52 protein-coding genes and 2 tRNA genes (1 of these 54 only partly in view) are annotated in these 57,671 nt (G+C 63.5%); 39 read left to right on the forward strand and 15 right to left on the reverse strand.

The genetic code is table 11. The features are described 5' to 3' along the window. Positions 1–112 precede the first annotated feature (112 nt). Both CR917_RS16400 and CR917_RS27295 read right to left on the reverse strand, forming a co-directional pair. Positions 113–202: transfer RNA gene (locus tag CR917_RS16400), tRNA-Ser, on the reverse strand. A 23-nt stretch (positions 203–225) separates the two neighbouring features. After that, positions 226–334: transfer RNA gene (locus tag CR917_RS27295), tRNA-Ser, on the reverse strand. 121 nt (positions 335–455) lie between these two features. Here CR917_RS27295 and CR917_RS16405 point away from each other — a divergent pair. From CR917_RS16405 to CR917_RS16440, 8 genes are all read left to right on the forward strand, one after another. Beyond that, entirely contained in the window at positions 456–1,127 is a 672-nt protein-coding gene (locus tag CR917_RS16405; protein WP_043860836.1) for a Bax inhibitor-1/YccA family protein, read from the forward strand. Between the two features lie 217 nt (positions 1,128–1,344). After that, a complete protein-coding gene (locus CR917_RS16410) occupies positions 1,345–2,715 on the forward strand; it encodes a nucleobase:cation symporter-2 family protein (protein ID WP_104572620.1) in 1,371 nt (456 codons plus the stop codon). A 93-nt stretch (positions 2,716–2,808) separates the two neighbouring features. After that, positions 2,809–3,201: a sulfurtransferase complex subunit TusD gene (gene tusD, locus CR917_RS16415; RefSeq protein ID WP_043860838.1), complete on the forward strand. Its 393-nt coding sequence runs from the start codon at positions 2,809–2,811 to the stop codon at positions 3,199–3,201. After that, positions 3,202–3,561, forward strand: a complete 360-nt coding sequence (tusC, locus tag CR917_RS16420; RefSeq protein ID WP_043860839.1) for a sulfurtransferase complex subunit TusC — start codon at positions 3,202–3,204, stop codon at positions 3,559–3,561. Further along, positions 3,561–3,857 (forward strand): sulfurtransferase complex subunit TusB, encoded by a 297-nt coding sequence (gene tusB, locus CR917_RS16425; protein WP_043860840.1) that lies wholly within the window; start codon positions 3,561–3,563, stop codon positions 3,855–3,857. The genes tusC and tusB overlap by 1 nt, the downstream gene beginning before the upstream one ends. Then, positions 3,854–4,189, forward strand: coding sequence for a TusE/DsrC/DsvC family sulfur relay protein (locus tag CR917_RS16430; protein WP_043860841.1), 336 nt, complete (start codon positions 3,854–3,856; stop codon positions 4,187–4,189). The genes tusB and CR917_RS16430 overlap by 4 nt, the downstream gene beginning before the upstream one ends. Beyond that, positions 4,186–5,181 (forward strand): glycosyl transferase family protein, encoded by a 996-nt coding sequence (locus CR917_RS16435; protein ID WP_104572621.1) that lies wholly within the window; start codon positions 4,186–4,188, stop codon positions 5,179–5,181. The genes CR917_RS16430 and CR917_RS16435 overlap by 4 nt, the downstream gene beginning before the upstream one ends. Before the next feature lie 108 nt (positions 5,182–5,289). Continuing rightward, positions 5,290–6,258 carry a glutathione S-transferase family protein gene (locus tag CR917_RS16440; protein ID WP_043860843.1) on the forward strand — a complete coding sequence of 323 codons (969 nt, stop codon included), beginning with the start codon at positions 5,290–5,292 and terminating at the stop codon, positions 6,256–6,258. Positions 6,259–6,350: 92 nt separating this feature from the next. Here CR917_RS16440 and cysG read toward each other — a convergent pair whose 3' ends face one another. The 6 genes from cysG to ftsK form a co-directional block, all read right to left on the reverse strand. Beyond that, on the reverse strand, positions 6,351–7,736 hold the full coding sequence (cysG, locus tag CR917_RS16445) for a siroheme synthase CysG (RefSeq protein ID WP_043860844.1): 1,386 nt from the start codon (positions 7,734–7,736) through the stop codon (positions 6,351–6,353). Continuing rightward, on the reverse strand, positions 7,737–9,017 hold the full coding sequence (gene serS / locus CR917_RS16450) for a serine--tRNA ligase (RefSeq protein ID WP_043860845.1): 1,281 nt from the start codon (positions 9,015–9,017) through the stop codon (positions 7,737–7,739). It lies immediately after the preceding gene. A 17-nt stretch (positions 9,018–9,034) separates the two neighbouring features. Further along, on the reverse strand, positions 9,035–9,409 hold the full coding sequence (gene crcB / locus CR917_RS16455) for a fluoride efflux transporter CrcB (protein ID WP_043860846.1): 375 nt from the start codon (positions 9,407–9,409) through the stop codon (positions 9,035–9,037). Continuing rightward, positions 9,406–10,731 carry a replication-associated recombination protein A gene (locus CR917_RS16460; protein ID WP_043860847.1) on the reverse strand — a complete coding sequence of 442 codons (1,326 nt, stop codon included), beginning with the start codon at positions 10,729–10,731 and terminating at the stop codon, positions 9,406–9,408. Before CR917_RS16460 ends, crcB begins: the two co-directional genes overlap by 4 nt. Before the next feature lie 19 nt (positions 10,732–10,750). Beyond that, positions 10,751–11,374, reverse strand: coding sequence for an outer membrane lipoprotein chaperone LolA (gene lolA / locus CR917_RS16465; protein ID WP_043860848.1), 624 nt, complete (start codon positions 11,372–11,374; stop codon positions 10,751–10,753). Between the two features lie 65 nt (positions 11,375–11,439). After that, positions 11,440–13,845 (reverse strand): DNA translocase FtsK, encoded by a 2,406-nt coding sequence (ftsK, locus tag CR917_RS16470; RefSeq protein ID WP_043860849.1) that lies wholly within the window; start codon positions 13,843–13,845, stop codon positions 11,440–11,442. Between the two features lie 341 nt (positions 13,846–14,186). Here ftsK and aat point away from each other — a divergent pair, with 341 nt between their 5' ends. From aat to infA, 3 genes are all read left to right on the forward strand, one after another. Beyond that, positions 14,187–14,864, forward strand: coding sequence for a leucyl/phenylalanyl-tRNA--protein transferase (gene aat, locus CR917_RS16475; protein ID WP_104572622.1), 678 nt, complete (start codon positions 14,187–14,189; stop codon positions 14,862–14,864). A 75-nt stretch (positions 14,865–14,939) separates the two neighbouring features. Further along, positions 14,940–15,647, forward strand: coding sequence for an arginyltransferase (locus CR917_RS16480; protein WP_043860851.1), 708 nt, complete (start codon positions 14,940–14,942; stop codon positions 15,645–15,647). Positions 15,648–15,748: 101 nt separating this feature from the next. After that, positions 15,749–15,967 (forward strand): translation initiation factor IF-1, encoded by a 219-nt coding sequence (gene infA / locus CR917_RS16485; RefSeq protein WP_002553999.1) that lies wholly within the window; start codon positions 15,749–15,751, stop codon positions 15,965–15,967. Positions 15,968–16,097: 130 nt separating this feature from the next. On the opposite strand, the gene clpA is transcribed toward infA, so the two are convergent. Then, complete coding sequence (gene clpA, locus CR917_RS16490) at positions 16,098–18,368, reverse strand: ATP-dependent Clp protease ATP-binding subunit ClpA (protein WP_043860852.1); 2,271 nt, start codon at positions 18,366–18,368, stop codon at positions 16,098–16,100. Positions 18,369–18,398: 30 nt separating this feature from the next. Then, complete coding sequence (gene clpS, locus CR917_RS16495; RefSeq protein ID WP_043860853.1) at positions 18,399–18,761, reverse strand: ATP-dependent Clp protease adapter ClpS; 363 nt, start codon at positions 18,759–18,761, stop codon at positions 18,399–18,401. A gap of 228 nt (positions 18,762–18,989) precedes the next feature. Here clpS and cspD point away from each other — a divergent pair, with 228 nt between their 5' ends. Continuing rightward, complete coding sequence (gene cspD, locus CR917_RS16500) at positions 18,990–19,244, forward strand: cold shock domain-containing protein CspD (RefSeq protein ID WP_058541364.1); 255 nt, start codon at positions 18,990–18,992, stop codon at positions 19,242–19,244. 61 nt (positions 19,245–19,305) lie between these two features. Here the strand turns inward: cspD and icd are convergent, their stop codons facing one another. Next, positions 19,306–20,562 (reverse strand): NADP-dependent isocitrate dehydrogenase, encoded by a 1,257-nt coding sequence (gene icd / locus CR917_RS16505; protein ID WP_043860855.1) that lies wholly within the window; start codon positions 20,560–20,562, stop codon positions 19,306–19,308. 418 nt (positions 20,563–20,980) lie between these two features. Between icd and CR917_RS16510 the strand changes: the two genes are divergently transcribed. The 24 genes from CR917_RS16510 (at position 20,981) to CR917_RS16625 (ending at position 49,947) form a co-directional block, all read left to right on the forward strand. Then, positions 20,981–23,206 (forward strand): NADP-dependent isocitrate dehydrogenase, encoded by a 2,226-nt coding sequence (locus CR917_RS16510; RefSeq protein WP_104572623.1) that lies wholly within the window; start codon positions 20,981–20,983, stop codon positions 23,204–23,206. Between the two features lie 163 nt (positions 23,207–23,369). Next, positions 23,370–23,810, forward strand: a complete 441-nt coding sequence (locus tag CR917_RS16515) for an NUDIX hydrolase (protein WP_054915102.1) — start codon at positions 23,370–23,372, stop codon at positions 23,808–23,810. Between the two features lie 73 nt (positions 23,811–23,883). Continuing rightward, positions 23,884–25,005 carry a tRNA 2-thiouridine(34) synthase MnmA gene (gene mnmA, locus CR917_RS16520; protein WP_058541215.1) on the forward strand — a complete coding sequence of 374 codons (1,122 nt, stop codon included), beginning with the start codon at positions 23,884–23,886 and terminating at the stop codon, positions 25,003–25,005. After that, complete coding sequence (hflD, locus tag CR917_RS16525) at positions 25,005–25,625, forward strand: high frequency lysogenization protein HflD (protein WP_043860859.1); 621 nt, start codon at positions 25,005–25,007, stop codon at positions 25,623–25,625. The genes mnmA and hflD overlap by 1 nt, the downstream gene beginning before the upstream one ends. A gap of 135 nt (positions 25,626–25,760) precedes the next feature. Then, complete coding sequence (purB, locus tag CR917_RS16530) at positions 25,761–27,131, forward strand: adenylosuccinate lyase (RefSeq protein ID WP_043860860.1); 1,371 nt, start codon at positions 25,761–25,763, stop codon at positions 27,129–27,131. 80 nt (positions 27,132–27,211) lie between these two features. Then, on the forward strand, positions 27,212–28,378 hold the full coding sequence (locus CR917_RS16535) for a cupin domain-containing protein (protein WP_043860861.1): 1,167 nt from the start codon (positions 27,212–27,214) through the stop codon (positions 28,376–28,378). Next, positions 28,371–28,796 carry a GNAT family N-acetyltransferase gene (locus tag CR917_RS16540; protein ID WP_043860862.1) on the forward strand — a complete coding sequence of 142 codons (426 nt, stop codon included), beginning with the start codon at positions 28,371–28,373 and terminating at the stop codon, positions 28,794–28,796. The genes CR917_RS16535 and CR917_RS16540 overlap by 8 nt, the downstream gene beginning before the upstream one ends. 125 nt (positions 28,797–28,921) lie before the next feature. Then, positions 28,922–29,656, forward strand: a complete 735-nt coding sequence (locus CR917_RS16545) for a secretin N-terminal domain-containing protein (RefSeq protein WP_229589330.1) — start codon at positions 28,922–28,924, stop codon at positions 29,654–29,656. A gap of 523 nt (positions 29,657–30,179) precedes the next feature. Next, a complete protein-coding gene (gene aceA / locus CR917_RS16550) occupies positions 30,180–31,505 on the forward strand; it encodes an isocitrate lyase (RefSeq protein ID WP_043860864.1) in 1,326 nt (441 codons plus the stop codon). Between the two features lie 627 nt (positions 31,506–32,132). Continuing rightward, positions 32,133–32,546, forward strand: coding sequence for an NADH-quinone oxidoreductase subunit A (locus tag CR917_RS16555; RefSeq protein WP_010220397.1), 414 nt, complete (start codon positions 32,133–32,135; stop codon positions 32,544–32,546). 10 nt (positions 32,547–32,556) lie between these two features. Further along, positions 32,557–33,234 (forward strand): NADH-quinone oxidoreductase subunit B, encoded by a 678-nt coding sequence (locus CR917_RS16560; protein ID WP_043860865.1) that lies wholly within the window; start codon positions 32,557–32,559, stop codon positions 33,232–33,234. A 77-nt stretch (positions 33,235–33,311) separates the two neighbouring features. Next, positions 33,312–35,093, forward strand: a complete 1,782-nt coding sequence (gene nuoC / locus CR917_RS16565; RefSeq protein WP_043860866.1) for an NADH-quinone oxidoreductase subunit C/D — start codon at positions 33,312–33,314, stop codon at positions 35,091–35,093. Positions 35,094–35,095: 2 nt separating this feature from the next. Next, positions 35,096–35,593 (forward strand): NADH-quinone oxidoreductase subunit NuoE, encoded by a 498-nt coding sequence (gene nuoE / locus CR917_RS16570; RefSeq protein WP_043860867.1) that lies wholly within the window; start codon positions 35,096–35,098, stop codon positions 35,591–35,593. Beyond that, positions 35,590–36,945, forward strand: a complete 1,356-nt coding sequence (gene nuoF, locus CR917_RS16575; RefSeq protein ID WP_043860868.1) for an NADH-quinone oxidoreductase subunit NuoF — start codon at positions 35,590–35,592, stop codon at positions 36,943–36,945. The genes nuoE and nuoF overlap by 4 nt, the downstream gene beginning before the upstream one ends. A 128-nt stretch (positions 36,946–37,073) precedes the next feature. Next, positions 37,074–39,788, forward strand: a complete 2,715-nt coding sequence (gene nuoG / locus CR917_RS16580; RefSeq protein WP_043860869.1) for an NADH-quinone oxidoreductase subunit NuoG — start codon at positions 37,074–37,076, stop codon at positions 39,786–39,788. After that, complete coding sequence (gene nuoH, locus CR917_RS16585) at positions 39,785–40,792, forward strand: NADH-quinone oxidoreductase subunit NuoH (protein WP_104572624.1); 1,008 nt, start codon at positions 39,785–39,787, stop codon at positions 40,790–40,792. The genes nuoG and nuoH overlap by 4 nt, the downstream gene beginning before the upstream one ends. An 11-nt stretch (positions 40,793–40,803) precedes the next feature. Beyond that, entirely contained in the window at positions 40,804–41,352 is a 549-nt protein-coding gene (gene nuoI / locus CR917_RS16590; RefSeq protein ID WP_009400993.1) for an NADH-quinone oxidoreductase subunit NuoI, read from the forward strand. Between the two features lie 9 nt (positions 41,353–41,361). Next, a complete protein-coding gene (gene nuoJ / locus CR917_RS16595) occupies positions 41,362–41,862 on the forward strand; it encodes an NADH-quinone oxidoreductase subunit J (RefSeq protein ID WP_043860871.1) in 501 nt (166 codons plus the stop codon). A gap of 3 nt (positions 41,863–41,865) precedes the next feature. After that, complete coding sequence (gene nuoK / locus CR917_RS16600; protein ID WP_010220409.1) at positions 41,866–42,174, forward strand: NADH-quinone oxidoreductase subunit NuoK; 309 nt, start codon at positions 41,866–41,868, stop codon at positions 42,172–42,174. Then, the gene (gene nuoL, locus CR917_RS16605) at positions 42,171–44,024 is read left to right on the forward strand and encodes an NADH-quinone oxidoreductase subunit L (RefSeq protein ID WP_043860872.1); all 1,854 of its coding nucleotides are present in this window, start codon (positions 42,171–42,173) and stop codon (positions 44,022–44,024) included. The genes nuoK and nuoL overlap by 4 nt, the downstream gene beginning before the upstream one ends. A 39-nt stretch (positions 44,025–44,063) precedes the next feature. Further along, positions 44,064–45,596, forward strand: a complete 1,533-nt coding sequence (gene nuoM / locus CR917_RS16610) for an NADH-quinone oxidoreductase subunit M (RefSeq protein WP_043860873.1) — start codon at positions 44,064–44,066, stop codon at positions 45,594–45,596. A gap of 7 nt (positions 45,597–45,603) precedes the next feature. After that, positions 45,604–47,073 carry an NADH-quinone oxidoreductase subunit NuoN gene (gene nuoN, locus CR917_RS16615; RefSeq protein WP_104572625.1) on the forward strand — a complete coding sequence of 490 codons (1,470 nt, stop codon included), beginning with the start codon at positions 45,604–45,606 and terminating at the stop codon, positions 47,071–47,073. 48 nt (positions 47,074–47,121) lie between these two features. Then, positions 47,122–47,508: a hypothetical protein gene (locus CR917_RS27450; protein ID WP_173925054.1), complete on the forward strand. Its 387-nt coding sequence runs from the start codon at positions 47,122–47,124 to the stop codon at positions 47,506–47,508. A gap of 351 nt (positions 47,509–47,859) precedes the next feature. Then, on the forward strand, positions 47,860–49,947 hold the full coding sequence (locus tag CR917_RS16625; RefSeq protein WP_104572626.1) for a TonB-dependent receptor domain-containing protein: 2,088 nt from the start codon (positions 47,860–47,862) through the stop codon (positions 49,945–49,947). Between the two features lie 17 nt (positions 49,948–49,964). Here the strand turns inward: CR917_RS16625 and CR917_RS16630 are convergent, their stop codons facing one another. Further along, complete coding sequence (locus CR917_RS16630) at positions 49,965–51,026, reverse strand: AI-2E family transporter (protein ID WP_043860876.1); 1,062 nt, start codon at positions 51,024–51,026, stop codon at positions 49,965–49,967. A gap of 120 nt (positions 51,027–51,146) precedes the next feature. On the opposite strand from CR917_RS16630, the gene yegQ reads away from it, so the two are divergent. Beyond that, on the forward strand, positions 51,147–52,466 hold the full coding sequence (gene yegQ / locus CR917_RS16635) for a tRNA 5-hydroxyuridine modification protein YegQ (protein ID WP_043860877.1): 1,320 nt from the start codon (positions 51,147–51,149) through the stop codon (positions 52,464–52,466). A gap of 84 nt (positions 52,467–52,550) precedes the next feature. Here the strand turns inward: yegQ and CR917_RS16640 are convergent, their stop codons facing one another. Then, on the reverse strand, positions 52,551–54,872 hold the full coding sequence (locus tag CR917_RS16640) for an acylase (RefSeq protein ID WP_371920440.1): 2,322 nt from the start codon (positions 54,870–54,872) through the stop codon (positions 52,551–52,553). 208 nt (positions 54,873–55,080) lie between these two features. Here CR917_RS16640 and CR917_RS16645 point away from each other — a divergent pair, with 208 nt between their 5' ends. Beyond that, positions 55,081–55,467 carry a fe2+ zn2+ uptake regulation protein gene (locus CR917_RS16645; RefSeq protein ID WP_088515161.1) on the forward strand — a complete coding sequence of 129 codons (387 nt, stop codon included), beginning with the start codon at positions 55,081–55,083 and terminating at the stop codon, positions 55,465–55,467. A 40-nt stretch (positions 55,468–55,507) separates the two neighbouring features. On the opposite strand, the gene CR917_RS16650 is transcribed toward CR917_RS16645, so the two are convergent. Further along, positions 55,508–55,696 carry a hypothetical protein gene (locus CR917_RS16650; protein WP_043860879.1) on the reverse strand — a complete coding sequence of 63 codons (189 nt, stop codon included), beginning with the start codon at positions 55,694–55,696 and terminating at the stop codon, positions 55,508–55,510. A gap of 454 nt (positions 55,697–56,150) precedes the next feature. Here CR917_RS16650 and CR917_RS16655 point away from each other — a divergent pair, with 454 nt between their 5' ends. Further along, the gene (locus CR917_RS16655; protein WP_043860880.1) at positions 56,151–56,531 is read left to right on the forward strand and encodes a Mor transcription activator family protein; all 381 of its coding nucleotides are present in this window, start codon (positions 56,151–56,153) and stop codon (positions 56,529–56,531) included. Between the two features lie 79 nt (positions 56,532–56,610). Here the strand turns inward: CR917_RS16655 and CR917_RS16660 are convergent, their stop codons facing one another. Next, positions 56,611–57,671, reverse strand: the end of a protein-coding gene (locus CR917_RS16660; protein WP_104572628.1) for a translocation/assembly module TamB domain-containing protein. The gene runs 2,614 nt beyond the window's last position; the window shows 1,061 of its 3,675 coding nt (coding positions 2,615–3,675); its start codon lies off the right edge, out of view; it ends in the stop codon at positions 56,611–56,613.

Genomic DNA, 57,671 nt, shown 5'->3' on the forward strand with positions numbered 1-57,671 from the left:
CCAAAACGTTGCACATTTTAGTTTTCTTGTGGGCCTGGTGAGGTTGGGGTTAAGAAAATCGAGACGAAAAAAAAGGGCCTAGATTGCTCTAGGCCCTTAATTCATTGATGTTTGGCGGGAAACCAGGGATTCGAACCCTGGGAACGCTCTCACGTTCGCCGGTTTTCAAGACCGGTGCATTCAACCACTCTGCCAATTTCCCGGGATGTTCGTAGCGCGACTGGACAACAGCGCTATAAGATGCAACTAGAAGGGGCCTTAGATAAGAACTCTAGGATAGTTGCCCATCGACGGTTTTCAAGACCGTTGCCTTAAACCACTCGGCCACGCTTCCTCGTATTGCGGGCGCCATAATACCGAAATGAAACAAGCTGTCAAACTCTCTAGGTGGCTGGTCTGCGCGCCTCTGTTATGATCTTTGCATCTGAACGTTTCAAACCCACAGGAGTGTCGCCATGCGCGAACAGGATTACGCCGTCAACCACGGCCTGCAGGTCGAACAGCAAGAGGTCAGCCGCGTCCTGCGCAACACCTATGGCCTGCTGGCCATCACCCTCGCTTTCAGTGGTGTCATGGCCTATGTGGCCCAACAGATGCGCGTCGGCTACCCGAACATTTTTGTGGTGCTGATCGGCTTCTACGGCCTGTTCTTCCTCACCAACAAGCTGCGTGACTCGGTATGGGGCCTGGTGTCCACCTTCGCGCTGACCGGTTTCATGGGCTTCCTGCTCGGCCCTATCCTCAACCGCTACCTGGGCATGGCCGGCGGCGCTGAAGTGGTCAGCTCGGCATTCGCCATGACCGCACTGGTGTTCGGTGGTCTGTCGGCCTACGTGCTGATCACCCGCAAGGACATGAGCTTCCTGGGCGGCTTCATCACCGCAGGCTTCTTCGTGCTGCTGGGCGCTGTGCTGGCAAGCTTCTTCTTCCAGATCAGCGGCCTGCAACTGGCGATCAGCGCAGGTTTCGTGCTGTTCTCGTCGGTGTGCATCCTGTTCCAGACCAGCGCGATCATCCACGGTGGTGAGCGTAACTACATCATGGCGACCATCAGCCTGTATGTATCGATCTACAACCTGTTCGTCAGTCTGCTGCAACTGTTCGGGCTGATGGGTCGGGACGACTGATCCGAGCTTGGTTGGTTGAGTGTTGAAAAAGCCCGCTTCGGCGGGCTTTTTTGTGGGTGGCGTTTGAGGGGCGCTGGCTTCGCGCTCGTTCGCTGGCAAGGCCGACCCCTACGCCCCGCGGGCTGTAGCGCCAGATAATGCTGGCAAACTGGGCTACCCCAATCCCCGCGCGCGCCGTAGAATGCGCTCCTTTTTTCTGCCCGGGGCAGCAACACCCATGAGCTCACTCGAACAAGCGCCCGAACAGGCCAATGAACTGGTTCTAGGCCTGGAAGACCGGCCCCGGCCGCTGATCGCCCTGCTCGCTGCCCTGCAGCACCTGCTGGCGATCATCGTGCCTATCGTTACCCCCGGCCTGCTGATCTGCCAGGCACTCGGCGTATCGGCCCGCGATACCAACCTGATCGTGTCGATGTCGCTGGTGATCTCCGGGATCGCCACCTTCGTGCAATGCCGACGCTTCGGGCCCTTCGGCGCCGGGCTGTTGATCGTGCAAGGCACCAGCTTCAACTTCGTTGGCCCGCTGATCGCCGGCGGCGCGCTGATGGTCAAGCAAGGTACGCCCGTAGAAGGCGTAATGGCGGCGATCTTTGGTGTGGTGATTGCCGGCTCGTTCGTTGAGATGGGCATTTCGCGCATTCTGCCGTTCGTGAAACGCCTGATCACCCCCCTGGTCACCGGCATAGTAGTGCTGATGATCGGCCTCACGCTGATCAAGGTGGGCCTGATCAGCATGGGCGGCGGCTTCGGCGCCATGGCCAACGGCACCTTCGCCAACGGCGAAAACCTGCTGCTGTCCGGCGTGGTGCTGGCCATCATCGTGGTACTCAACCGCATCCCGGTGGTGTGGATGCGCAGTTGCGCGATCGTGATCGCGCTGGCCGTCGGCTACGCACTGGCCGGCTACCTGGGCCGCCTGGACTTCACCGGCATGCATGAAGCCGCCGTATTCCAGGTGCCGGTGCCATTGCACTTCGGCCTGAGTTTCTCCTGGGCGCTGTTCATTCCGATGCTGGTGATCTACCTGGTGACTTCGCTGGAAGCCATCGGCGACGTTACCGCCACCAGCAAGGTGTCGCGTCAGCCGGTCGAAGGCCCGCTGTGGATGCAACGCATCAAGGGCGGCGTGCTGGTCAACGGCGCCAACTCGCTGCTGGCCGGTGTATTCAACACCTTCCCCAGCTCGGTGTTCGCGCAGAACAACGGCGTGATCCAGCTGACCGGTATCGCCAGCCGCCATATCGGTCTCTGGATTGCCGCAATGCTGGTGATTCTGGGGCTGTTCCCAAGCGTGGCCGGGGTGATTCAGGCGGTGCCGGAGCCGGTGCTGGGTGGCGCTGCGATGGTGATGTTCGGTGCCGTAGCGGCCTCGGGTATCAACATTCTGGCCAGCATCAGCCTGGACCGTCGCGCCCTGCTGATCATCGCGGTGTCCCTGGCGCTGGGCCTGGGCGTGGCGCAGGTGCCGGAATTCCTGGCGCACATGCCATCGGCACTGCGCAATGTGCTGGAGTCTGGCGTGGCAACCGGCGGCATCTGTGCGCTGGTGCTGAACTGGTTCCTGCCCGAGTCCAAAGCTCAGAACTGAGGCCGCTTGCCAAGCTGCCCCAACCAGGCCCGCGCCCACAAGGCGCGGGCTTTTTGCTTTATCATGGGCGCAGTTTTGCTGACAGAGCCTGCCATGAAGTTCGCCCTCGCGGTATTTTCCCCCGGCCATGCGCCCTCCTCGCGCCGTGCACTGCTGTTCGCCCAGGCTGCCCTGGCCAGCGGGCACGAGATCGTGCGGCTGTTTTTCTATCAGGATGGCGTGCACAGCGCCTCGGCCAACGTGGTCGCGCCGCAGGATGAGCTGGACGTGCCGGCGCAATGGCGTGCCTTCGTCACCGAGCACCAGCTCGATGCAGTGGTGTGCATTGCCGCCGCCCTGCGCCGTGGCGTGTTGAACGCCGAAGAAGCCCAGCGTTATCAACGCCCCGCCGTGAACCTGCCCGCGCCGTGGGAGCTGTCGGGCCTGGGTCAGTTGCACGAAGCTGCACAAACCGCCGACCGCCTGGTCTGCTTTGGAGGCGATTGAATGGCCAAGTCATTGCTGATCATCAGCCGCCAGGCCCCCTGGGCCGGCCCGTCGGCCCGCGAGGCACTGGATATCGCCCTGGCCGGCGGCGCCTTCGACTTGCCGCTGGGCATGCTGTTTCTGGATGATGGCGTGTTTCAGCTGGCACCTGCGCAGCAACCGGCACAGCTGCAACAGAAGAACCTGGCGGCCAACCTCCAGGCGCTACCGATGTTCGGCGTGGAGGCCCTGTTCGCCGACGCCCGCAGCCTGCTCGAGCGCGGCCTGGACGCTGAACACCTGACACTGGACGTCGAGGTACTCGACGACGCTGCACTGGCAGCCCTGATCGACCGTTTTGACCAGGTGGTAACCCTCTGATGAGCACCCTGCACGTCATTTCCCACTCGCCGTTCGGCGATAACCGCCTGAGCAGCTGCCTGCGTCTGCTGGGCAGCAACGACGGCCTGCTGTTGTGCGGCGACGCGGTGTACGCGCTGCAGCCCGGCAGCGAGCCGCTGAAGGCGCTGCAACAAGCCAACCTGGGCGCAAGGCTGTTTGCGCTGGAAGAAGACCTGCAAGCCCGCGGCATCTCCAGCGACGCGGCCCGGGCCATCGACTACCCGGCGTTCGTGCAGCTGTCGCTGGACCACGACAAGGTCAACAGCTGGCTATGAGCACCCTGAGCCTCGACAACCGCGACATTGCCCTGGACAAGGACGGCTTCCTGGTCGACCTGAAGGACTGGTCAAAGCCCGTGGCACAAGCCCTGGCCGAGCGCGAAGGCCTGGAACTGACTCCCGAACACTGGGAGGTACTGGAGCTGCTGCGCCAGTTCTACCAGGAGTTCGAGCTGTCGCCGGCCACGCGCCCGCTGATCAAGTACACCGCCTTGAAGCTGGGCCCGGACAAAGGCAACAGCCTGCACCTGAACCGCCTGTTCAACGGCACCCCCGCCAAACTTGCCGCGAAGCTCGCGGGCCTGCCAAAGCCGACCAACTGCATATGACTGCCCCTACCCCGCTCACCCTCGAAACGCCCGCCGAACACCCCTTCGCTCAGTTCGTGCGCATTTTGGGCAAAGGCAAACGCGGCGCCCGCGGCCTGACCCGGGAAGAAGCCCGCGAGGCCATGGGCATGCTGCTGGACGGCAAGGTCGAGCAGACGCAGCTGGGCGCCTTCCTGATGCTGCTGCGTCACAAGGAGGAGAGCCCCGAGGAGCTGGCCGGCTTCACCGAAGCCGTGCGCCAGCGTGTACAGGCACCGCCCATCGCGGTCGACCTGGACTGGCCGAGCTATGCGGGCAAGAAGCGCCACCTGCCGTGGTTTCTGCTGGCGGCCAAGTGCCTTGCGAAAAACGGCGTGCGTATCCTGCTGCACGGCGGCGGCGCTCACACCGCCGGGCGCCTGTATACCGAACAGATGCTGGAACAGGTGCAGATCCCGCTGTGCCGCGACTGGGCCAGCGTCGCCAGTGCCCTGGACGAGCACTGCATCGCGTTCATCCCCCTGCAGGACTGGGCGCCGCGCCTGCAGCACATGATCGACCTGCGCAACACCCTGGGGCTGCGCTCGCCCATTCACTCCCTGGCACGGGTGCTCAACCCGCTGGGGGCGCGGTGCGGCCTGCAGAGTATCTTCCACCCCGGCTACCAGGCCGTACACCGCGAAGCCAGTCGGCTGCTGGGCGATACGGCGATTGTGGTCAAGGGTGACGGCGGTGAGATCGAGATCAATCCGGATGCCACCAGCCACCTGTACGGCACTGCCCATGGCCAAGACTGGGATGAAGAATGGCCGCAGCTGTCGGCCCAGCGCCATGTGAAGCCGGCCAGCCTCGACCTGCAGCACCTGCTGGCAGTATGGCGCGGCGAGGCCCGCAACAGCTACGGTGAACTGGCTCTTGTATCGAGCATGGCGCTGGCGCTACGCGGCTTGGGGCAAACCCGAGAGGACGCCTTCACGCAGGCGCAGCACTGGTGGGATCAACGCCTGAGCTAGGCGACTGATCGGGGTTTTCGATCAAACAGGCCGATGCTTTGCGCCATTGGTTCGAACTTGAACCCGTACACTGGGCTCCAAGTTGAACGAATCGCCAAGGAGACCACCATGGGCCTGTTGATCGATGGCCGCTGGCATGACCAGTGGTATGAAAGCAGCAAAGACGGCACCTTCCAGCGCGAGAACGCGCAGCGGCGCAATCAGCTGCCCGCAGCCGACGCCGGGCGCTATCACCTGTATGTGTCGCTGGCCTGCCCCTGGGCGCACCGCACGCTGATCTTTCGCACGCTCAAGGGCCTGGACAAGCTGATCGACGTGTCGGTGGTCAGCTGGCTGATGGGCGAGAACGGCTGGACCTTCGACACAGCCCTGGGTTCGACGGGCGACAAGCTCGACCAGCTTGAATTCCTGCATCAGCGCTACACCCGCGACGACCCGCATTACACCGGCCGGGTCACGGTGCCGGTGCTGTGGGACAAGCAGGAACAACGCATCGTCAACAACGAGTCGGCCGAGATCATCCGTATCTTCAACACCGCCTTCGACGGGCTGACCAGCAATCGCCTGGACCTTTACCCCGAGCCGCTGCGCGCGAGCATCGATGCACTGAACGAGCGGATCTACCCTGCCGTGAACAACGGCGTGTACCGCGCAGGCTTTGCGACTACGCAAAAAGCCTACGAGCAGGCGTTTGACGAGCTGTTTGCCGAGCTGGATGCACTGGAAAAGCTACTGAACGACCAGCGCTACCTGGCCGGCGAATACCTGACCGAAGCTGACTGGCGGCTGTTCACCACGCTGATTCGGTTCGATGCGGTGTATCACGGGCACTTCAAGTGCAACCTGCGGCGCATCGCCGATTATCCGAACCTGTCGAACTGGCTGAGGGAGCTGTACCAGTGGCCGGGAGTGGCCGAGACGGTGAACATGGAGCATATCCAGCATCACTATTACATGAGCCACAAAACCATCAACCCGAACGGGATCGTGCCCAAGGGGCCATTGCAGGACTTTGCGGCGCGACATGATCGGGAGCGGCTGGTGGGCCGGGGGATTTGGGACAAGACCAGTTTTTGATCAGGGGTTGAAGGGGCCCTTCGCCAGCAAGGCTGGCCCCTGCAGTGGGTCGCGTGTACCTGCAGGAGCCAGCCTTGCTGGCGAAGCTGTTGTTACTGAGCCCCTTCGAACCACGCCAGCTTCTCGCGAAGCTGCACCACCTCGCCCACGATCACCAGCGTCGGCGCATGCACTTCATGCTCCGCCACCAGTTGCGGCAGGTCGGCCAGGGTGCCGGTAAACACCCGCTGGTTGGTGGTAGTGCCCTGCTGCACCAGCGCCGCCGGCGTACTAGCCGCACGACCGTGACGAATCAGCTCGGCACAGATGGTCGGCAAGCCCACCAGCCCCATGTAGAACACCAGGGTCTGCGCAGGCGCCACCAGGTCATTCCACGGCAGGTTGCTGGTACCGTCCTTGAGGTGGCCGGTCACGAAGCGCACCGACTGGGCATAATCGCGATGGGTCAGCGGGATGCCGGCATACGCCGAGCAGCCGCTGGCCGCAGTGATGCCCGGCACCACCTGGAAGGGTATGCCATGCTCGGCCAGCTCTTCGATCTCCTCGCCACCCCGGCCGAAGATGAACGGATCGCCGCCCTTGAGGCGCAGCACGCGCTTGCCTTGCTTGGCCAGGGTCACCAGCAGCTGGTTGATCTGGTCCTGCGGCACACTGTGATCGGCACGGCGCTTGCCCACGTAGATGCGCTCGGCGTCGCGCCGGCACAACTCGATGATGGCGGGCGCCACCAGGCGGTCGTACAGCACCACATCGGCCTGCTGCATCAGGCGCAGCGCACGGAAGGTCAGCAAGTCCGGATCACCCGGCCCCGCCCCCACCAGGTACACCTCGCCCGAGGTCTGCGGCAGCGCGCCATCCACCTTGGCCTGCAGCAGGCGTTCGGCTTCGGCGCCCTGCCCGGCCAGCTGGCGCTCGGCAATCGGGCCCTGGAACACGTCTTCCCAGAACCCACGACGCTGGTTCACGTCGGGGTACAGTTCCTTGACCCGATGGCGAAAGCGCGCGGCCAGGCCGGCCAGTTCGCCATAGGCGGCAGGAATCCAGGTTTCCAGCTTGGCGCGGATCAGGCGTGCCAGCACCGGCGCATCGCCGCCGCTGGACACTGCCACCACCAGTGGCGAACGGTCGACGATCGCCGGGAAGATCACCGTGCACAAGGCCGGCGCATCCACCACGTTGACCGGCACACAGCGCTGGCGCGCATCGGCCGATACCTGGGCGTTGAGCGCCTGGTCGTCGGTGGCGGCGATGATCAGCTGGCAACCGTCGAGGTCGCTTTCGTGATAGCCGCGGGCCAGGGTCTGGCCGCCACTGGAGCGTGCCAGTTCGGCCAGTTGCCCCTCGATTTCAGGGGCAACCACCCGCAGCACGGCACCTGCATCGGCCAGCAGGCGAGACTTGCGCAGGGCAATCTCGCCTCCACCCACGACCAGCACCTGGCTGCCCCGCAGGTTGTGGAACAGCGGCAGGAACTCCATTTAACCGATGATCTCCAGGCCACCCATGTAAGGCTTGAGCACGTCCGGTACACGGATGCTGCCATCAGCCTGCTGGTAGTTCTCCAGCACTGCCACCAGGGTACGGCCTACAGCCAGACCCGAGCCGTTGAGGGTATGCACCAGCTCCGGCTTGCCGGTTTCCGGGTTGCGCCAGCGGGCCTGCATGCGGCGCGCCTGGAAGTCGCCGCAGTTGGAGCACGAGGAAATTTCGCGGTACTTGTCCTGGCTCGGCACCCACACTTCCAGGTCGTAGGTCTTCACGGCACTGAAGCCCATGTCGCCGGTGCACAGCGACAGTACGCGGTAAGGCAGCTCCAGCAGTTGCAGCACGCGCTCGGCGTTGGCAGTCAGGCCTTCGAGGGCTTCCATCGACTTGCCCGGCTCGACCACCTGGACCATCTCGACCTTGTCGAACTGGTGCTGGCGGATCATGCCGCGGGTATCGCGACCCGACGCACCGGCTTCGCTACGAAAGCACGGGGTGTGGGCGACGAACTTGATCGGCAGTTGCTTGGCATCGACGATTTCGCCGGCCACGATGTTGGTCAGCGACACTTCGGCCGTCGGGATCAGGTAGAAGTCGGCCTCGCCTTCGCGGCTGATCTTGAACAGGTCTTCCTCGAACTTGGGCAGCTGGCCGGTGCCTTGCAGCGCCGGGGCCTGTACCAGGTACGGGGTGTAGGCTTCCTCGTAGCCATGCTCGGCGGTGTGCAGGTTGATCATGAACTGCGCCAGGGCACGGTGCAGACGGGCGATCGGGCCGCGCAGCAGGGCAAACCGCGCGCCCGACAGCTTGGCTGCGGTCTCGAAGTCGAGGTAGCCGTTGCGCTCGCCCAGGGCGACGTGGTCCTGGATCGCAAAATCGAAGCTGCGCGGGGTGCCCCAGCGGCGCACTTCGACGTTGTCGTCTTCATCGGCGCCCACCGGTACGCTGGCGTCCGGCAGGTTGGGGATGGTCAGCAGGATAGCGTCCAGCTCTTCGCGGATACCTTCCAGCTCCACCTTGCCGGCAGCCAGTTCGTTGGCCATGCGCTCGACGTCGGCCATCAGCGGGGCAATGTCCTCACCCTTGGCCTTGGCCTGGCCAATGGATTTGGAACGGGCGTTACGCTCGGCCTGCAGCTGTTCGGTGCGGGTCTGCACAGACTTGCGGCGCTCTTCAAGTGCTTCGATGCGCGCGACATCCAGGCTGAAACCACGGGAAGCCAGGCGATCCGCCACTTCCTGAAGTTGGCCGCGTAACAGTTGGGAATCGAGCATTTCGTTTTCTCGCTGGTTCAGAATTTGGTCAAGGACAATCCGGCCCAGGTGGCGAGCAGGCCACCCACTACACTGAGGCTGGCATAGCCGAACGCCAGGGGCGCTTGCCCGCTTTCGAGCAGGCGTACGGTGTCCATGGAAAAGGATGAAAAGGTCGTCAGGCCGCCAAGGAAGCCGACGATCAGGCCTGCGCGCAGCTCGACCGGCACCAGCGGGCGATGCAGAAACAGCCCGTAGAGCAAGCCGATCAGCAGGCAGCCAATCAGGTTGACCGCCAGCGTACCGAGATAGAAGTGGCGTGGCCAGTGGGCATTGACCCAATTTCCCGCGGCAAAGCGCAGCAGCGTGCCGGCGATGCCCCCGGCGCTGACTGCGGCCACCAGGGCAATCATGGCTTCCTCCGCTGGCGCGGGCTCAGGCGATCGAGTTCGGCCAGGTGGCGCAGCTTCTCGCCGATCTTCAGTTCCAGGCCGCGAGGCACCGGCTGGTAGTACTGGCGCGGCGCGAGGTCATCGGGAAAGTAGTCTTCGCCCGCCGCATAGGCATCGGGCTCGTCGTGGGCATAACGGTACTCGTCGCCGTAGCCCAGCTGCTTCATCAGCTTGGTGGGTGCGTTGCGCAGGTGCAGTGGCACTTCCAGCGAACCATGCTCGGCGGCTTCGCGCAGGGCGGTCTTGAAGCCCATGTACACCGCGTTGCTCTTGGGCGCACAGGCCAGGTACGTAATGGCCTGGGCCACCGCCAGCTCGCCCTCGGGGCTGCCCAGGCGCTCCTGCACGTCCCACGCGGCCAGACACAGGCTCAGCGCACGCGGGTCGGCGTTGCCGATGTCTTCGCTGGCCATGCGCACCACGCGCCGCGCCAGGTACAACGGGTCGCAGCCGCCATCGAGCATGCGTGCGAACCAGTACAGCGCCCCATCGGGGTTGGAGCCGCGCACCGACTTGTGCAATGCGGAAATCTGATCGTAGAAGGCCTCGCCGCCCTTGTCGAAACGTCGACGGGTATCACCGAGCAGGCTTTGCAGCAGCTCCACCCCGATCTCGCTGCCGTCTTCGGCCAGGTCCGAGGCATTCTCCAGCAGGTTGAGCAGGCGCCGGCCATCGCCATCGGCGGCAGCCAGCAGCATCTTGAAGGCTTCGTCGCCCAGGCTCAGGTTGCGCTTGCCCAGGCCGCGCTCCTCGGTCAGTGCGCGCTCCACCAGGCGGTGCAACGCGGCTTCGTCCAGGCTCTTGAGCACATACACACGCGCCCGCGACAGCAGGGCGTTGTTGAGTTCGAACGAGGGGTTTTCGGTGGTGGCGCCGATGAAGATCAGCGTGCCGTCTTCCACATACGGCAGAAAGGCGTCCTGCTGCGACTTGTTGAAGCGGTGCACTTCGTCGACGAACAGGATGGTGCGCCGCCCGTACTGTGCGGCCTGCTGCTTGGCGATCTCCACCGCCTGGCGGATCTCCTTGACCCCGGCCAGTACGGCTGAAACAGTCTCGAAGTGCGCCTCGCAGAACTGTGCCAGCAAACGCGCCAGGGTGGTCTTGCCCACCCCGGGCGGGCCCCAGAAGATCATCGAGTGCAGCGCGCCCTGCTCCAGTGCCTCGCGCAGCGGCTTGCCGCGCGCCAGCAGGTGCTGCTGGCCGACGTATTCGTCCAGGTTGGCCGGGCGCAGGCGCGCGGCCAAGGGCTGGGCAACAGGGTCACTTCGAAACAGGTCCATGGACGCGGGCTTGACCTCTTTACTCTTGAATCACGTCGGCGCCTTCAGGCACGACGAACTTGAATTTGCTCGCCGGGATCGGCTCATTGGCCTTGACCCCGCTGAACAGGATGTTGGTGCGCTGGCCGACGCTGTCGATCAGTTGCATATCGTTCACCAGCCCCTTGCGGAAGGACAGGCGCAGCGAGTCGAACAGGGTGTCCTTGGTTTTGGGCTTGAGCGTGAAATCGATCACGTCACCCTGTTGCTTGGAGGTGATATCGAAGCTCTGGCTGATTTTCGAGATATCACCCGACAACAGCAAGGCCGGCGTTTCGGTCAGACGCTCGTCGAGCTTCTTGATGGTCGCCTGCTCCAGGTCCGGGTCCCACAGGGTCACCTTCTTGCCGTCCGACACCACCACCTGCTCGGCAGGCGCATCGGTGTGCCAGTAGAACAGACCAGGGCGCTGTACCGCCATCTGACCGGTGGTTTCCTGCAACTGGGTGCCGCTGCCATCGAGGGTCAGTTGCGAGAAACCGGCAGAAATGGTCTTGGACGTCTCCAGCAATTGGGTCAGGCTTTTGACGTCCGCCTCTGCGGCGAAAACCGAAGCGCTGGACAGGGCCATGGCGGAAACCAACAGCATGCGAATCAGGCGCATGGAAATCCTCGTTGCAGTAGGGGTGGGCCGGCGGCCGTCAATGGCCGCCGGCAGATAAGGAATCATCAGTCGCGCATCGGTCCGGGCGCAATCACTTCACGCGAACCGTTGGTGTTCATGGCAGTGACCACACCGGCCATTTCCATCGCCTCGATCATGCGGGCGGCACGGTTGTAGCCGATCTTGAGCTTGCGCTGTACCGCGGAAATGGAGGCACGACGGCTTTCGAGCACGAACTGCACGGCCTCGTCGTACAACGCGTCGGTTTCGGCGTCATCGTCACCGCCACCACCACCGCCCCCATCGAAGCCGCTGCCGGCCTCTTCGACACCGCTGAGGATGTCGTCGTTGTAGTCCGGGGCGCCGCGCAGCTTCCAGGCCTCGACCACGCGGTGAACCTCTTCGTCGGACACGAAGGCGCCGTGCACGCGAATCGGCAGGCTGGTGCCCGGCGGCATGTACAGCATGTCACCATGGCCCAGCAGTTGTTCGGCGCCGCCCTGGTCGATGATGGTGCGCGAGTCGATCTTGCTCGATACCTGGAACGCCATGCGGGTCGGGATGTTGGCCTTGATCAGGCCGGTGATCACGTCCACCGACGGACGCTGGGTGGCCAGGATCAGGTGGATACCGGCAGCCCGCGCCTTCTGCGCGATACGGGCGATCAGTTCTTCGACCTTCTTGCCGACGATCATCATCATGTCGGCGAATTCGTCCACCACCACCACGATGGTCGGCAGGGTCTTGAGCAGCGGCGGCACGTCATCCATGCTTTCGCGCTTGAACATCGGGTCGTAGATCGGCTCGCCCGCCTCTTCGGCGTCCTTGATCTTGCGGTTGAAGCCGGCCAGGTTGCGCACGCCCATGGCTGCCATCAGCTTGTAGCGGCGCTCCATCTCGGCCACGCTCCAGCGCAGGGCATTGGCGGCGTCCTTCATGTCGGTGACCACCGGGCACAGCAGGTGCGGGATGCCTTCGTAGATCGACAGCTCGAGCATCTTCGGGTCGATCATGATCAATTTGGCGTCTTCGGGGCCGGACTTGAACAGGATCGACAGGATCATCGCGTTCACGCCCACCGATTTACCGGAACCTGTGGTACCGGCCACCAGCAGGTGCGGCATCTTGGCCAGGTCGGTGATCACCGGCTTGCCGCCGATATCGTGCCCCAGGGCCATGGTCACAGGCGACTTGGCCTCGTCATACTGCGGCGACGACAGCACCTCGGAGAAGCGCACGATCTGGCGGTCTTCGTTGGGAATCTCGATACCCACCGTGGTCTTGCCCGGGATCACTTCGACCACGCGCACGCTGGTTACCGCCAGCGAGCGCGCCAGGTCCTTGGCCAGGTTGGCGATGCGGCTGACCTTGACCCCGGCGGCCGGCTGGATTTCGTAGCGGGTGATCACAGGGCCGGGGTGGATCGAGTCCACCGACACTTCAACCCCGAACTCCTTGAGCTTGATTTCCAGTAGATGGCCCACGCCCGCCAGAGACTCTGGCGAATAGTTGACCTTCTTCTTCTCGGCCGGGTCGAGAATCGAAATCGGCGGCAGCGTGCCTTCGATGGCGCTGTCGACGAACAACGGCGCCTGCTTTTCCTTCTGCACGCGCTTGCTCGGCTCTGGCGCCTTGGCCGGCGCCGGCATGATCACCGGTGGCACATGCTGCTCGCGTTCGGCCACATGCTTGCTCAACGCGGTATCGCGCTCGATGATGCGTTCCTTGGCCTTGAGCTGCTCGCGGCGGTCGGGCACCACAGGCGCCACCACGTCGTGCACCTGCTCGTCGACTTCACGCAGTTGGGCAACCAGGCGCTTGCGCTCGTTGCGCCCGGCCCACCAGCGGTTGGCCGCCCCCTGGAACAGTTCGAACAGGTCGAGGGTGATCTTGCCGGTGATGTCCATCACCTTGAACCACGACAGGTCGGTGAACACGGTCAGGCCGAACAGGAACAGCGCGATGAACATCAGGGTGCTGCCCTGCACGTTCAGCGCGTTCTTGGCCAGGTCACCCAGGCTTTCGCCCAGCGCGCCGCCCGCCGAGGCCGGCAGGCTCGGGGCCGAATGGAAATGGATATGCGCCAGCGCGGCGCCCGACAGCACCAGGAACACCAGGCCGATCAAACGCCAGGAGAACAGCCAGCCGCTCCACTGCCAGGGCTGATGACGTTCGCGGAAGATCTGCCAGGTCTTGATCGCCAGCAGCAACGGGAAGATATAGGCGAAATAGCCCAGCACCATGAACAACACGTCGGCAAAGAACGCCCCGGCGCGACCGGCGGCGTTCTGCACCTGCTCGACATTGCTGGTATGGCTGAAGCCCGGGTCGGCCTGGTCGTAGGTGAGCAGGGCCATCCACAGGTACAGGCACAGCGCGCCCATGGCGATCAGCGCACCTTCCTTGAGCCGGTAGTGCAGCTGCTGGCGCCAGATCGGCTCGGGGTTGGGTGTTGCGGTGGATTTCTTCAAAACGCGTCTATTCCTGCGCTCAATGCGCGTCCAACAGGGGTCGACCGGGCGACCGGGTCAACAAACCACTACTTTTAACATTACTGCCCGCCTGCCGCCATGACGGCACGCCGGAACGAGGCGTAAACGGGGGCCAATTTCCTATACGGCAATTTGAGCACGCATTCTCTTTTGTGACAAAGGCTTATGCGGGGTTTTTGCGTAGTTGGGACAGCATAGTGCAGGTTAAGTTGCGCCGCCCGCCAACGCCGGCGGGGCAACGGCAGGCGCCGGCCTTGCCGACGAAGCCTTTTGCGGCGATCCTTCCCCTCCCCTCCTCCACCGCACGGCGACCCACCTCCATGCTGACCTGGCTGAGCCGCAACAACCTGGACTTCCCGCCCCTGGAAAAGGCCCTGCACGAACCCAACGGCCTGCTCGCCGCCGGCGGCGACCTGAGTGCCGAGCGCCTGGTGCAGGCCTATCGCCATGGCTGCTTCCCCTGGTACCAGGACGGCCAGCCGATCCTGTGGTGGTCGCCCGACCCGCGCACCGTGTTGTTCCCGGACGAGCTGCACGTGTCGCGCTCGCTGCGCAAGGTCATTCGCCAAGGCCGCTATCAGGTCAGCTTCGACCAGGACTTTGCCAGCGTGATCAGTGCCTGTGCGGCGCCTCGCGACTATGCCGACGGCACCTGGATCACCGACCCCATGCAGGCTGCCTACCTCACGCTGCACCAGCAGGGCTTCGCCCACTCGGTGGAAGTGCGCGAAAACGGCGAGCTGGTGGGCGGGCTCTACGGCCTGGCCATGGGCCGCCTGTTCTTTGGCGAATCGATGTTCAGCCGCGCCGATAACGCCTCCAAGGCGGGCTTCGTGCACCTGGTGGAACACCTCAAGGCGGCCGGCTTCGTGCTCATCGACTGCCAGATGCCCACCAACCACCTGCACAGCCTCGGCGCCCGCGCCATCGCTCGCAGCGCCTTTGCCGAGTACCTGCGCAACTACCTCGACCAGCCGGCCAACGTCAGTTGGGCCTGACGTCCTGGCGTTTGCTAGGCGAGTTTTCACAGCTGGCTTACACTTAATCCAAACGCACCTCCCGAGGGGTTGATCATGACAGAGCTGGCGCGGTTGAAGTTTTATGCCACTCAACCCCATGCCTGCAGCTACCTGCCAGACGAGCAAGCCACCACGCTGTTTCTCGACCCGAGCCAGCCAATGGACGCCAACGTCTACGCAGACCTGTCGGAAATGGGCTTTCGTCGCAGCGGCGACCACCTGTACCGCCCGCATTGCCAGAACTGCAATGCGTGCGTACCTGCGCGCATTCCGGCGGCTCGCTTTACGCCCAATCGCCAGCAGAAGCGCATCATCAAGCGCAACGCCGACCTGGTAGTGACCCCGGCACGCCCTCGGTTCAACGAAGAATACTTCGAGCTGTACCGCCGCTACATCGAGCAGCGCCATGCCGACGGCGACATGTACCCGCCCAGCCGCGACCAGTTCTCCACCTTCCTGGTCCGCGACCTGCCGTTTTCACGCTTCTACGAGTTTCGCCTGGACGGCAAGCTGCTGGCGGTGGCGGTCACCGACCTGCTGCCCAACGGCGTATCGGCGGTGTACACCTTCTACGAACCCCAGGAAGAACGGCGCAGCCTGGGACGTTTCGCGATCCTCTGGCAGATCAGCGAAACCCTGCGCCTGGGGCTTGAAGCGGTCTATCTCGGGTACTGGATCAAGAACTGCAAAAAGATGAATTACAAGACCCAGTACCGCCCCATCGAGCTGCTGATCAATCAACGATGGGTCACGCTTAACTGAAACCCTTGGCTTGAACCCCATTTTTCGGGCACAATGCACGCCACTTTTTAGCCTGGCGCAGTTGCACCGGGCCGGCAACTGGACACCGAGGGCTTTACTGCATGTCGAAAGAAGACAGCTTCGAAATGGAAGGCACTGTCGTCGACACCCTGCCCAACACCATGTTCCGCGTGGAGTTGGAAAATGGGCACGTCGTTACCGCGCATATCTCCGGCAAGATGCGCAAGAACTACATCCGTATTCTCACCGGCGACAAGGTCCGCGTCGAACTGACGCCTTATGACCTGAGCAAAGGGCGCATCACCTACCGCGCCCGCTAAACGCTACACACAAGAACGCCCGGCCAGTGCCGGGCGTTTTTGCGTGCCTGCCTGAAAAGCCTCGCCGGCCAGGCCGACCCCTACCAGGGCTGCATCACCCCGCAGGAGCCGGCCGTGCCGGCGAACGCGATCAGGCCATCTCGGCCGTGGTCTCGAAGTCGAACACCAGCTCGCCATCGCGCAGGTCGATGTGCACCACGCCGCCATGCTCGGCCAGCTCGCCAAACAGGATCTCTTCGGCCAGCGGCCGCTTGATCTTGTCCTGGATAAGCCGCGCCATGGGCCGCGCACCCATCTGCGCATCGTAGCCACCGGCTGCCAGGTAGCTGCGAGCAGCATCCGACACCTCCAGCAGTACGCGCTTGTCTTCCAGCTGGGCCTGCAGTTCGGTGAGGAACTTGTCGACCACGCTCTTGATCACTTCGTGGCTCAGGCGACCAAACTGGATGATGGTGTCCAGGCGGTTGCGGAACTCCGGCGTGAAGCTCTTCTTGATCACTTCCATCGCGTCGGACGAGTGGTCCTGATGGGTAAACCCGATCGAGGCCCGTGCCGCAGTCTCGGCGCCGGCGTTGGTGGTCATGATCACGATGACGTTGCGAAAGTCCGCCTTGCGCCCGTTGTTGTCGGTCAGGGTACCGTGGTCCATCACCTGCAGCAGCAGGTTGAAGACTTCCGGGTGAGCCTTCTCGATTTCATCGAGCAGCAGCACGCAATGTGGCTGCTTGGTGATGGCTTCGGTCAACAGGCCGCCCTGGTCGAAACCGACATAGCCCGGAGGCGCACCGATCAGGCGCGACACGGTGTGACGCTCCATGTACTCGGACATGTCGAAACGCACCAGCTCGACCCCCAGCGCCTTGGCCAGCTGACGCGCCGCCTCGGTCTTGCCGACCCCGGTAGGGCCTGCAAACAGGAACGAGCCCACCGGCTTGTCCGGCGCCTTCAGGCCGGCACGCGACAGCTTGATGGCGGTGGCCAGCGAATCTATCGCGGCATCCTGGCCAAACACGGTCAGCTTCAGGTCGCGCTCCAGGTTGCGCAGCAGCTCCTTGTCGGAACTGGTGACGTGCTTTGGCGGAATGCGCGCAATCTTGGCGACGATGTCTTCCACCTGCTGCACATCGATGCGCTTGACGCGCTTCTCTACCGGCTGCAGGCGCTGGTACGCCCCCGCCTCGTCGATCACGTCGATGGCCTTGTCCGGCATGTGACGGTCATTGATGTAGCGCGCTGCAAGCTCCGCTGCGGCACGCAGCGACTCATCGCTGTACTCGATGCTGTGATGGGACTCGAAACGCCCCTTGAGGCCGCGCAGGATGCCGATGGTGTCTTCCACCGACGGCTCGCTGACATCCACCTTCTGGAAGCGCCGCGCCAGGGCCCGGTCCTTCTCGAAGATGCCGCGGAACTCCTGGAACGTAGTCGAGCCGATGCAACGGATATCACCCGAAGACAGCAGCGGCTTGAGCAGGTTGGACGCATCCATCACCCCGCCCGATGCCGCACCGGCGCCGATGATGGTGTGGATTTCGTCGATGAACAGGATCGCCTGCGGACGCTTGCGCAGTTCGCCGAGCAGCGCCTTGAAGCGCTTCTCGAAGTCGCCACGGTACTTGGTACCGGCCAGCAAGGCGCCCAGGTCCAGCGAATAGACCACGCTCTGGGCCAGCAGGTCAGGCACCTGACCGTCGACGATACGCTTGGCCAGGCCTTCGGCGATGGCGGTCTTGCCCACCCCGGCCTCGCCCACCAGCAGCGGGTTGTTCTTGCGCCGACGCGCAAGGATCTGCGCCACGCGCTCGACCTCGGTCTCGCGTCCCACCAGCGGGTCGATACGCCCCTGGCGTGCCAGTTCGTTGAGGTTGCTGGCATAGGCATCCAGCGGATTGCTCGAGGACGAGGCTTCGCCGCCGTCTTCATCCTGCATGTCCTGCTCGCCGTCCTGGTGTTCGCCATGGCCCGGCACCTTGGAGATGCCGTGGGCGATGTAGTTGACCACGTCGATTCGCGCGACACTTTGCTGTTTGAGCAGGAACACCGCCTGGCTTTCCTGCTCGCTGAAGATCGCCACCAGCACATTGGCGCCGGTGACTTCACGTTTACCCGAGCTCTGTACATGGAACACGGCACGCTGAAGCACCCGCTGGAAGCCCAGGGTTGGCTGGGTCTCGCGGTCTTCATCATGCACGGGGATCAGTGGCGTGGTGGAGTCGATGAACTCCTGCAGGTCGTGCTTGAGCTTGTCGAGGTTGGCTCCACAGGCACGCAAAACGGTTGCGGCGGCCTCATTATCCAAAAGCGCCAGCAGAAGGTGTTCGACGGTCATGAACTCATGACGCTTCGAACGGGCCTCCTTGAAGGCCAGATTGAGGGTGACTTCGAGCTCGCGGTTTAACATAGCTTCACCTCATACCCAAGTGGTCGGCGATTAACCGTCCTTCTCGATTTCACAGAGTAGCGGATGCTGGCTTTCCCGGGCGTATTGGTTGACCTGCATGGCCTTGGTCTCGGCGATGTCGCGGGTAAACAATCCGCACACTGCCCGCCCTTCTGTATGGACGGCCAGCATGACCTTGGTCGCCAGCTCGCGATTCAGGTTAAAAAACACCTCGAGCACTTCGACGACGAAATCCATCGGTGTGTAGTCATCGTTGAACAAAACCACCTTGTACATCGGTGGTGCCTGCAGCGCGGGCTTGGCTTCCTGTACCGCCAGACCAGAGCCATCGTCCTCATCCTGCTGCGGGCGATCCTGATTGAATGTTAGTCGAATCTGGCTATGTGCATGCATGGAAAGAAATTCATCATTTCGACAGGTTAAGGTTGAATGTGGACCGCCTGGCCACACGCCGGAACGGCCGTCGCCTGACCTTGACTATCGGCAAATCGGTGTTACAACCAATAAGAGCCCACCGTGGTCGATAAAGATCCGCGCAGTCAACCAGAATTTTCGCAGGTTCATAGGCGGATGGAGTGGATGATACTCCAGTGATGGAGTCCTTTGCAGAGGGATATGAGGATGGCAACCGGCAAAGTCAAGTGGTTCAACAATGCCAAGGGATTCGGATTCATCAACGAGGATGGCAAGGATGAGGACCTGTTTGCCCACTTCTCTGCCATTAACATGGAAGGTTACAAGACCCTGAAGGCCGGACAAGTCGTCACATTCGATATCATTCAGGCACCCAAGGGGTTTCATGCGCAGAACATAAGACCCGTCGTCACCAGCGCCCAGAGCGAGCCCGCCGGCAGCGCGACCACGATCGACGCCTGAACACCCCAGGAACACCAGGGCCGGCCTGCCCTCTCGGACAGGCCGGCCTTTTGCTGCCCGCTTACATGTGCTTGATCAGCGCCTCACCGAAGCCCGAGCTCGACACCAGCGTCGCACCTTCCATCAGGCGTTCGAAGTCGTAGGTCACGGTCTTGGCCTTGATAGCCCCGTTGGTGCCCTTGATGATCAGGTCCGCCGCCTCTGTCCAGCCCAGGTGACGCAGCATCATCTCGGCCGACAGGATCACCGAACCAGGGTTGACCTGATCCTTGCCGGCATACTTGGGCGCCGTGCCGTGGGTGGCCTCGAACATGGCCACGGTGTCCGACAGGTTGGCACCCGGCGCGATACCGATACCGCCCACTTCCGCCGCCAGGGCGTCGGACAGGTAGTCACCGTTCAGGTTGAGGGTGGCGATCACGTCGTACTCGGCCGGACGCAGCAGGATCTGCTGGAGCATGGCGTCGGCAATGGCGTCCTTGACGATCACTTCACGCCCGGTCTTGGGGTTCTTGAATTTCATCCACGGGCCGCCATCGAGCAGCTCGGCGCCGAATTCGTTCTTGGCCACCTCGTAGCCCCAGTCCTTGAAGGCCCCCTCGGTGAACTTCATGATGTTGCCCTTGTGCACGATGGTCAGCGACTCGCGGTCGTTATCCACCACATACTGCAGGGCCTTGCGCACCAGGCGCTGGGTGCCTTCCTTGGAAACCGGCTTGATGCCGATGCCGCAATCCTGGTCGAAGCGGATCTTGGTGACACCCATTTCCTCCTTGAGGAACTTGATGACCTTGTTCGCCTCGGGCGAGCCGGCCTTCCACTCGATGCCGGCATAGATGTCCTCGGAGTTCTCGCGAAAGATCACCATGTCGACGTCGCCAGGTTTTTTCACCGGGCTGGGCACACCCTCGAACCACACCACCGGACGCAGGCACACGTACAGGTCCAGTTGCTGGCGCAGGGCGACGTTCAGCGAACGGATGCCGCCGCCGACCGGGGTGGTCAGCGGGCCCTTGATCGATACCACGTAGTCTTTCACCGCATCCAGGGTTTCCTGGGGCAGCCAGGTGTCCTGGTCGTAGACCTGGGTGGCCTTCTCGCCGGCGTACACTTCCATCCAGGAGATCTTGCGCTTGCCGCCATAAGCCTTTTCGACTGCAGCATCGACCACCTTGATCATCACCGGGCTGACATCGACGCCAATACCGTCACCTTCAATGAAGGGGATGATCGGATTGTCGGGAACATTGAGAGAATGGTCTGCGTTGACGGTGATTTTGTCACCGACTGCCGGAACCTTGATTTTCTGGTATCCCATGCTGCACTCCGCTTTTTTCTGGTTGATAGGACTTCATGCAATCCCCAGAGCCTAACCCAGTTGAACGCAGACGCAAACCTCGCCGAAAAAACCGTCATACCAGCGTAAAACGCTCTACGTCTTTGGTCTAAAAGTGGCCATCCGACATGTTGACCTTGATGATTACGACCAAGGGTTTGATATACTCCGCCGGTGACCAAAGGGTCACTGGGGGCGACTGGTCCGAATAGAGACGTCCGGCCCCGACAAGACTGGGCTGTTACCGCAGTTCAGCCGTTTGACACTCGACTGATGCAACCCACCATCACAGCCCGGAATCCTCGACTTTCTGCTCATGGATCCGCTTGAGCGAAGCGCCTATCCTGCGCACCCCTCGAGATTCCGCGCACGCTCAGCAAAACAGAGAGTTAACCCGAATATGCCCACCCGATCCAAGATCATCTACACCTTCACCGACGAAGCCCCCGCCCTCGCCACCTACTCACTGCTGCCCATCGTCGAAGCGTTCACCGCCACTGCCGACATCGCCGTCGAAACCCGTGACATCTCGCTCGCTGGCCGTATCCTCTCTGCCTTCCCTGAACAGCTCGGCGCCGACAAGCAAGTGGCCGACCACCTGGCAGAACTGGGCCAACTGGCAACCACGCCTGAAGCCAACATCATCAAGCTGCCGAACATCAGCGCCTCGGTACCGCAGCTGAAGGCCGCGATCAAGGAACTGCAAGCCAAGGGCTTCAACATCCCGGACTACCCGGACACCGTCAGCACCGACGCGGAAAAAGAAGCCCGCGCCCGCTACGACCGCATCAAGGGCAGCGCCGTGAACCCGGTACTGCGCGAAGGCAACTCCGACCGCCGCGCACCGCTGTCGGTCAAGAACTACGCCCGCAAGCACCCGCACAAGATGGGCGCCTGGGCAGCCGACTCCAAGTCGCACGTCGCGCACATGGACAACGGCGACTTCTACGGCAGCGAAAAAGCCGCGCTGATCGAAGCCGATGACAGCCTGCGCATCGAGCTGCTGGCCAAGGACGGTTCGACCACCGTCCTGAAAGAAAAGACCGCGGTCAAGGCCGGCGAAATCGTCGACTGCGCCGTGCTCAGCACCAAGGCCCTGCGCAGCTTCATCGCTGCCCAGATCGAAGAAGCCAAGGCCCAGGGCGTACTGCTGTCGGTTCACCTGAAAGCCACCATGATGAAGGTCTCCGACCCGATCATGTTCGGCCAGATCGTCGCCGAGTACTACAAGGACGCGCTGACCAAGCACGCCGCCGTACTGGAGCAGGTCGGCTTCAACCTGAACAACGGCATCGGCGACCTGTACGCCCGCATCAAGGACCTGCCAGCCGAACAGCAGGCCCAGATCGAAGCCGACGTGCAGGCCGTGTATGCCGTGCGCCCGGCGCTGGCCATGGTCAACTCCGACAAGGGCATCACCAACCTGCACGTGCCGAGCGACGTCATCGTCGACGCCTCGATGCCGGCGATGATCCGCGACTCGGGCAAGATGTGGAACACCGAAGGCCAGCTGCAAGACACCAAGGCAGTGATCCCGGATCGCTGCTACGCCACCATCTACCAGGCGGTGATCGAAGACTGCAAGCAACACGGCGCCTTCGACCCTACCACCATGGGCAGCGTGCCGAACGTCGGCCTGATGGCACAGAAGGCCGAAGAGTACGGCTCCCACGACAAGACCTTCCAGGCCAAGGCTGATGGCGTGATCCGCGTCGTCGACGGCAAGGGCAACCTGCTGCTGTCCCAGGACGTCGAAGCCGGCGACATCTTCCGCATGTGCCAGACCAAGGACGCGCCGATCCAGGACTGGGTCAAGCTGGCCGTCAACCGTGCCCGCGCCAGCGCCACCCCGGCGATCTTCTGGCTCGACCCGCAACGCGCCCACGACGGCGTGCTGATCGAGAAGGTCCAGAAGTACCTGAAAGACCACGACACCACCGGCCTGGACATCCGTGTCCTGTCGCCTGTCGAGGCCATGAAGGTTTCGCTGCAGCGCATCCGTGCCGGCGAAGACACCATCTCGGTCACCGGCAACGTGCTGCGTGACTACCTGACCGACCTGTTCCCGATCATGGAACTGGGCACCAGCGCCAAGATGCTGTCGATCGTGCCGCTGATGAACAACGGCGGCCTGTTCGAAACCGGCGCCGGCGGTTCGGCACCCAAGCACGTGCAACAGCTGGTGGAAGAAAACTTCCTGCGCTGGGATTCGTTGGGCGAGTTCCTGGCGCTGGCAGCTTCGCTCGAGCACCTGAGCACCGCCTACGCCAACCCCAAGGCCAAGGTACTGGCTGCCACCCTGGACCAGGCCACCGGCCAGTTCCTGGACAACAACAAGTCCCCTGCACGCAAGGTTGGCAGCATCGACAACCGTGGCAGCCACTTCTACCTGACCCTGTACTGGGCCCAGGCACTGGCTGCACAGACCGATGACGCGGCGCTGCAAGCACGCTTCGCACCGCTGGCCAAGGCACTGACCGAGAACGAAGCGACCATCGTCGCCGAGCTCAACGCAGTCCAGGGCAAGCCGGTTGAAATCGGTGGTTACTACTACCCCGATGCCGAGCTGACCGCCAAGGCAATGCGCCCGAGCCAGACCTTCAACAACGCGGTTGCCACGCTGTAAGGTTGGCTTGAGCTGACACACAGACCCCGGCCACGCACCGGGGTTTGTGCTTTCTGGAATCTGTGTCGTCTGCATCGCGGGTCAAGCCCGCTCCCACAGGGGTTGTGTGGGAGCGGGCTTGACCCGCGATGCAGGCGACGCTGCCCTGAGCAGGAGCACCCGCATGACCTGGCAACCCCACATCACCGTCGCCACCATCGTCGAAGACAACGGCCGCTTCCTGCTGGTCGAGGAATTCAAGGCCGGCCGGCACGTCTTCAACCAGCCCGCCGGCCACCTCGAGGCCAACGAAACCCTGCTCGAAGCCGCCCTGCGCGAGACCCTCGAAGAAACCGCCTGGGACGTCGAGCTTACCGGCATCGTCGGCATCTACCTCTATACCGCCCCCAGCAACGGCGTGACCTACCAGCGCATCTGCTTCGCTGCCCGCCCGCTTCGCCACCACCCCGAACGCGCCCTGGATACCGACATCGTGCGCGCCACCTGGCTCACCCGCGACGAACTGCTGGCCGACCCCGAGCGCTGGCGCAGCGAGCTGGTGCCGCAATGCATCGACGACTACCTGGCCGGCCCGCTGCACAGCCTGAGCCTGATCCGCAATTGAAGCCGCGGCTTTCGCCTTGCGCGGCGCAGCCTGATAGAATCGACGTCTTTTTCCAGATACACAGCCGGTACCTATGACCAGTCCAGCACTCTACGAACCCGAAAAGACACGCGTCATCGTCGGCATGTCCGGCGGCGTGGACTCTTCCGTCTCCGCCCTCCTGCTGATCGAGCAGGGCTACCAGGTGGAAGGCCTGTTCATGAAGAACTGGGAAGAGGACGACGGCACCGAATACTGCACCGCCCGCGAAGACCTGGCCGATGCCCAGGCCGTGTGCGACCGCATCGGCATCAAGCTGCACACTGCCAACTTTGCCGCCGAGTACTGGGACCACGTGTTCGAGCACTTCCTGGAAGAGTACAAGGCCGGGCGCACGCCAAACCCGGACATCCTGTGCAACCGCGAAATCAAGTTCAAGGCGTTCCTCGACTACGCCCTGATGCTCGGTGCCGACCTGATCGCCACCGGCCACTATGTGCGCCGCCGCGACATCGACGGGCGTACCGAGCTGCTCAAGGGCCTGGACCCGAACAAGGACCAGAGCTACTTCCTGCACGCCGTCGGCGGCGAGCAGATCGCCCGCACGCTGTTCCCGGTGGGCGAACTGGAAAAGCCCGAGGTGCGCGCCATCGCCGAAAAACACGGCCTGGCCACGGCCAAGAAGAAGGACTCCACCGGTATCTGCTTTATCGGCGAGCGCCGTTTCAGCGATTTTCTCAAGCAATACCTGCCGGCGCAGCCCGGTGAAATCCAGACCACCGAGGGTGAAGTCATCGGCCAGCACCACGGCCTGATGTACCACACCATCGGCCAGCGTCAGGGCCTGGGCATCGGCGGCCTCAAGGATGCCAGCGACGAGCCGTGGTACGTGCTGGAGAAAGACCTCAGCCGCAACGTGCTGGTGGTCGGCCAGGGCAACGAGCACCCGTGGCTGTTCTCCCGCGCCCTGCTCGCCTCGGAGATCTTCTGGGTCAACCCCGTCGACCTCTCCAGCCCGCGCCAGCTGACGGCCAAGGTGCGCTACCGCCAGAGCGACCAGGCGTGCACCCTGGAACGCACCGCAAGCGGCTACCGCGCCGTTTTCGACGAGCCGCAGCGCGCCGTGACGCCGGGCCAGTCGGTGGTGTTCTATGACGGTGAGGTATGCCTGGGGGGCGGTGTGATCGAAGTGGCCGAGCCCTGGAGCAGCCGCTGATGAACCAGATGCAAGAACAACTGGTCGCTCTGGGCGGGGTATTCCAGGCCGCCGTGCTGGTCGACCGAATCGCCCGCACGGGCCAGGCCAGCGAGGCCGACCTGGGCTGCATGCTCGGCAGCCTGCTGGTACGCGACCCCAAGGACACCCTGGAGGTGTTCGGCGGTGACGACCTGAACCTCAAGGATGGCTACCGCGCCCTGGCCAGCGCGCTGGAGCGCGACCCTGCCAGCCTGCAGCGCGAGCCGCTGCGCTACGCCTTGTCGATGCTGGGCCTGGAGCGCCAGCTGGCCAAGCGTGGCGACATGCTCGACACCATCGGCAAGCGCCTGCCGCAGATCCAGTCCCAGGCCGATCATTTCGGCCTGGTGCATGAAAACGTGATCGCTTCGTGCGGCGCCCTCTACCAGGACACCCTGAGCACCCTGCGCCAGCGTATCCAGGTGCATGGCGACATGCGCAACCTGCAGCAGCCCAACAATGCCTCGAAGATCCGCGCCCTGCTGCTGGCCGGCATCCGTGCTGCGCGCCTGTGGCGCCAGCTGGGCGGACACCGCTGGCAGCTGGTGATCAGCCGGCGCAAGCTGCTCAAGGAGCTGTACCCGATGCTGCGCGGCTGACCCTGACCGCGTCGCGGCCTTCGCTGGCTTGCCAGCGAAAAGGCCCGAAAGACCTTTTGTCACCCTCAAAACCCGGGCGCGTTTTTCATGTATGATATGCGCCCTTTTCGTTGCCCGACTGTCCGAGAACACCCCATGCAGCTTTCCTCGCTCACTGCGGTTTCCCCTGTTGACGGCCGCTACGCCGGCAAAACCCAGGCCCTGCGCCCCATCTTCAGCGAATACGGCCTGATCCGTTTCCGCGCCCTGGTCGAGGTCCGCTGGCTCCAGCGCCTGGCCGCCCACCCGCAAATCGCTGAAGTACCAGCGTTTTCCGCCGAAGCCAACGCCGTGCTCAACGCCCTGGCCGACGACTTCGCCCTCGAGCACGCCGAGCGCGTCAAAGAGATCGAGCGCACCACCAACCACGACGTCAAGGCCATCGAGTACCTGCTCAAGGAGCAGGCCGCCCAGCTGCCGGAACTGGCCAAGGTCAGCGAGTTCATCCACTTCGCCTGCACCAGCGAGGACATCAACAACCTGTCCCACGGCCTGATGCTGCGCGAAGGCCGCGACAGCGTGCTGCTGCCGCTGATGCGCCAGATCGCCGAGTCGATCCGCGAACTGGCCCACCGCTTCGCCGACGTACCGATGCTGTCGCGCACCCACGGCCAACCGGCTTCGCCGACTACCCTGGGCAAAGAGCTGGCCAACGTGGTGTACCGCCTGGAGCGCCAGATCGCCCAGGTTGCCGCCGTGCCGCTGCTGGGCAAGATCAACGGCGCCGTGGGCAACTACAACGCCCACCTGTCGGCCTACCCGCAGATCGACTGGGAAGCCAACGCCCGCGCCTTCATCGAAGACGAGCTGGGCCTGGTGTTCAACCCCTACACCACCCAGATCGAACCGCATGACTACATTGCCGAGCTGTTCGACGCGATCGCCCGCTTCAATACCATCCTGATCGACTTCGATCGCGATATCTGGGGCTACATCTCGCTGGGCTACTTCAAGCAGCGCACCATTGCCGGCGAAATCGGTTCCTCGACCATGCCGCACAAGGTCAACCCGATCGACTTCGAGAACTCCGAAGGCAACCTGGGCATCGCCAACGCGCTGTTCCAGCACCTGGCCAGCAAGCTGCCGATCTCGCGCTGGCAGCGCGACCTGACCGACTCCACCGTGCTGCGCAACCTGGGCGTCGGTTTCGCCCACAGCGTGATCGCCTACGAGGCCAGCCTCAAGGGCATCAGCAAGCTGGAAATCAACGAAGCCCGCATCGCCGAAGACCTGGACGCCTGCTGGGAAGTCCTGGCCGAGCCGATCCAGACCGTGATGCGCCGCTACGACATCGAAAACCCGTACGAGAAGCTCAAAGAGCTGACCCGCGGCAAAGGTATCAGCCCTGAAGCGCTGTTAACCTTCATCGATGGCCTGGACATGCCGGCCGAAGCCCGCGCCGAGCTGAAGAAGCTGACCCCGGCCAACTACATCGGTAATGCCGCGGCACAAGCCAAACGCATCTGATTGCCCCCGCGTTTTGACGCCCGGCTTGGCCGGGCGTTTTTATTGCTGAAAGAAAATTACTTTTTTTCAATAGGTTACACATGAATCCTGATACCCCACTTCAGCTGCTGGGCGGCCTGACTGCCCGCGAATTCCTGCGCGACTACTGGCAGAAGAAGCCCCTGCTGGTTCGCCAGGCCTTCCCTGATTTCGAAAGCCCGATCGATGCCGATGAACTGGCCGGCCTGGCACTGGAAGAGGAAGTCGAATCGCGCCTGGTCATCGAACATGGCGAGCGCCCGTGGGAACTGCGCCGCGGCCCGTTCGACGACGACACCTTCAGCACCCTGCCTGAGCGCGACTGGACCCTGCTGGTACAAGCCGTCGACCAGTTCGTGCCGGAAGTGGGCGAGCTGCTGGAGAGCTTTCGCTTCCTGCCAAGCTGGCGCATCGACGACGTGATGATCAGCTTCGCCGCCCCGGGTGGCAGCGTGGGCCCGCACTTCGACAACTACGACGTGTTCCTGCTGCAAGGCCAGGGCAAGCGCAACTGGAAGATCGGCCAGATGTGCGACAGCGACAGCCCGCTGATCGAGCACGCCGACCTGCGCATCCTGGCCGACTTCGAGCAGACCGACGAGTGGACCCTGGAACCGGGCGACATGCTCTACCTGCCACCGCGCCTGGCCCACTACGGTGTGGCCGAAGACGACTGCCTGACCTATTCGGTCGGCTTCCGCGCGCCGAGCGCCGCCGAAGTGCTGACCCACTTCACCGACTTCCTCAGCCAGTTCCTGCCTGACGAAGAGCGCTACACCGACGCCGACGCCCAGCCAGTGAGCGACCCGCACCAGATCCAGCGCGACGCCCTGGACCGCCTCAAGGGCCTGCTGGCCGAGCACATGAGCGACGAGCGCCTGCTGCTGACCTGGTTCGGCCAGTTCATGACCGAACCACGCTACCCGGAACTGGTGGCTGGCGAGGCACTGAGCGAAGAAGACCTGATCGACAGCCTGGAACAGGGTGCGATCCTGATCCGCAACCCGAGCGCGCGCCTGGCCTGGTCGGAAGTCGACGACAACGTGCTGCTGTTCGCCAGCGGCCAGAGCCGCCTGCTGCCGGGCGAACTGCGCGACCTGCTCAAGCTGATCTGCGCCGCCGACGCCCTGCACGTGGAAAACCTCGCGCCATGGCTTGGCGACGAAAATGGCCTTACCCTGATCTGCGAACTGGTCAAGCAAGGAAGCCTGGGATTTGCCAATGAATAAGATCGAAGTACGCCTGGCCGATTGGCAGAAAGACAACGCCGACATCCGCCGTATCCGCGAATCGGTGTTCATTGCCGAGCAGAACGTGCCGCCAGAGCTGGAGTGGGATGCCGACGACAACATCGCCGTGCACTTCCTGGCCTTTGAGGGTGACTACGCCATCGGCACCGCCCGCCTGTTGCAGGATGGCCAGATCGGGCGCGTGTCGGTGCTCAAGGACTGGCGCGGGCTCAAGGTGGGTGACGCACTGATGCAGGCCGCCATCGCCGAGGCGCAGAACCGCGATCTGCGCCAGCAGAAGCTCACCGCACAAGTGCATGCCACCGCGTTCTACGAGCGCCTGGGCTTCAAGGTCGTCAGCGAGGAGTTCCTCGAGGCCGGCCTGCCGCACGTGGACATGGTGCGCGACTCGCAGTAAGCGCCAGCCCTGTCGCCGGCAAGACCAGCTCCCATACCTGCGGGAGCCGGCCTTGCCGGCGAACAGGCCAGCACAACCGCTACAAATTTGCCATCATGTCCACTCCACCCGCGGAGACCATGGACATGCCGCTACGCCCCCTGCTCGCCACCCTGCTTCTGTCGTTCAGCCTCAGTGCGCTGGCCGCCACCGAAGTCCTGCCGCTGAACCACCGCACCAGCGCCGAACTGCTCCCAGCCGCGCAAGCCTTCATCGGCAAGGACGGCAGTATCAGCACCTTCGAAAACAAGCTGATCGTCAATGCCGAGCCCGGCAAGATCGACGAACTTCGCACCCTGCTGCAACAACTGGACACCGCCCCCAAGCGCCTGCTGATCAGCGTCGACAACACCGACAGCAACGTCCAGGACAACCGCGGCAACGCCCGCGTGATCCGCTACGGCACCGCCAACCGCGAGGGTGGGCTGCAACAGGTGCAGGCCAGCGAGGGCACTCCAGCGCTGATCCAGGTTGGCCAGAGCATTCCCATCACCAGCACCCAGACCGACAGCTACGGACGCGTGCAGAGCAACACCGAGTACCGCAACGTCACCCAGGGTTTCTACGTCACCGCCAGCGTCACCGGCGAAACCGTGCACCTTGCCATCAGCACCAACAATGACCGGATGAGCCAGGAACGTCCCGATGTAGTGAAGGTGCAAAGCACCGACACGAAGGTCACCGGCAAGCTTGGCGAGTGGATCAGCCTGGCAGGTGTCAACGCTCAAAGTCAGGCGGATCGCAGCGCTTCGACCCTCAGTTACTCCACCCAGCGCGGTGAGAACATGACTTTGCGGGTAAAAGTCGAGGCACTGGACTGACCCCGCGCCGTTCAAGGCCTCGACCAAAGGCCTCGAAACTGACTGACGAGTCGTATTAGACCAAAGATGTAGTGGATGAAAAAAAGCACTACAAAACATTTGACGCCCCCGAATCGCAGAGGCATGATGGCCCCGCTCCCGCTAATCAGAGGCCCTGGCAAGGGCCTTCGAGTTGCGCTCTGACCTACCCGACCTGAGCCGATTCGTGTCTGTACAGCCCACAAGGCGGTTTGACGAGATTGCGACTGGAACGAAGTTGTCCCGAGGGACGGAAGCGCATCAAACGGTAGACGGCACACCCTGATCGACGCAGCACGGCAACCACGAGCCAACCTGCCCGACAGCCACGCCAAGGACCTGCTCACTTCCCCCCTTCGAGCCCCATCGTTCAACGTCGCCATTTCGCCCACACCACTGGCTGTCAGTGCTTCTGACCAGCGAGCAATCGGAGCTGCCCCTGTACGCACAGCGCAGCCGACAGAGCGAACATTTTTTACCGACCTATGCGACGAGGTTTACTTTCATGGCACTGACACGCGAACAGCAAATTGCAGCCCTCGAAAAAGATTGGGCCGAGAACCCACGCTGGAAAGGCGTGACCCGTACCTACTCTGCCGCTGATGTCGTTCGTCTGCGTGGCTCGGTTCAACCTGAGCACACCCTGGCCCGCATGGGTGCCGAGAAGCTGTGGAACCTGGTAACCAAAGGCGCCCACCCTTCGTTCCGCCCTGAAAAAGATTTCGTCAACTGCATGGGCGCCCTGACCGGCGGCCAGGCTGTTCAACAGGTCAAGGCCGGTATCCAGGCTATCTACCTGTCCGGCTGGCAAGTGGCTGCCGACAACAACTCGGCCGAGTCCATGTACCCCGACCAGTCGCTGTACCCGGTGGACTCCGTGCCAACCGTGGTCAAGCGCATCAACAACTCGTTCCGTCGCGCCGACCAGATCCAGTGGAAAGCCGGCAAGAACCCGGGCGACGACGGCTACATCGACTACTTCGCACCGATCGTGGCTGACGCTGAAGCCGGTTTCGGCGGCGTACTCAACGCCTACGAGCTGATGAAGAACATGATCGAGGCAGGCGCCGCCGGCGTTCACTTCGAAGACCAGCTGGCCTCGGTTAAAAAATGCGGCCACATGGGCGGCAAGGTACTGGTTCCGACCCAGGAAGCCGTACAGAAGCTCAGCGCTGCCCGCCTGGCGGCCGACGTTGCCGGTGTACCGACCATCATCCTGGCCCGTACCGACGCCAACGCCGCCGACCTGCTGACCAGCGACTGCGACCCGTACGACCAGCCATTCGTGGTGGGTGAGCGCACCCAGGAAGGTTTCTACAAGGTACGTGCCGGTCTGGACCAGGCGATTGCCCGCGGCCTGGCCTACGCACCGTATGCCGACCTGATCTGGTGCGAAACCGCCAAGCCGGACCTGGACGAAGCACGCCGCTTTGCCGAAGCCATCAAGAAGGAATACCCGGACCAGATCCTGTCCTACAACTGCTCGCCTTCCTTCAACTGGAAGAAGAACCTGGACGACGCGACCATCGCCAAGTTCCAGCGCGAGCTGTCGGCCATGGGCTACAAGCACCAGTTCATCACCCTGGCTGGCATCCACAACATGTGGCACGGCATGTTCAACCTGGCGCACGACTACGCCCGCAACGACATGACTGCCTACGTGAAGCTGCAGGAGCAGGAATTCGCCGACGCGTCCAAAGGCTACACCTTCGTGGCGCACCAGCAGGAAGTGGGCACTGGCTACTTCGACGACATGACCACCGTGATCCAGGGTGGCAAGTCTTCGGTTACCGCCCTGACCGGCTCGACCGAAGAAGAGCAGTTCCACTGATCGGCTGATCGATTGGTGACATTCGGGTAACACGCAAGACCCGGGGCCTGTGATGGGGCTCCGGGTCTTGTGCCATTCATACCCCGCGCAGGCGCCAGCCTTGCCGGCGAAAAGGCCAGCCGCCCGGCACAAGGCTTCCTTATTACCCCCGATTGGCTATGCTAGTGCACACCGGCGTCAGCGGACGGCCGTGGCAGCGCAGATACCGACGCGCCACCCCCGCGCACAACCCTGAGCCAGAGCCCAGCGCCAGCACGCAGACACTGCCCGAAACAGGGGCGCACAAATTTGCCGGCCACACCCTTGAACAACAACTTTTAGTTGACGCAGGAGGTAGGAATAACAGGAGCTCTTCAAATGATATTAATTATCATTTCGAAACTTGCATTTCGTTACGCCATACAAGAAACATAATTAACAAAAGCACGCGCAATCCACGGAATACGTGGCCTGCAGCGAGTTACGAAAGATTTTTGTTCTTAATGCTACGAATAAATTTGCTGCAGAAATTTTACTTGCTACGGGTTTACCCATAAAATCAGCGCGATAGATTTCGCTGCGACATATCGTCACTGCTCTACTTCTTTTCAAGCTCAGAGACCAAGCGCTCTGTTAAGGATTTTCAGCATGCCCGATTCGACAGGACTCATCGCCCACAACTGGGGCTTTGCCATCTTCCTTTTGGGTGTCGTCGGCCTGTGTGCCTTCATGCTCGGCCTGTCCGCCCTGCTGGGCAGCAAGGCCTGGGGCCGCAGCAAGAACGAACCGTTCGAGTCCGGCATGCTGCCAACAGGCGGTGCCCGCCTGCGTCTTTCCGCCAAATTCTATCTGGTCGCGATGCTGTTCGTGATCTTCGATATCGAAGCCCTCTTTCTCTTTGCATGGTCTGTGTCCGTCCGCGAAAGCGGCTGGACCGGATTCGTCGAAGCACTCGTTTTCATAGCAATTCTGTTGGCAGGTCTTGTCTACCTATGGCGCGTCGGGGCCCTCGATTGGGCTCCCGAAGGTCGTCGCAAGCGGCAAGCGAAGCTGAAACAATGAGGCTTTGGCAATGCAATACAATCTCACCAGGATCGACCCCGATGCGCCCAACGAGCAGTATCCAATCGGTGAACGGGAAACCGTCTCCGATTCGCTGCTAGAGGACCAGGTCCACAAGAACATCTTCATGGGCAAGCTCGAAGATGTACTCAGTGGAGCCGTCAACTGGGGGCGCAAGAATTCCCTGTGGCCGTACAACTTCGGCCTCTCCTGCTGCTACGTGGAAATGACCACGGCCTTCACGGCACCCCACGACATCGCCCGCTTCGGCGCCGAGGTCATCCGGGCATCGCCGCGTCAGGCCGACTTCATGGTCATCGCCGGCACCTGCTTCATCAAGATGGCGCCGATCATCCAGCGCCTGTACGAGCAGATGCTCGAACCCAAGTGGGTCATCTCCATGGGTTCGTGCGCCAACTCCGGTGGCATGTACGACATCTACTCGGTCGTTCAGGGGGTCGACAAGTTCCTCCCCGTGGATGTCTACGTGCCTGGCTGCCCGCCTCGCCCCGAAGCGTTCCTGCAAGGCCTGATGCTGCTGCAGGAATCGATCGGCAAGGAGCGGCGCCCTCTTTCGTGGGTCGTCGGCGATCAAGGCGTGTACCGCGCCGAGATGCCGTCGCAGAAAGAGCAGCGTCGTGAACAGCGTATCCAGGTTACCCACCTGCGCAGCCCCGACGAAGTCTGATCCAGCGACCTGCCGCCTGTTCATTCGAGCAGGCGGCCTGGCTTCATTCTCTACGTTGACCGAAAGCGATCGAGACCATGACAGCGGACACCGCTATTTACATCCCGCCTTACAAGGCTGACGACCAGGATGTGGTCGTCGAATTGAACAATCGTTTTGGCCCCGAGGCGTTCACCGCCCAGGACACCCGCACCGGCATGCCGGTGCTTTGGGTTGCCCGCGCCAAGCTGATCGAAGTGCTGACCTTCCTGCGCAACGTGGCCAAGCCGTACAGCATGCTGTACGACCTGCACGGCGTGGACGAGCGCCTGCGCACCCAGCGTCGCGGCCTGCCGGGCGCCGACTTCACCGTGTTCTACCACCTGCTGTCCGTCGAGCGTAACAGCGACGTGATGATCAAGGTGGCACTGAACGAAGGTGACCTGAACCTGCCCACCGTCACCGGTATCTGGCCCAACGCCAACTGGTACGAGCGCGAAGTCTGGGACATGTTCGGCATCGACTTTGCCGGCCACCCGCACCTGACCCGCATCATGATGCCGCCCACCTGGGAAGGCCATCCGCTGCGCAAGGACTTCCCGGCGCGCGCCACCGAGTTCGACCCCTATAGCCTGAACCTGGCCAAGCAGCAGCTCGAGGAAGAAGCCGCACGCTTCAACCCCGAAGCCTGGGGCATGAAGCGTTCCGGTGCCAACGAGGACTACATGTTCCTCAACCTTGGCCCCAACCACCCTTCGGCTCACGGTGCGTTCCGTATCGTGCTGCAGCTGGACGGTGAAGAGATCGTCGACTGCGTCCCGGACATCGGCTACCACCACCGTGGTGCCGAGAAGATGGCCGAGCGCCAGTCCTGGCACAGCTTCATCCCCTACACCGACCGCATCGACTACCTGGGCGGGGTGATGAACAACCTGCCCTACGTGCTCGCGGTCGAGAAGCTGGCCGGCATCAAGGTGCCGCAGAAGGTCGACACCATCCGCATCATGATGGCCGAGTTCTTCCGCATCACCAGCCACCTGCTGTTCCTGGGTACCTACATCCAGGACGTCGGCGCCATGACCCCGGTGTTCTTCACCTTCACCGACCGTCAGCGCGCCTACACCGTGATCGAAGCCATCACCGGTTTCCGTCTGCACCCGGCCTGGTACCGTATCGGTGGCGTGGCCCACGACCTGCCGCGCGGCTGGGAAAAACTGGTCAAGGACTTCGTCGACTGGCTGCCCAAGCGCCTCGACGAGTACACCAAGGCCGCCCTGCAGAACAGCATCCTCAAGGGCCGTACCATCGGCGTGGCTGCCTACAACACCAAGGAAGCCCTGGAATGGGGCGTCACCGGTGCCGGCCTGCGTTCGACCGGTTGCGACTTCGACCTGCGCAAGGCACGCCCGTACTCGGGCTACGAGAACTTCGAGTTCGAAGTGCCGCTGGCCAGCAATGGCGATGCCTATGACCGCTGCATGGTGCGCGTGGAAGAAATGCGCCAGAGCATCAAGATCATCGACCAGTGCATGCGCAACATGCCGGAAGGCCCGTACAAGGCGGACCACCCGCTGACCACGCCGCCGCCAAAAGAGCGCACCCTGCAGCACATCGAGACCCTGATCACGCACTTCCTGCAGGTTTCGTGGGGCCCGGTCATGCCGGCCAACGAGTCCTTCCAGATGATCGAAGCGACCAAGGGCATCAACAGTTACTACCTGACGAGCGACGGCGGCACCATGAGCTACCGCACCCGGATCCGCACTCCGAGCTACCCGCACCTGCAGCAGATCCCTTCGGTGATCCGCGGCAGCATGGTCGCGGACCTGATTGCGTACCTGGGCAGTATCGACTTCGTTATGGCTGACGTGGACCGCTAAGCATGAATAACACGCTTATCCAAACCGACCGTTTCGCCCTGAGCGAAACCGAGCGCTCGGCCATCGAGCACGAGATGCACCACTACGAGGACCCGCGCGCGGCGTCCATCGAAGCCCTGAAGATCGTTCAGAAGGAACGCGGCTGGGTGCCGGACGGCGCCGTGTACGCCATCGGCGAAGTGCTGGGCATCCCTGCCAGCGACGTCGAAGGCGTGGCCACCTTCTACAGCCAGATCTTCCGCCAGCCGGTCGGCCGCCACATCATCCGTGTGTGCGACAGCATGGTCTGCTACATCGGCGGCCACGAGTCGGTGGTCAGCCAGATCCAGAGCGAGCTGGGCATCGGCCTGGGCCAGACCACCGCAGACGGGCGTTTCACCCTGCTGCCGGTGTGCTGCCTGGGCAACTGCGACAAGGCCCCGGCCCTGATGATCGACGACGACACCTTTGGCGACGTGCAACCTGCCGGCGTTTCCAAACTGCTGGAGGGTTACGTATGACCATCACTTCCTTCGGCCCGGCCAACCGCATCGCGCGCGCTGCCGAAACCCATCCGCTGACCTGGCGCCTGCGCGACGACGGCGAGCCACTGTGGCTCGACGAGTACCAGGCCAAGGACGGCTACACCGCTGCCCGCAAGGCACTGGCGCAGATGTCGCAGGACGACATCGTGCAGACCGTCAAGGACTCCGGCCTCAAGGGCCGTGGCGGTGCGGGCTTCCCGACGGGCGTCAAATGGGGCCTGATGCCCAAAGACGAATCCATGAACATCCGCTACCTGCTGTGCAACGCGGACGAAATGGAGCCCAACACCTGGAAGGACCGCATGCTGATGGAGCAACAGCCCCATCTGCTGATCGAAGGCATGCTGATCAGTGCCCGCGCGCTCAAGGCCTACCGCGGCTACATCTTCCTGCGTGGCGAATACACCACCGCCGCGCGCAACCTCACCCGTGCGGTCGAGGAAGCCAAGGCTGCCGGCCTGCTGGGCAAGAACATCCTGGGCAGCGGTTTCGATTTCGAACTGTTCGTGCACACCGGCGCCGGGCGTTACATCTGCGGTGAAGAAACCGCACTGATCAACTCCCTCGAAGGCCGCCGCGCCAACCCGCGTTCCAAGCCGCCCTTCCCTGCCGCCGTGGGCGTGTGGGGCAAGCCGACCTGCGTGAACAACGTCGAGACCCTGTGCAACGTGCCGGCCATCGTCGGCAACGGCATCGACTGGTACAAGTCTCTGGCCCGCGAAGGCAGCGAAGACCACGGCACCAAGCTGATGGGCTTCTCCGGCAAGGTGAAGAACCCTGGCCTGTGGGAACTGCCCTTCGGTGTCACCGCCCGCGAGCTGTTCGAAGACTACGCCGGCGGCATGCGCGACGGCTTCAAGCTCAAGTGCTGGCAGCCAGGCGGCGCCGGTACCGGCTTTTTGCTGCCCGAGCACCTCGACGCCCAGATGTACGCCGGCGGCATCGCCAAGGTCGGTACCCGGATGGGTACGGGCCTGGCCATGGCCGTTGACGACAGCGTCAACATGGTCTCGCTGCTGCGCAACATGGAAGAGTTCTTTGCCCGCGAATCGTGCGGCTTCTGCACCCCGTGCCGCGACGGCCTGCCGTGGAGCGTCAAGCTGCTGCGCGCCATCGAGAAAGGCCAGGGTCAGCCAGGCGACATCGAGACGCTGCTGGGGCTGGTCGGTTTCCTCGGCCCGGGCAAGACCTTCTGCGCTCACGCACCCGGTGCGGTCGAGCCGCTGGGCAGTGCCATCAAATACTTCCGCCCCGAGTTCGAAGCCGGCATCGCAGCCACTGCTGCACCGCGCCCGGACTTGGCCAAACCCGTTGTGGTTGGCGCATAACGAACAAGAAGACGGGCGGTCCGTGCCGCCCGTTGCCCGCGATGCTCGCCCGGATGACGGCGAACCGCAGGCATACAGCTTTCCATTAGCCACGCCCGCAGACGCGGGCCAACGAAGAACTTTGAACCATGGCCACTATCCACGTAGACGGCAAAGAGCTCGAAGTCAACGGTGCAGACAACCTGTTACAGGCGTGTCTGTCGCTAGGCCTCGACATCCCCTATTTCTGCTGGCACCCGGCGCTCGGTAGCGTCGGTGCCTGCCGCCAGTGTGCGGTCAAGCAGTACACCGACGAGAACGACACCCGTGGTCGCATCGTCATGTCCTGCATGACCCCTGCCACCGATGGCAGCTGGATTTCCATCGAAGACGAAGAAGCCCGCGTGTTCCGCGCCAGCGTCGTCGAATGGCTGATGACCAACCACCCGCACGACTGCCCGGTGTGCGAGGAAGGCGGTCACTGCCACCTGCAAGACATGACGGTGATGACCGGCCACAACGAGCGCCGCTACCGTTTCACCAAGCGTACCCACCAGAACCAGGAGCTCGGCCCGTTCATCTCCCACGAGATGAACCGCTGCATCGCCTGCTACCGCTGCGTGCGCTACTACAAGGACTACGCCGGCGGTACCGACCTGGGCGTGTTCGGTGCGCACGACAACGTGTATTTCGGCCGTGTCGAGGACGGTGCCCTGGAGAGCGAGTTCTCCGGCAACCTGACCGAGGTCTGCCCGACCGGTGTGTTCACCGACAAGACCCACTCCGAGCGCTACAACCGCAAGTGGGACATGCAGTTCGCCCCGAGCATCTGCCATGGCTGCTCCAGCGGCTGCAACATCAGCCCGGGCGAGCGCTACGGTGAACTGCGCCGCATCGAGAACCGTTTCAACGGCTCGGTGAACCAGTACTTCCTGTGCGACCGTGGCCGCTTCGGCTACGGCTACGTCAACCGTACCGACCGCCCACGCCAGCCACTGCTCCAGGACGGCCAGAAACTGGGCCTGGACGCCGCGCTGGACAAGGCCGCCGACATGCTGCGCGGGCGCAACATCGTGGGTATCGGTTCGCCCCGTGCAAGCCTGGAGAGCAACTACGGCCTGCGCGAGCTGGTGGGTGCCGAACATTTCTATGCAGGCATGGAAGCCGGTGAGCTGGAGCGCGTGCGCCTGGCTTTGCAGGTGCTCAACGACAGCCCGCTGCCGGTGCCGACCCTGCGCGACATGGAAGACCATGACGCGGTATTCGTGCTTGGCGAAGACCTGACCCAGACCGCTGCCCGCGTGGCCCTGGCCCTGCGCCAGTCGGTCAAGGGCAAGGCCGAGGCGATGGCCGATGCCATGCGCGTTCAGCCATGGCTCGATGCCGCGGTGAAGAACATCGGCCAGCACGCCATGTACCCGCTGTTCATTGCCAGCCTGAGCGAGACCAAGCTCGACGACGTGGCGCAAGAGTGCGTGCACGCCGCGCCGGACGACCTGGCCCGCATCGGTTTCGCCGTGGCCCACGCCATCGACCCGAGCGCCCCAGCCGTCGAAGGCCTGGACGCCGAAGCCCTGGACCTGGCCAAGCGCATCGCCGACGCCCTGGTCGCGGCCAATCGCCCACTGGTGGTTGCCGGTACTTCGCTGGCCTCCAGGGCTCTGATCGAAGCTGCCGCCAACATCGCCAAGGCACTCAAGCTGCGCGAGAAGAACGGCTCGCTGAGCCTGGTGGTGCCCGAGGCCAACAGCCTGGGCCTGGCCATGCTCGGTGGCGAGTCGATCGATGCGGCGCTGGACGCCGTGATCGCCGGCAAGGCCGATGCCATCGTGGTGCTGGAAAACGACCTGTACAGCCGCGTACCGGCTGCCAAGGTCGACGCTGCCCTGGCCGCGGCCAAGGTGGTGATCGTTGCCGACCACCAGAAAACCCCGACCACCGACCGCGCGCACCTGGTGCTGCCGGCCGCCACCTTCGCCGAGGGCGACGGTACCCTGGTCAGCCAGGAAGGCCGCGCCCAGCGCTTCTTCCAGGTGTTCGACCCGCAGTACCTGGACAGCAGCATCCTGGTGCACGAAGGCTGGCGCTGGATGCACGCACTGCGTGCCACCCTGCTCAACAAGCCGGTCGACTGGACCCAGCTGGACCACGTGACCCACGCCGTGGCTGGCGTGGTGCCGCAACTGGCCGGCATCGTCAACGCCGCGCCATCGGCCGCGTTCCGCATCAAGGGCATGAAACTGGCCCGCGAGCCGCTGCGCTACTCGGGCCGTACCGCCATGCGCGCCAACATCAGCGTGCACGAGCCACGTACCCCGCAAGACCCGGACACCGCGTTCGCCTTCTCCATGGAAGGCTACTCGGGCTCCGCCGAACCGCGCCAGCAGGTGCCGTTCGCCTGGTCGCCGGGCTGGAACTCGCCGCAGGCCTGGAACAAGTTCCAGGACGAGGTCGGTGGTCACCTGCGTGCAGGCGACCCGGGCACCCGCCTGATCGAGACCCAGGGCGACAGGCTGAACTGGTTCGCCAGCGTTCCGGCGGCGTTCTCGCCGGCCCGTGGCACCTGGCAGGCCGTGCCGTTCTACCACCTGTTCGGCAGTGAAGAGAACTCTTCGCGCGCCGCCCCGGTGCAGGAGCGCATCCCGCAGGCCTACGTGGCACTGGCCAAGTCCGAAGCCGACCGCCTTGGCGTCAACGACGGCGCACTGCTGAGCCTGAACGTGGCCGGCCAGACCCTGCGTCTGCCGCTGCGCATCAATGAGGAACTGGGCGCAGGCCTGGTTGCATTGCCCAAAGGCCTGGCCGGCATCCCGCCTGCCATCTTCGGTGCATCCGTCGAAGGCTTGCAGGAGGCAGCACAATGACCTGGTTCACCCCTGAAGTGATCGATGTGATCCTCACTGTCATCAAGGCCATCGTGGTGTTGCTGGCGGTGGTGGTCTGCGGTGCGCTGCTCAGCTTCGTCGAGCGTCGCCTGCTGGGCTGGTGGCAGGACCGTTACGGTCCTAACCGCGTCGGCCCGTTCGGCATGTTCCAGATTGCCGCCGACATGCTGAAGATGTTCTTCAAGGAAGACTGGAACCCGCCCTTCGTCGACAAGGTGATCTTCACCCTGGCGCCGGTGGTGGCCATGAGCGCCTTGCTGATCGCCTTCGCGATCATCCCGATCACCCCGACCTGGGGTGTCGCGGACCTGAACATCGGCCTGCTGTTCTTCTTCGCCATGGCCGGCCTGTCGGTGTACGCCGTCCTGTTCGCCGGCTGGTCGTCGAACAACAAGTACGCCCTGCTCGGCAGCCTGCGGGCCTCGGCCCAGACCGTGTCGTACGAAGTGTTCATGGGCCTGGCGCTGATGGGCATCGTGGCCCAGGTCGGCTCGTTCAACATGCGCGACATCGTCGAATACCAGGCGCAGAACCTGTGGTTCATCATTCCGCAGTTCTTCGGCTTCTGTACCTTCTTCATCGCTGGCGTGGCCGTGACTCACCGTCACCCCTTCGACCAGCCGGAAGCGGAACAGGAACTGGCCGACGGCTACCACATCGAATATGCCGGCATGAAGTGGGGCATGTTCTTCGTGGGCGAGTACATCGGCATCATCCTGATCTCGGCGCTGCTGGTAACCCTGTTCTTCGGTGGCTGGCAGGGGCCGTTCGGCATCCTGCCGCAACTGTCGTTCGTGTGGTTCGCCCTGAAGACCGCGTTCTTCATCATGCTGTTCATCCTGCTGCGCGCCTCGATCCCGCGCCCGCGCTATGACCAGGTGATGGACTTCAGCTGGAAGTTCTGCCTGCCGCTGACCCTGATCAATTTGCTGGTGACCGCTGCGCTCGTGTTGCTCAACACGCCAGCTGTTGCGGCCCAGTGAGGATTTGACCCATGTTCAAGTATATTGGCGACATCGTTAAGGGCACTGGCACCCAGCTGCGCAGCCTGGTGATGGTGTTCTCCCACGGGTTCCGCAAACGCGACACCCTGCAATACCCCGAAGAGCCGGTCTACCTGCCGCCGCGCTACCGCGGCCGCATCGTGCTGACCCGCGACCCCGACGGCGAGGAGCGCTGCGTGGCCTGCAACCTGTGCGCTGTGGCCTGCCCGGTGGGTTGCATCTCGCTGCAGAAGGCCGAGACCGAAGACGGTCGCTGGTACCCCGAGTTCTTCCGCATCAACTTCTCGCGCTGCATTTTCTGCGGCCTCTGCGAGGAAGCCTGCCCGACCACCGCGATCCAGCTCACCCCGGATTTCGAAATGGCCGAGTTCAAACGTCAGGACCTGGTGTACGAGAAAGAAGATCTGCTGATCTCCGGCCCCGGCAAGAACCCTGATTACAACTTCTACCGTGTTGCAGGTATGGCCGTTGCCGGCAAGCCGAAGGGCGCCGCGCAGAACGAAGCCGAGCCGATCAACGTGAAGAGCTTGCTCCCTTAAGGAAGAAAGATGGAATTCGCTTTCTATTTCGCATCCGGTGTCGCCGTGGTGTCCACCCTGCGGGTGATCACCAACACCAACCCGGTGCATGCCCTGCTCTACCTGATCATTTCGCTGATCTCCGTGGCGATGACCTTCTTCGCCCTCGGCGCGCCGTTTGCCGGCGTGCTCGAAGTGATCGCCTACGCTGGCGCCATCATGGTGCTGTTCGTGTTCGTGGTGATGATGCTCAACCTGGGGCCGGCCTCGGTCGCCCAGGAGCGCGGCTGGCTCAAGCCCGGCATCTGGGGCGGGCCGGTGTTCCTCGCCGTCCTGCTGCTGGCCGAACTGCTGTACGTGCTGTTCGTGCAGCCGAGCGGCGCCGCCATCGGTCATACCACCGTTGACGCCAAGGCCGTGGGCATCAGCCTGTTCGGCCCTTACCTGCTGGTGGTGGAACTGGCCTCGATGCTGCTGCTGGCTGCAGCAGTGACGGCGTTCCACCTCGGCCGCAACGAGGCGAAGGAGTAAATCATGTCAGCAATTCCTCTCGAACACGGCCTGGCCGTCGCCGGCATCCTGTTCTGCCTCGGCCTGGTCGGGCTGATGGTGCGCCGCAACATTCTGTTCGTACTGATGAGCCTGGAAATCATGATGAACGCCTCGGCACTGGCATTCATCGTGGCGGGCAGCCGCTGGGCGCAACCGGACGGGCAGATCATGTTCATCCTGGTGATCAGCCTGGCCGCCGCCGAGGCCAGTATCGGCCTGGCGATCCTGCTGCAGTTGTATCGCCGCTTCCACACTCTCGATATCGATGCTGCCAGTGAGATGCGCGGATGAACCTACTCTTTCTGACCTTCGTCTTCCCCCTGATCGGCTTTGTGCTGCTGTCGTTCTCGCGCGGGCGGTTCTCGGAGAACCTGTCGGCGCTTATCGGTGTCGGTTCGATCGGCCTCTCGGCCATCGTGGCCGCCTACGTGATCTGGCAGTTCAACGTCGCCCCGCCTGAAGGCGGCGCGTACAGCCAACTGCTGTGGCAGTGGATGCAGGTGGGCGACTTCAAGCCCAACTTCACCCTGTACCTGGACGGCCTGTCGGTGACCATGCTCGGCGTGGTGGTCGGCGTGGGCTTCCTGATCCACCTGTTCGCCTCGTGGTACATGCGTGGTGAAGCCGGCTACTCGCGCTTCTTCGCCTACACCAACCTGTTCATTGCCAGCATGCTGTTCCTGATCCTGGGCGACGACCTGCTGTTCATCTACTTCGGTTGGGAAGGCGTGGGCCTGTGCTCGTACCTGTTGATCGGTTTCTACTACAGCAACCGCAACAACGGCAACGCGGCGCTCAAGGCCTTCATCGTCACCCGTATCGGCGACGTGTTCATGGCCATCGGCCTGTTCATCCTGTTCCAGCAACTGGGCACCCTGAACATCCAGCAACTGCTGGTGCTGGCGCCGCAGAAGTTCCAGGCCGGTGATTTCTGGATCGTGCTGGCAACCCTGATGCTGCTGGGCGGCGCCGTGGGCAAATCGGCCCAGCTGCCGCTGCAGACCTGGCTTGCAGACGCGATGGCCGGCCCTACTCCGGTATCGGCACTGATCCACGCCGCCACCATGGTGACCGCCGGTGTCTACCTGATCGCACGTACCCACGGCCTGTTCGCCCTGGCACCCGACGTGCTGCACCTGGTGGGTGTGGTCGGCGGCGTGACCCTGGTGCTGGCCGGCTTTGCCGCGCTGGTACAGACCGACATCAAGCGTATCCTGGCCTACTCGACCATGAGCCAGATCGGCTACATGTTCCTGGCCCTGGGCGTGGGCGCCTTCGACGGCGCGATCTTCCACCTGATGACCCACGCCTTCTTCAAGGCCCTGCTGTTCCTTGCCTCCGGTGCGGTGATCGTTGCCTGCCACCACGAGCAGAACATCTTCAAGATGGGCGGCCTGTGGAAGAAACTGCCACTGGCCTACGCCAGCTTCATCGTCGGTGGTGCCGCCCTGGCTGCCCTGCCGCTGCTGACCGCCGGCTTCTACTCCAAGGACGAGATCCTCTGGGAAGCCTTCGCCAGCGGCAACAGCGGCTTGCTGTACGCCGGCCTGGTGGGTGCGTTCATGACCTCGCTGTACACCTTCCGCCTGATCTTCATCGCCTTCCACGGCGAAGCCAAGACCGAAGCCCACGCTGGCCACGGCATCTCGCACTGGCTGCCGCTGGGCGTGCTGATCGTGCTGTCGACCTTCGTCGGCGCCTGGATCCACCCACCGCTGGCCGGCGTGCTGCCGCAGAGCGTCGGGCATGCCGGTGGCGAAGCCAAGCACAGCCTGGAAATCGCCTCGGGTGCCATCGCCATCGCCGGTATCCTGCTGGCCGCCATGCTGTTCCTGGGCAAGCGTCGCCTGGTTACCGCGATCGCCAACAGCGGTATCGGTCGTGTGCTGTCGGCCTGGTGGTTCGCCGCCTGGGGCTTCGACTGGATCTACGACAAGCTGTTCGTCAAACCTTACCTGCTGATCAGCCACATCCTGCGCAAGGATCCGGTTGACCGCAGCATCGGCCTGATTCCGCGTTTGGCCAAGGGCGGTCATGCCGCCATGAGCAAAACCGAAACCGGTCAGCTGCGCTGGTACACCGCCTCGATCGCCATTGGTGCCGTGCTTGTGCTCGGTGCCGTTGTTGTGGCTGCGGTCTGATATGAACCTTGCGACTTTGCGAAAGGAATTGAGCCCGTCATGATTTTGCCTTGGCTGATCCTGATCCCCTTTATCGGCGGCCTGCTGTGCTGGCTGGGTGAGCGCTTCGGCGCCACCCTGCCGCGCTACATCGCGCTGCTGACCATGTCCCTGCTGCTTGGTATCGGCCTCTGGCTGTGGGCCAACGGCGACTACACCCTGGCGCCTGCGCCGGGTGCCGCGCCACAGTGGGCCTACGAGTTCAAAGTGCTGTGGATCGAGCGCTTCGGCATCAGCCTGCACCTGGCCCTGGACGGCCTGTCGCTGCTGATGATCCTGCTCACCGGCCTGCTCGGTGTGCTCTCGGTACTGTGTTCCTGGAAAGAGATCCAGCGCCACGTCGGCTTCTTCCACCTCAACCTGATGTGGATCCTGGGCGGCGTGGTCGGTGTGTTCCTGGCCCTGGACCTGTTCCTGTTCTTCTTCTTCTGGGAAATGATGCTGGTGCCGATGTATTTCCTCATCGCGCTCTGGGGTCACAGCTCCTCGGACGGCAAGAAGACCCGGATCTACGCAGCCACCAAGTTCTTCATCTTCACCCAGGCCAGCGGCCTGATCATGCTGGTGGCGATCCTGGGCCTGGTACTGGTCAACTACGGCAACACCGGTGTGATCACCTTCGACTACACCCAGTTGCTCAAGGCCGACCTGCCGGCGGGTACCGAATACCTGCTGATGCTGGGCTTCTTCATCGCCTTCGCGGTCAAGCTGCCGGTAGTACCGTTCCACTCCTGGCTGCCTGACGCCCACGCCCAGGCGCCGACTGCCGGTTCCGTCGACCTGGCCGGTATCCTGCTGAAGACCGCGGCCTACGGCCTGCTGCGTTTTGCCCTGCCGCTGTTCCCGAACGCCTCGGCCGAGTTCGCGCCGATCGCCATGACCCTGGGTCTGATCGGGATCTTCTACGGTGCATTCCTGGCCTTCGCGCAAACCGACATCAAGCGCCTGATCGCGTTCTCCAGCGTCTCGCACATGGGCTTCGTGCTGATCGGCATCTACTCCGGCAGCCAGCAGGCCCTGCAGGGCGCGGTGATCCAGATGCTGGCCCACGGCCTGTCGGCGGCGGCGCTGTTCATCCTCAGCGGCCAGCTGTACGAGCGTCTGCACACCCGTGACATGCGTCAGATGGGTGGCCTGTGGTCGCGCATCGCCTACCTGCCGGCCATCAGCCTGTTCTTCGCCGCGGCTTCGCTGGGCTTGCCGGGTACCGGCAACTTCGTCGGCGAGTTCCTGATCCTGATCGGCAGCTTCGTCAGTGCCCCATGGGTCACCGCGATTGCCACCTCCGGCCTGGTGTTCGGCTCGGTGTACTCGCTGATCATGATCCACCGCGCCTACTTCGGCCCGGCCAAGTCCGACGAAGTACTGGCCGGCATGGACAACCGCGAACTGATCATGGTGCTGGGCCTGGCGGTACTGCTGATTGTGCTGGGCGTTTACCCGCAGCCGTTCCTGGATACCTCCGCCGCCACCATGAGTGGTGTGCAGCAGTGGCTCGGCTCCGCTTTCACTCAACTCGCTTCGGCCCGGTAAGAGCGCTATGGACCTGACGATTCAACACTTTATTGCGCTTGCGCCACTGCTGATCACCAGTATCACCATCGTCGTGGTGATGCTGGCCATCGCCTGGCGCCGCAATCACTCGCAAACCTTCCTGCTGTCGACCGTGGGGCTGAACCTGGCCCTGCTGTCGATCATCCCGACCCTCAAGGTGGCCCCGCTGGCGGTCACCCCATTGCTGACCGTCGACAGCTTCGCGTGCCTGTACATGGCGTTGATCCTGGTCGCCACCCTGGCCTGCGTGACCCTGGCGCATGCCTACCTGGGTGACGGCGGCAAGGGTTACCCGGGCAACCGCGAAGAGCTCTACCTGCTGATCCTGATGGCGGCCCTGGGCGGCCTGGTGCTGGTCTGCGCGCAACACCTGGCCGGCCTGTTCATCGGCCTGGAGCTGCTCTCGGTACCGGTGTATGGCCTGGTGGCGTATGCATTCTTCAACAAGCGTTCGCTGGAAGCCGGCATCAAGTACATGGTGCTGTCGGCAGCCGGTTCCGCGTTCCTGCTGTTCGGCATGGCGCTACTGTATGCCGACGCCGGCAGCCTGAGCTTCGACGGCATCGGCAAGGCCCTGGCCACCACCAGCCTGCCAAGCCTGATTGCCCAGCTGGGCCTGGGCATGATGCTGGTCGGCCTGGCGTTCAAGCTGTCGCTGGTACCGTTCCACCTGTGGACCCCGGACGTATACGAAGGTGCTCCGGCGCCGGTTGCCGCGTTCCTGGCCACCGCGAGCAAGGTGGCTGTATTCGCCGTTGTGGTACGCCTGTTCATGCTCTCCCCTGCTGCCAGCAGCGGCGTGCTGACCACCGTGCTGTCGGTGATTGCAGCGGCCTCGATTCTGGTCGGCAACCTGCTGGCGCTGACCCAGAGCAACCTCAAGCGTCTGCTGGGTTACTCCTCGATCGCCCACTTCGGTTACCTGCTGATTGCGCTGGTGGCGAGCAAGGGCATGGCGGTGGAAGCCATTGGCGTGTACCTGGTGACCTACGTGATCACCAGCCTGGGCGCGTTTGGCGTCATCACCCTGATGTCCTCGCCTTACAAGGGCCGTGATGCCGATGCCCTGTACGAGTACCGCGGCCTGTTCTGGCGTCGTCCGTACCTGACGGCGGTACTGACCGTGATGATGCTGTCGCTGGCGGGTATTCCGCTGACCGCGGGCTTCATCGGCAAGTTCTACATCATTGCTACCGGCGTCGAGTCGCAGCTGTGGTGGCTGGTGGGTGCGTTGGTGATCGGTAGTGCGATCGGGGTGTTCTACTACCTGCGCGTGATGGTCACCCTGTACCTGATCGAGCCGAACCTGCGTCGTCACGATGCGCCGTTGAACTGGGAGCAGCGTACCGGTGGCGTGATGTTGCTGGCGATTGCGATTCTGGCGTTCGTGCTGGGTGTATATCCGCAGCCGTTGCTGGACCTGGTGCAGCATGCAGGTTTGCAGTTGCTTGGTTGAGTGCTGATGCATTGACAGGACACCCCGCTTCGGCGGGGTGTTTTGTTTTTGGCGATTGAACAACCCATCCCCAGCACCGCCGTTGCTCTTGCTCTTGCTCTTGCTCTTGCTCTTGCTCTTGCTCTTGCTCTTGCTCTTGCTCTTGCTCTTGCTCTTGCTCTTGCTCTTGCTCTTGCTCTTGCTCTTGCTCTTGCTCTTGCTCTTGCTCTTGCTCTTGCTCTTGCTCTTGCTCTTGCTCTTGCTCTTGCTCTTGCTCTTGCTCTTGCTCTTGCTCTTGCTCTTGCTCTTGCTCTTGCTCTTGCTCTTGCTCTTGCTCTTGCTCTTGCTCTTGATCTTGATCTTGATCTTGATCTTGATCTTGATCTTGATCTTGATCTTGATTGTCCGGCCTGTCAGGAGGCCGAGTGGAGGTGTCGTGCAGGGGGCGGGGCGTAGCCCCTTCGGCGTTAGCCGAAGCGAGCGACTGTTAGAATTGCGCAGCAACTCGGGTCGCGTGCCCCCTGGACGGCGCCGGAGGGAGGGAACCCGGAGCGAAGCGTAGGGCCGTATGTTTGGCCGGGGACCTTTTGGTTACTTTTGCGTCCTTGCAAAAGTGACCCGCTGTAAGAGCGGAAGGCGTCATTCGCAGCGCTATCCATGCCGGATAAACACACCGCTCGATAAAATCGACGACCGTGAACATATCCAGAGCAGATCAAAAGCATGACTGCACTACAGATCACCCACTGTGCTTCGTCTGATACTTGCAACGTCAGATAGCCGCCCAACCGTCCCGGAACCCCTTCGATGCACCCCACCCTGCCCCGCTCGTCCCTCGCCGTATTGATCGCCTGCACCGCCACCGCCCAAGCCAACCCAGGCATCGAACTCGGCCAGGTACTGATCCAGGACCAGGAACACAACGAACTTCAGGACGCCCGCGAGCGCCTGCAGCAAATCCCCGGGGCCACCAACCTGATCGACATGCAACAGGTCGAACAAGGCCGCGTCGCCAGCAACCAGGACGTGCTCGCCTACCAGCCCGGCGTGTTCGCCCAATCCGCCGGCAACGACGGCATCAAACTGTCGATTCGCGGCTCGGGCCTCAACCGTGCCCCCGGCGCCCACGGCTCCGGCGTATACACCCTGTTCGACGGCCTGCCCCTGACCGGCCCCGGCGGCACGCCCTATGAATTGTTCGAGCCCCTGTGGCTAAGCCGCGCCGAGGTACTGCGCGGCGCCAACGGCTTCGACCGCGGCGCCCTGGCCCTGGGCGGCGCCATCAACTATGTGACCCACACCGGCTACGACGCCGCGCCCCTGCAGGTACGGGTCGAGGCCGGCAGCCGTGGCTACGGCAAACGCCAGGTCAGCTCCGGCCAGGTACTGGGTGACCTGGACTACTACGTCGCCCTCACCGACTCGGAATACGACGGCTACCAGGACCACAGCAGCGGCAGCAGCAAGGGCATCGCCGCCAACGTCGGCTACCGCTTCAACCCCAACCTGGAAACCCGCTTCTACCTGCGTTACCGCGAAACTGAAAACGAACTGGCCGGGCGCCTGACCAAGGACCAGATCAAGCACCACCCGCGCTCTGCCAACCCGCTGTACCTGAGCCGCGACGCCAGCCGCCCGCAACCGGGCAGCACCTGGCTGGGCAACAAGACCACCTTCTACCTCGATGACGACTCGCAACTGGAAGCCGGCCTGGTCTACCACGACTACCCCATGGACCTGCGTGAAGGCACCAAGCGCCTCAAGGTGGCGTACACCGATGTCAGCGGCACGCTCAACTACCTGCGCCGCGACACCCTGTTCGGCCACGAGAGCAAGACAACCCTGGGTTGGCGCACCACCAAGCACCTGCCCAACACGGGGGCCTCGGAGTTCGTGCGGGTCGAGACCGACCCCACTCAGCCCATAGGCACCAAGACCCGCGACTTCACCTACCAGGGCTCGGACAGCGTCCTCCACTTCAGCAACGAACTGGAACTGGTGCCAGACCTGTGGCTGACCAGCGGCCTGGCGATGATCTATACCCGCCGAGAAAGCGCCGTCACTTATCCGGCCAGCGGCGGTAAGGTCAGCCAGCATGACTGGGACTACGCCCCGCGCCTGGGGCTGCGCTACGACTTCAGCCCCGCGCTGCAGCTGTACGGCAACCTGAGCCGCTCGGTGGAGCCTGCGCACCCCTGGGCACTGATCTGGAGCTCGCCAGCGATCAATTTCATACAGACCCAACCCATCGAGCTGCGCAACCAGACCGCCACTACCCTGGAGCTCGGCACCCGCGGCGACTCGCGGCTGGGACGCTGGGACCTGGCCTGGTATTACTCGGCCGTGCGCCACGAACTGCTGACAGTGGAAACCGTGGCCGCCAGCAACAACGCCATCGTCGGCGAGGTGAATGCCAGCCCTACCGTGCACCAGGGGGTGGAAGCCAGCCTCGACAGCCTGCTGTGGGAACACAGCGGAGTTGGCCGGGTGTCGCTGCGCCAGGCCTACACCTTCAGCGACTTCCACTACCGCGATGACGCGGCGTTCGGCGACAACCGCCTGCCCGGCATGCCGATGCACTACTACCAGGCGCAGGTGCGCCTGGACCATCCCAGCGGCTTCTATGCCGGGCTCAACACGCAGATGGCCTCAAAGGTGCAGGTCGACTACGCCAACTCCTACCAGGCCGATGCGTATGCCCTGCTGGGCGCAACCTTCGGCTACGCCTCCCCCCGACAGGACTGGACCACCTGGCTCGACCTGCGCAACCTCACCAACAAGCGCTATGCCGCAACCGTGACGCCCGGCTACGACGACAAGGGTCTCGATGCCGCACGCTCCACCCCCGGCGAAGGCTTCGCAGCCTACGTGGGCATGTCCTATAGCTGGAAGTGACGCTCGCCAGCGGCGCCTCAGGGCAGTTGCACCTGAGGCTTGGTCGCCACGAAAATCCCCCAGCTGGACATGAACAGCGCCGCGATCAACGGCCCGATGACGAAGCCGTTGAGGCCGAACACCGCCAGCCCGCCCAGGGTCGAGATCAGGATCAGGTAGTCGGGCATGCGGGTGTCCTTGCCCACCAGGATCGGGCGCAGCACGTTGTCCACCAGGCCGATCACGAACACCCCGAAGGCGGCAAGCACCACACCCTGCCAGATCGAACCGCTGAGCAGGAAGTACGCGGCCACCGGGCCCCACACGATGCCGGCACCCACCGCCGGCAGCAGCGACAGAAACGCCATCAGCACCGCCCACACCAGCGCACTGGGGATATCCAGCACCCAGAAGATGAACCCGCCGAGCGCGCCCTGGGTCACCGCCACCAGCAGGTTGCCCTTGACCGTGGCACGCACCACGCGATTGAACTTCAGTTGCAGGCGACGCTTCTGGTGTTCGGCCAGGGGCACCGCCGTGCGGATCTTGCGCACCAGCTCGGCGCCATCGCGCAGGAAGAAGTACAGCAGGTACAGCATGATGCCGAAGCTCACCAGAAACTCGAACGTGCCCTGCCCGAAGCTGAACGCCTGGGTGGCGAAGAACTGGCTGCCCTGCATCGCGCCCTTGGCGATCTTGTCGCGCAAGCCCTCCAGATCCCCCATGCCCAGGCGTTCCAGGCCATGCTGGGCCACAGCGGGCAGCATGTCCTTGAAGCGCTCGATGTAGCCGGCGATATCCAGTTGGCCGCTCTCGATGTTCTTGTACAGCGTGGCGCCTTCCTGAACCAGCAACGTGCTGATGACGATCACCGGCAGAATCGCGATCAGCAGGCACACCAAGAGCGTGATACCCGCCGCCAGGTTGCGCCGCCAGCCCAGGCGCAACAGCAACCGGCGCTGCAACGGCGCAAACACGATGCCCAGGATCACCGCCCAGAACACCGCGCCGTAGTAGGGCAATAGAATCCAGATGAAGGCCAGGGTCACCAGGACCAGCAACCACATCAGGGCTTTTTGCTGCAATACCGATTCGTTCATGTCCGCTCCTTTGCGCTCTGATGATTAGTGCGCGGCGCACTGCAGAAAGTGCCGTTGCCGTGGATCAATAAAATCGGTGGTGCAGGCGCGTAGCATCCGCGCTTTTGTCGCGACCTTGCCATGACCCACCTCGCCCGACCCGAACTGCTCGCCCCTGCCGGCACCCTGAAGAACATGCGCTATGCCTTCGCCTACGGCGCCGATGCGGTCTACGCCGGCCAGCCGCGCTACAGCCTGCGTGTGCGCAACAACGAATTCGACCATGCCAACCTGGCGCTGGGCATCCAGGAAGCCCAGGCCCAGGGCAAGCGGTTCTACGTGGTGGTCAACATCGCCCCGCACAATGCCAAGCTCAAGACCTTCCTCAAGGACCTGGAACCTGTGATCGCCATGGGCCCGGACGCGCTGATCATGTCCGACCCTGGGCTGATCATGCTGGTGCGCCAGCACTTCCCGGCCATGCCGATCCACCTGTCAGTACAGGCCAATACGGTGAACTGGGCCAGTGTCGCGTTCTGGCAATCCCAGGGCCTGAGCCGGGTGATCCTGTCCCGGGAGCTGTCGCTGGAAGAAATCGAAGAGATCCGCCAGCAGGTGCCGGCGATGGAGCTGGAAGTGTTCGTGCACGGCGCCCTGTGCATGGCGTATTCGGGGCGCTGCCTGCTGTCGGGCTACCTGAACCGGCGCGATGCCAACCAGGGCAGCTGCACCAACGCCTGCCGCTGGCAGTACAGCGCCACCCCGGCCCAGGAAAACGAGGTGGGTGACATCGTGCGCGAAGTCCAGCCGACCCTGGGCGTCGGCGCCCCCACCAACCAGGTGTTCGTGCTGCAGGAAGCCAACCGGCCCGGCGAAGACATGCCGGCATTCGAGGACGAGCACGGCACCTACATCATGAACGCCAAGGACCTGCGTGCCGTGCAGCACGTCGGGCGCCTGACCCGCATGGGGGTGCACTCGCTGAAGATCGAGGGGCGTACCAAGTCGCACTTCTACTGTGCCCGCACCACCCAGGCGTACCGGCAGGCCATCGACGATGCGCTGGCGGGGCGTGAATTCGACCGTTCGCTGATGCTCGACCTGGAGTCATTGGCGCAACGCGGCTACACCGAAGGCTTCTTGCGCCGCCACGTGCACGACGAGTACCAGAACTACGAGCGGGGCAACTCGGTGTCCGAGCGCCAGCAATTCGTGGGCGAGCTGACCGGGGAGCGGGTCGACGGGCTGGCCGAGGTCAAGGTCAAGAACCGTTTCGGGCTGGGCGATCACCTGGAGCTGATGACGCCGCGGGGCAACTACCATTTCGACCTGCACCAGCTGCGGGATCGCGCGGGCAATCCGCTGGAGGTGGCGCCGGGGGATGGGCACACGGTGTACCTGCCGATTCCCGAACAGGTGGAGCTGGGCTTCGGGCTGTTGTTGCGGGATCTGAATACGTAGCCACGCTATCGCGGGTCAAGCCCGCCCCCACAGGTAGTGCGCAATCCTGGTGGGAGCGGGCTTGACCCGCGATGCAGCCGACGCTCAACGTGGGCTGCTGGCTACAGCTGCAGTATCCGTCTCACGTATCACCTGCACCTGATACTGCGGGTCCGCCTTGATCTGCGCCTCGGTGAATGGAATGGTGTGCCAGTGCCCGGCCGAGAACGCACGGGTCTGGTCACTGGCATGCACCGACCCCGCCTCGCTGGACTGGGAAAACGCCAGCAGCCCCTGCGCGTGCGGCCCCTTGTCATCGAAACTGACCACCTGCAGGTAACTGGTGCCGCTGATCACGGTGCGCTTGCCCCCCTCGCCCGGCACGCTCTGCATGGCGTTGTACACCCCAAGGCTCGACGGCCCGCCATGCATCGGCGTGCCGTCGCCCGCCCGCTGGATCTGCCCCCACTGCACATTCGCACTCAGCCCGGCCTCGGCCACCTGCGCCTGCGACGCCAATGCCGCCGCACGCACGGCCCTGGCCACCTCGGCACGCTCCAGCGCAAGGCCGCGTGGGGTGTGCTGGGGGTCGGCCGGATCGAATGCCACGCGCCAGAACTCACCGTGCTCCTGCAACGCCTGCAGGATGTTCTGGAAGTGCACCAGGCCGATGCCACTGGCCAGGCCGGCCTTGCCATCCCACGCCGCCAGGCTGTCGCATACGGCCTTGAGCTGCGGATCGGCCGTCGCGCCCTTGCACCACTGCAACAGGTCGGGCAGCGCCAGCTCGGCCAGGTACACCTTGTCGTCCATGACCATGTGGTGCAGGTCCTGCGCGCTGATCTTGCCGGGGCGGTTCAACCGCTGCAGGGCAAAGCGGCTGCGCGGGCCCAGGGGCACGTCTTCGCGGCTGATGATCGGCGAGTAGCCGCGCAGCGGCTGCGCCGGGTTGACCATCCAGGCCGAATCGTTGGAGTGCTGTACGAAGTCGCCACGCAGCAGGCTGGGCTGCAGTTGCGCGGGGAAGATACCGGGCTGCGCCGCTCGCGCATCGACCTTCCAGTTGCAGGCGCTGCGCGAACCGTCGAGCACGATCAGTTCCAGGCCCGCCGCCGGGTCGCTGCACTGCGCCAGCAGCGGCGCATCCACATAGGGCACCACCGACTGGTTCAGGTACAACGCCTGCCCCCTGGCATCCACCGCCAGTGTGTTGACCCAGGGTATGCCCTGCAGGCGCTGCACCGACTGCTGCAGGGCCTGCAGGCTGTCGGCCTGGTTCATGCTGTACCACTGCTGCAGCACGCGGGTGTTGCCCAGGTTGGCATCACGCAGGCTGAAGGCCACCTGCCCGGTCCAGTCCAGCCGCCCGGGCCACTGCACCAGCGGGCCGTAGATCGTGCCGTACAGCTCGCGGGTGACCACCTGCTGCTGGCCGTCCTCAGCCTTGACCGACACGCTCACCGGCTGGCGGGTCATGGGGGTGGACACGCCGTCGAGCAGGTAGCGGGTCGAGTCTTTGGGGTCCAGTTGCAAGCGGTGCAAGGTGAAGTGCCGGGAGGTGTCGACGGTGTGCGTCCAGGCCAGATGCCGGTTGAAACCGATGTTGATCAGCGGCAGGCCGGGCAACGCGGCGCCCATCACGTCCAGCTTGCCGGGGATGCTCAACTGCATCTGGTAGAAGCGCATGCCACCCACCCACGGGAAATGCGGGTTGGCCAGCAACAGGCCACGGCCATTGGCCGAACGCTCGTGCCCTATCGCCACCGCGTTGCTGCCGCGCTCAAGCGCAAAGTTGGCCTGGCGCGCCTGGGCCACACTGAAGGCCGCAGCCGGCAACCCCGCCGCTGCAGCGGGGGGCGCGGCACCGGCCACGGCTTCGACGAACTGCCCGGCCCCACCCTCGACCAGCAGGCGCCGGGTCAGCTTGACCAGGTCCAGGGCGGTGATGGGGCGCAGCCACTCGGCCTGCTGGCACTGGGCAGGCAGGCCCTGGGCAGTGCGCTCGGCCAGCGCGCGGTTGTAGCCCAGCGCGTAGCCTTCGAGCAATGAACGGATCGGCGCCGGTTGCGCCTGCCAGTACGCAGACACCGCCGCCGGCGTGTTCAGCCAGGTGAAAAACACGTCGCTGGCCAGGTTTTCACGCTGCTCCAGGGTCAGCGCCTGCGGCCCGAAGAACCGCGAGCGCTCACCGTTGACGGTCACCACTTCGTTGGCCAGCAGGCACAGGTTGTCCTGCGCGTAGGCATACCCGATGCCATAGCCCAGGCCACGCTCATCGCGGGCCACGATGTGCGGCACACCGAAGCTGGTGCGGCGGATCTCGGCCCGGGCCTCGCCCGGCGGCGCCTCGCGGGCGTGGGCTGAACAACTCAGAGCAACCAGCAGGGCCGTCAGGCAGAACGAGGGGATCGAGCGATTGGCAGACACGCGGACTCCGGCAGCATCAGGGTGAACGAACATCCTGACTAGACGAATTTCATCATGAAAATTTACCGCTTTTGCGCCGCTCGTTCGTCTCTCTCTACATAAAGGCAATATTTTTTGCCTTGCCGATGCAGATTTGCCGCGCTCGTTCGTCTTATAGAGTGAGAGCACCACACGCAAACTGGACAGGCTCGGGAAAGGGAGTTTTCACATGTACAACCAGCAACAGCCAATCACACCGCTGCGCTTCAGACGCAAAGCCCACGCGCCGCTGCCGGAAAAGCCCGAAGCGGCTGAACCGGACCGCGCCGGCAACGAACATATCCGCGAACTGCTCAAGGCATTCGGCCTGCGCACCAGCCTGATCCGGCTGAAGGTCATCGATGCGCTGCACGCGGCCGCCAGAGAGGGGCGCAGTATCGGGGTGCGCGGGGTGCACAGCCAGCTCGAGCAGCTGGATATTCCGCTGTCGTTCCTGAGCGTTCGCGAAGTGCTCAAGCGCCTGTGCGTCGAGGGTGTGATCAGCCTGGGCAGCGACAAGTGCTACAGCCTCAACCCCGAGGCTCGCGCGGTGCTGGAACAGCCGGTTTCACGCTAGGCCAACGGCCGGGTGACGCCGGCCGCAGCCTCGCAAGCGGTCAGAACTTGACCTTGCGCCGCATGATGCCGTTCACGATCACGGCCAATACGGCTACGCCGATGGCGATGTACTGGAACACCTTTTCGCTGATCACGCCGGCGTTCTGCAGGTACGAACCGCCCAGCATGATTGCCAGCACCACCAGGGCAACCAGGATCGAGTATTTCAGGCGTTGAGCTTGAGTCATTGAAAAATCCTTACGACAACGGGTTTGAGGGCCCTACTGCGGCCGGCGGCCATGATACAACGCCACGTCACGCAGGAGGATGTTTCCCGGTTTTTCCCGACGCGACAACCTGAAATCATCCGCCAGGTGTGCCCGTGCCCTGCGTTCAGGGTTGAGCAACCTGAACCACAGCGCTGGAGCAGGCTCGCCGCAGACACGCGGCCACGCCCTCCCTGGCGCCGCTGGTTCCTACAACAGACCACCGACTTCCTCACGCAATGTGTACGGAAAGACTACCTCCCCTGACCCGCTTGCTGCCTAGTCTCCCCTTGGCGGTTGACCGAGAATTCCTTCAGGCCACTTGGCAGTTCAACGCTGTCGACGTGGGGCGCGCCGCACCTGGCAAGGATGCTCAGGCACGGACGGCACCCGATGAAGTGGCCCCTTCGCTCATACCGCCAACAAGGAAGTCATCATGGAACTGTGTGACCTGAACAAGATCGACATCGAACAACTGCCCCAGTCACTGCAGATGCTCATCGAATGCATCGGGCTGGAGCATGCCTACCGCCTGACCACCATCTACGGTGGCCGCCCCAAGTACATTCCCAAGCACCGCGAGCGCACCACGCTGGCCGAGATCCTGCCAACCGAAGCGCTGGATGCATTGATCAAGCGCTACGCCGGCATGGCGCTGGAGATTCCCAAGGCCGACCACTTCAATCGCCAGCTGCGCAACCAGCAGATCCAGCAGGAAAGCTCCAATGGCCAGTCACGCAGCGTGCTGGCCGACAAGTACGGATTGAGCCTGCGCCAGATCGGCAACATCCGGCGCCAGGAAGCGCACACGCGCTAGACACACCCCGCACACAACAACGCCAGGCGCGAGCGGTCGCGCCTGGCGTTGTTGTGTGCGCAGCCCTTGACGGGCCGTATCAGAAGTCGCGCTTGTAGAAGATATCCAGCGAGCTGGCGATACCGCTGGCAGCCTCCAGGTAGACCTTCTTGCTGAGCAGGTAGCGCAAGGCGATGGTGTTGGCCGGCTCGAACACCCCTACGCCGTAGCGCAGGCTCAGGCGCTCGGTCAGCTTGCCGCTGGCCACCACGCTGGTGTTGTCGCCGCTGCCCTGGGTGTCGAGCTGGAAGTCCTCGATGCCCAGGCTCGATGCCAGGCTGCCGGTAATCCCCGCGCTGCCCGCCAGGCCCAGGCCCAGGGCCGCCTCCGCCAGCATGTTGTTGTCTTCGCCGGTATTGCCCAGCGGACGCCCCAGCACCAGGTACGACAAGGCCTGCTCCTGGCTCATCGCCGGCTCGGAAAACACCTGGGTGGTGGGCTGTTCGGCGCTGCCGCTGAGGCGGATGCCGGCAATCACGTCGTCGGTCTGGCGAATGGCCTCGATGTCCAGGTAGGGCTGGTCGATCGGCCCGGCAAACAGCAGGCGCGCACGGCGGATGGTCAGGCGCTGGCCATAGGCGCGGTAGCGCCCATCGGCCAGGCTGAGCTCGCCACGGGTATCGAGGTTGTCGCCAATGTGCACGCGCCCCAGCAGGTTGGCGGTCAGGCCGAAGCCGCTGAATGCCAGCTTGTCCTGCCCCACCTCCACGTCGATGTCCATGGCCACGGCCATCGGCGCCTTGCCCTGCTCGGTCTGGTGGCCGACGATGACCGTGTCATCCGACACCTTGACAGTCGAAGGCGGCAGTTCGCGCACGGTGATCTTGCCCTTGGGCACCAGCACCTTGCCGGTGACCGCGAGCTTTTCGCCGATCATGTGGATCTTCAGGTCCGGCGCCACCTCCAGGTTGGCGTAGGGTTCGACGGTGACCGGCAGGCGCTGCCCCTGCAGTTGCAACTCCACCGCCAGGCCCTGGGCCCAGCCGATCTGGCCACTCAGGCGGCCCTGGCCGACCGGGCCGCTCTTCCACTCGCCCTCCAGTTGCACCTGCTCGCCTGCGATCTGTGCCCGCAGGCTGAGGTCGCTGAGGCTGATGGGCA

The sequence above is a fragment of the Pseudomonas sp. BRM28 genome, assembly GCF_002939405.1.
GTDB lineage: Bacteria > Pseudomonadota > Gammaproteobacteria > Pseudomonadales > Pseudomonadaceae > Aquipseudomonas > Aquipseudomonas palmensis.

Bases quoted from the DNA above. Each gene is read 5' to 3' on its own strand.
- tusB (WP_043860840.1), top strand. From the start codon at position 3,561: ATGAGCACCCTGCACGTCATTTCCCACTCGCCGTTCGGCGATAACCGC.
- nuoJ (WP_043860871.1), top strand. From the start codon at position 41,362: ATGGAATTCGCTTTCTATTTCGCATCCGGTGTCGCCGTGGTGTCCACC.
- CR917_RS16435 (WP_104572621.1), top strand. From the start codon at position 4,186: ATGACTGCCCCTACCCCGCTCACCCTCGAAACGCCCGCCGAACACCCC.
- mnmA (WP_058541215.1), top strand. From the start codon at position 23,884: ATGACCAGTCCAGCACTCTACGAACCCGAAAAGACACGCGTCATCGTC.
- CR917_RS16540 (WP_043860862.1), top strand. From the start codon at position 28,371: ATGAATAAGATCGAAGTACGCCTGGCCGATTGGCAGAAAGACAACGCC.
- infA (WP_002553999.1), top strand. From the start codon at position 15,749: ATGTCGAAAGAAGACAGCTTCGAAATGGAAGGCACTGTCGTCGACACC.
- nuoL (WP_043860872.1), top strand. From the start codon at position 42,171: ATGAACCTACTCTTTCTGACCTTCGTCTTCCCCCTGATCGGCTTTGTG.
- yegQ (WP_043860877.1), top strand. From the start codon at position 51,147: ATGACCCACCTCGCCCGACCCGAACTGCTCGCCCCTGCCGGCACCCTG.
- serS (WP_043860845.1), bottom strand. From the start codon at position 9,017: ATGCTCGATTCCCAACTGTTACGCGGCCAACTTCAGGAAGTGGCGGAT.
- CR917_RS16410 (WP_104572620.1), top strand. From the start codon at position 1,345: ATGAGCTCACTCGAACAAGCGCCCGAACAGGCCAATGAACTGGTTCTA.
- aceA (WP_043860864.1), top strand. From the start codon at position 30,180: ATGGCACTGACACGCGAACAGCAAATTGCAGCCCTCGAAAAAGATTGG.
- icd (WP_043860855.1), bottom strand. From the start codon at position 20,562: ATGGGATACCAGAAAATCAAGGTTCCGGCAGTCGGTGACAAAATCACC.
- CR917_RS16645 (WP_088515161.1), top strand. From the start codon at position 55,081: ATGTACAACCAGCAACAGCCAATCACACCGCTGCGCTTCAGACGCAAA.
- CR917_RS16440 (WP_043860843.1), top strand. From the start codon at position 5,290: ATGGGCCTGTTGATCGATGGCCGCTGGCATGACCAGTGGTATGAAAGC.
- nuoG (WP_043860869.1), top strand. From the start codon at position 37,074: ATGGCCACTATCCACGTAGACGGCAAAGAGCTCGAAGTCAACGGTGCA.
- CR917_RS16625 (WP_104572626.1), top strand. From the start codon at position 47,860: ATGCACCCCACCCTGCCCCGCTCGTCCCTCGCCGTATTGATCGCCTGC.
- crcB (WP_043860846.1), bottom strand. From the start codon at position 9,409: ATGATTGCCCTGGTGGCCGCAGTCAGCGCCGGGGGCATCGCCGGCACG.
- CR917_RS16560 (WP_043860865.1), top strand. From the start codon at position 32,557: ATGCAATACAATCTCACCAGGATCGACCCCGATGCGCCCAACGAGCAG.
- nuoK (WP_010220409.1), top strand. From the start codon at position 41,866: ATGTCAGCAATTCCTCTCGAACACGGCCTGGCCGTCGCCGGCATCCTG.
- CR917_RS16430 (WP_043860841.1), top strand. From the start codon at position 3,854: ATGAGCACCCTGAGCCTCGACAACCGCGACATTGCCCTGGACAAGGAC.
- tusC (WP_043860839.1), top strand. From the start codon at position 3,202: ATGGCCAAGTCATTGCTGATCATCAGCCGCCAGGCCCCCTGGGCCGGC.
- CR917_RS16650 (WP_043860879.1), bottom strand. From the start codon at position 55,696: ATGACTCAAGCTCAACGCCTGAAATACTCGATCCTGGTTGCCCTGGTG.
- nuoM (WP_043860873.1), top strand. From the start codon at position 44,064: ATGATTTTGCCTTGGCTGATCCTGATCCCCTTTATCGGCGGCCTGCTG.
- clpS (WP_043860853.1), bottom strand. From the start codon at position 18,761: ATGCATGCACATAGCCAGATTCGACTAACATTCAATCAGGATCGCCCG.
- CR917_RS16480 (WP_043860851.1), top strand. From the start codon at position 14,940: ATGACAGAGCTGGCGCGGTTGAAGTTTTATGCCACTCAACCCCATGCC.
- CR917_RS16655 (WP_043860880.1), top strand. From the start codon at position 56,151: ATGGAACTGTGTGACCTGAACAAGATCGACATCGAACAACTGCCCCAG.
- nuoI (WP_009400993.1), top strand. From the start codon at position 40,804: ATGTTCAAGTATATTGGCGACATCGTTAAGGGCACTGGCACCCAGCTG.
- nuoN (WP_104572625.1), top strand. From the start codon at position 45,604: ATGGACCTGACGATTCAACACTTTATTGCGCTTGCGCCACTGCTGATC.
- CR917_RS16555 (WP_010220397.1), top strand. From the start codon at position 32,133: ATGCCCGATTCGACAGGACTCATCGCCCACAACTGGGGCTTTGCCATC.
- nuoH (WP_104572624.1), top strand. From the start codon at position 39,785: ATGACCTGGTTCACCCCTGAAGTGATCGATGTGATCCTCACTGTCATC.
- CR917_RS16535 (WP_043860861.1), top strand. From the start codon at position 27,212: ATGAATCCTGATACCCCACTTCAGCTGCTGGGCGGCCTGACTGCCCGC.
- CR917_RS16460 (WP_043860847.1), bottom strand. From the start codon at position 10,731: ATGGACCTGTTTCGAAGTGACCCTGTTGCCCAGCCCTTGGCCGCGCGC.
- tusD (WP_043860838.1), top strand. From the start codon at position 2,809: ATGAAGTTCGCCCTCGCGGTATTTTCCCCCGGCCATGCGCCCTCCTCG.
- cysG (WP_043860844.1), bottom strand. From the start codon at position 7,736: ATGGAGTTCCTGCCGCTGTTCCACAACCTGCGGGGCAGCCAGGTGCTG.
- CR917_RS16510 (WP_104572623.1), top strand. From the start codon at position 20,981: ATGCCCACCCGATCCAAGATCATCTACACCTTCACCGACGAAGCCCCC.
- aat (WP_104572622.1), top strand. From the start codon at position 14,187: ATGCTGACCTGGCTGAGCCGCAACAACCTGGACTTCCCGCCCCTGGAA.
- nuoF (WP_043860868.1), top strand. From the start codon at position 35,590: ATGACCATCACTTCCTTCGGCCCGGCCAACCGCATCGCGCGCGCTGCC.
- CR917_RS16545 (WP_229589330.1), top strand. From the start codon at position 28,922: ATGCCGCTACGCCCCCTGCTCGCCACCCTGCTTCTGTCGTTCAGCCTC.
- CR917_RS16405 (WP_043860836.1), top strand. From the start codon at position 456: ATGCGCGAACAGGATTACGCCGTCAACCACGGCCTGCAGGTCGAACAG.
- CR917_RS16630 (WP_043860876.1), bottom strand. From the start codon at position 51,026: ATGAACGAATCGGTATTGCAGCAAAAAGCCCTGATGTGGTTGCTGGTC.
- CR917_RS16515 (WP_054915102.1), top strand. From the start codon at position 23,370: ATGACCTGGCAACCCCACATCACCGTCGCCACCATCGTCGAAGACAAC.
- purB (WP_043860860.1), top strand. From the start codon at position 25,761: ATGCAGCTTTCCTCGCTCACTGCGGTTTCCCCTGTTGACGGCCGCTAC.
- clpA (WP_043860852.1), bottom strand. From the start codon at position 18,368: ATGTTAAACCGCGAGCTCGAAGTCACCCTCAATCTGGCCTTCAAGGAG.
- lolA (WP_043860848.1), bottom strand. From the start codon at position 11,374: ATGCGCCTGATTCGCATGCTGTTGGTTTCCGCCATGGCCCTGTCCAGC.
- hflD (WP_043860859.1), top strand. From the start codon at position 25,005: ATGAACCAGATGCAAGAACAACTGGTCGCTCTGGGCGGGGTATTCCAG.
- cspD (WP_058541364.1), top strand. From the start codon at position 18,990: ATGGCAACCGGCAAAGTCAAGTGGTTCAACAATGCCAAGGGATTCGGA.
- nuoE (WP_043860867.1), top strand. From the start codon at position 35,096: ATGAATAACACGCTTATCCAAACCGACCGTTTCGCCCTGAGCGAAACC.
- nuoC (WP_043860866.1), top strand. From the start codon at position 33,312: ATGACAGCGGACACCGCTATTTACATCCCGCCTTACAAGGCTGACGAC.